At 61.1% G+C, this 57,671-nt stretch carries 50 protein-coding genes (1 of these 50 running past the window's edge); 24 read left to right on the top strand and 26 right to left on the bottom strand.

The window, feature by feature from the left end; all coding sequences use genetic code 11:
- Both DMY87_RS23335 and DMY87_RS23330 read right to left on the bottom strand, forming a co-directional pair.
- On the bottom strand, positions 1-282 hold the 5' portion of the coding sequence (locus DMY87_RS23335) for a coniferyl aldehyde dehydrogenase (protein ID WP_110794039.1). It extends 1,134 nt beyond the left edge of the window; the window shows 282 of its 1,416 coding nt (coding positions 1-282); its start codon is at positions 280-282; the stop codon falls past the left edge of the window.
- A 4-nt stretch (positions 283-286) separates the two neighbouring features.
- A complete protein-coding gene (locus tag DMY87_RS23330; RefSeq protein ID WP_110794038.1) occupies positions 287-1,432 on the bottom strand; it encodes an MFS transporter in 1,146 nt (381 codons plus the stop codon).
- Positions 1,433-1,675: 243 nt separating this feature from the next.
- On the opposite strand from DMY87_RS23330, the gene DMY87_RS23325 reads away from it, so the two are divergent.
- The 7 genes from DMY87_RS23325 to DMY87_RS23295 all read left to right on the top strand — a co-directional run bounded on the left by DMY87_RS23325 (position 1,676) and on the right by DMY87_RS23295 (position 9,759).
- Entirely contained in the window at positions 1,676-2,716 is a 1,041-nt protein-coding gene (locus tag DMY87_RS23325; RefSeq protein ID WP_110794047.1) for an AraC family transcriptional regulator, read from the top strand.
- A gap of 108 nt (positions 2,717-2,824) precedes the next feature.
- Positions 2,825-4,423 (top strand): xylulokinase, encoded by a 1,599-nt coding sequence (locus tag DMY87_RS23320; protein WP_110794037.1) that lies wholly within the window; start codon positions 2,825-2,827, stop codon positions 4,421-4,423.
- Complete coding sequence (locus tag DMY87_RS23315; RefSeq protein ID WP_110794036.1) at positions 4,416-5,069, top strand: class II aldolase/adducin family protein; 654 nt, start codon at positions 4,416-4,418, stop codon at positions 5,067-5,069. The genes DMY87_RS23320 and DMY87_RS23315 overlap by 8 nt, the downstream gene beginning before the upstream one ends.
- A gap of 1 nt (position 5,070) precedes the next feature.
- Positions 5,071-6,534 (top strand): aspartate aminotransferase family protein, encoded by a 1,464-nt coding sequence (locus DMY87_RS23310; protein WP_110794035.1) that lies wholly within the window; start codon positions 5,071-5,073, stop codon positions 6,532-6,534.
- 7 nt (positions 6,535-6,541) lie between these two features.
- Entirely contained in the window at positions 6,542-7,201 is a 660-nt protein-coding gene (locus DMY87_RS23305) for a hypothetical protein (protein ID WP_110794034.1), read from the top strand.
- 76 nt (positions 7,202-7,277) lie between these two features.
- The gene (locus DMY87_RS23300) at positions 7,278-8,330 is read left to right on the top strand and encodes an NAD-dependent epimerase/dehydratase family protein (RefSeq protein ID WP_110794033.1); all 1,053 of its coding nucleotides are present in this window, start codon (positions 7,278-7,280) and stop codon (positions 8,328-8,330) included.
- Between the two features lie 256 nt (positions 8,331-8,586).
- The gene (locus tag DMY87_RS23295) at positions 8,587-9,759 is read left to right on the top strand and encodes an OmpP1/FadL family transporter (protein WP_110794032.1); all 1,173 of its coding nucleotides are present in this window, start codon (positions 8,587-8,589) and stop codon (positions 9,757-9,759) included.
- 61 nt (positions 9,760-9,820) lie between these two features.
- Here DMY87_RS23295 and paoC read toward each other — a convergent pair whose 3' ends face one another.
- The 5 genes from paoC to DMY87_RS23270 form a co-directional block, all read right to left on the bottom strand.
- On the bottom strand, positions 9,821-12,019 hold the full coding sequence (gene paoC / locus DMY87_RS23290; protein WP_110794031.1) for an aldehyde oxidoreductase molybdenum-binding subunit PaoC: 2,199 nt from the start codon (positions 12,017-12,019) through the stop codon (positions 9,821-9,823).
- A gap of 4 nt (positions 12,020-12,023) precedes the next feature.
- Positions 12,024-12,974: an FAD binding domain-containing protein gene (locus tag DMY87_RS23285; protein ID WP_110794030.1), complete on the bottom strand. Its 951-nt coding sequence runs from the start codon at positions 12,972-12,974 to the stop codon at positions 12,024-12,026.
- Positions 12,971-13,639 (bottom strand): aldehyde dehydrogenase iron-sulfur subunit PaoA, encoded by a 669-nt coding sequence (gene paoA, locus DMY87_RS23280; RefSeq protein ID WP_425353524.1) that lies wholly within the window; start codon positions 13,637-13,639, stop codon positions 12,971-12,973. The genes DMY87_RS23285 and paoA overlap by 4 nt, the downstream gene beginning before the upstream one ends.
- A 115-nt stretch (positions 13,640-13,754) precedes the next feature.
- Positions 13,755-14,045, bottom strand: coding sequence for a DUF6894 family protein (locus tag DMY87_RS23275; RefSeq protein ID WP_133253058.1), 291 nt, complete (start codon positions 14,043-14,045; stop codon positions 13,755-13,757).
- A 198-nt stretch (positions 14,046-14,243) separates the two neighbouring features.
- Positions 14,244-15,428, bottom strand: a complete 1,185-nt coding sequence (locus DMY87_RS23270; protein ID WP_110794028.1) for a GNAT family N-acetyltransferase — start codon at positions 15,426-15,428, stop codon at positions 14,244-14,246.
- 203 nt (positions 15,429-15,631) lie between these two features.
- On the opposite strand from DMY87_RS23270, the gene DMY87_RS23265 reads away from it, so the two are divergent.
- Positions 15,632-16,477, top strand: a complete 846-nt coding sequence (locus DMY87_RS23265; protein ID WP_110794027.1) for a hypothetical protein — start codon at positions 15,632-15,634, stop codon at positions 16,475-16,477.
- A gap of 99 nt (positions 16,478-16,576) precedes the next feature.
- Positions 16,577-17,086: an acyl-CoA thioesterase gene (locus DMY87_RS23260; RefSeq protein WP_110794026.1), complete on the top strand. Its 510-nt coding sequence runs from the start codon at positions 16,577-16,579 to the stop codon at positions 17,084-17,086.
- A 47-nt stretch (positions 17,087-17,133) separates the two neighbouring features.
- Here the strand turns inward: DMY87_RS23260 and DMY87_RS23255 are convergent, their stop codons facing one another.
- The gene (locus tag DMY87_RS23255) at positions 17,134-17,790 is read right to left on the bottom strand and encodes a GntR family transcriptional regulator (RefSeq protein ID WP_110794025.1); all 657 of its coding nucleotides are present in this window, start codon (positions 17,788-17,790) and stop codon (positions 17,134-17,136) included.
- A 358-nt stretch (positions 17,791-18,148) separates the two neighbouring features.
- Between DMY87_RS23255 and DMY87_RS23250 the strand changes: the two genes are divergently transcribed.
- Genes DMY87_RS23250 through DMY87_RS23230 form a run of 5 tightly spaced genes read left to right on the top strand, consistent with a single transcriptional unit; the run spans position 18,149 to position 24,430 of the window.
- A complete protein-coding gene (locus DMY87_RS23250) occupies positions 18,149-19,408 on the top strand; it encodes an NRAMP family divalent metal transporter (protein WP_110794024.1) in 1,260 nt (419 codons plus the stop codon).
- A 33-nt stretch (positions 19,409-19,441) separates the two neighbouring features.
- Positions 19,442-20,206, top strand: coding sequence for a LamB/YcsF family protein (locus DMY87_RS23245; protein ID WP_110794023.1), 765 nt, complete (start codon positions 19,442-19,444; stop codon positions 20,204-20,206).
- Between the two features lie 33 nt (positions 20,207-20,239).
- Positions 20,240-21,046 (top strand): putative hydro-lyase, encoded by an 807-nt coding sequence (locus DMY87_RS23240; protein ID WP_110794022.1) that lies wholly within the window; start codon positions 20,240-20,242, stop codon positions 21,044-21,046.
- Between the two features lie 7 nt (positions 21,047-21,053).
- On the top strand, positions 21,054-22,652 hold the full coding sequence (locus tag DMY87_RS23235; protein WP_110794021.1) for a 5-oxoprolinase subunit B/C family protein: 1,599 nt from the start codon (positions 21,054-21,056) through the stop codon (positions 22,650-22,652).
- Positions 22,653-22,702: 50 nt separating this feature from the next.
- Positions 22,703-24,430, top strand: coding sequence for an acetyl/propionyl/methylcrotonyl-CoA carboxylase subunit alpha (locus tag DMY87_RS23230; RefSeq protein ID WP_110794020.1), 1,728 nt, complete (start codon positions 22,703-22,705; stop codon positions 24,428-24,430).
- 64 nt (positions 24,431-24,494) lie between these two features.
- On the opposite strand, the gene DMY87_RS23225 is transcribed toward DMY87_RS23230, so the two are convergent.
- Positions 24,495-26,300, bottom strand: coding sequence for a sigma-54-dependent Fis family transcriptional regulator (locus DMY87_RS23225; RefSeq protein ID WP_110794019.1), 1,806 nt, complete (start codon positions 26,298-26,300; stop codon positions 24,495-24,497).
- A gap of 327 nt (positions 26,301-26,627) precedes the next feature.
- On the opposite strand from DMY87_RS23225, the gene DMY87_RS23220 reads away from it, so the two are divergent.
- Positions 26,628-28,100: a benzaldehyde dehydrogenase gene (locus DMY87_RS23220; RefSeq protein ID WP_110794018.1), complete on the top strand. Its 1,473-nt coding sequence runs from the start codon at positions 26,628-26,630 to the stop codon at positions 28,098-28,100.
- A gap of 85 nt (positions 28,101-28,185) precedes the next feature.
- Complete coding sequence (locus DMY87_RS23215; protein ID WP_110794017.1) at positions 28,186-28,953, top strand: coniferyl-alcohol dehydrogenase; 768 nt, start codon at positions 28,186-28,188, stop codon at positions 28,951-28,953.
- Positions 28,954-29,106: 153 nt separating this feature from the next.
- Here DMY87_RS23215 and DMY87_RS23210 read toward each other — a convergent pair whose 3' ends face one another.
- The 3 genes from DMY87_RS23210 to DMY87_RS23200 all read right to left on the bottom strand — a co-directional run bounded on the left by DMY87_RS23210 (position 29,107) and on the right by DMY87_RS23200 (position 31,934).
- On the bottom strand, positions 29,107-29,298 hold the full coding sequence (locus DMY87_RS23210) for a CsbD family protein (protein ID WP_110794016.1): 192 nt from the start codon (positions 29,296-29,298) through the stop codon (positions 29,107-29,109).
- A gap of 200 nt (positions 29,299-29,498) precedes the next feature.
- Positions 29,499-30,329 (bottom strand): p-hydroxycinnamoyl CoA hydratase/lyase, encoded by an 831-nt coding sequence (locus DMY87_RS23205; protein ID WP_110794015.1) that lies wholly within the window; start codon positions 30,327-30,329, stop codon positions 29,499-29,501.
- Positions 30,330-30,380: 51 nt separating this feature from the next.
- Complete coding sequence (locus tag DMY87_RS23200) at positions 30,381-31,934, bottom strand: AMP-binding protein (protein ID WP_110794014.1); 1,554 nt, start codon at positions 31,932-31,934, stop codon at positions 30,381-30,383.
- 159 nt (positions 31,935-32,093) lie between these two features.
- On the opposite strand from DMY87_RS23200, the gene DMY87_RS23195 reads away from it, so the two are divergent.
- Positions 32,094-32,594, top strand: coding sequence for a MarR family winged helix-turn-helix transcriptional regulator (locus DMY87_RS23195; RefSeq protein ID WP_110794013.1), 501 nt, complete (start codon positions 32,094-32,096; stop codon positions 32,592-32,594).
- A gap of 92 nt (positions 32,595-32,686) precedes the next feature.
- Here DMY87_RS23195 and DMY87_RS23190 read toward each other — a convergent pair whose 3' ends face one another.
- Together DMY87_RS23190 and pobA are read right to left on the bottom strand one after the other, a co-directional pair.
- Positions 32,687-34,132 (bottom strand): aldehyde dehydrogenase, encoded by a 1,446-nt coding sequence (locus DMY87_RS23190; protein WP_110794045.1) that lies wholly within the window; start codon positions 34,130-34,132, stop codon positions 32,687-32,689.
- Positions 34,133-34,344: 212 nt separating this feature from the next.
- Positions 34,345-35,517, bottom strand: a complete 1,173-nt coding sequence (gene pobA, locus DMY87_RS23185) for a 4-hydroxybenzoate 3-monooxygenase (RefSeq protein WP_110794012.1) — start codon at positions 35,515-35,517, stop codon at positions 34,345-34,347.
- 102 nt (positions 35,518-35,619) lie between these two features.
- Here pobA and DMY87_RS23180 point away from each other — a divergent pair, with 102 nt between their 5' ends.
- On the top strand, positions 35,620-36,582 hold the full coding sequence (locus DMY87_RS23180) for a helix-turn-helix domain-containing protein (protein ID WP_110794044.1): 963 nt from the start codon (positions 35,620-35,622) through the stop codon (positions 36,580-36,582).
- Here DMY87_RS23180 and DMY87_RS23175 read toward each other — a convergent pair.
- On the bottom strand, positions 36,569-38,218 hold the full coding sequence (locus tag DMY87_RS23175) for a sulfatase-like hydrolase/transferase (RefSeq protein ID WP_245409026.1): 1,650 nt from the start codon (positions 38,216-38,218) through the stop codon (positions 36,569-36,571). The two genes, DMY87_RS23180 and DMY87_RS23175, sit on opposite strands and share 14 nt — an antisense overlap.
- Positions 38,219-38,271: 53 nt before the next feature.
- On the opposite strand from DMY87_RS23175, the gene DMY87_RS23170 reads away from it, so the two are divergent.
- Positions 38,272-39,219 carry a lysylphosphatidylglycerol synthase transmembrane domain-containing protein gene (locus DMY87_RS23170; RefSeq protein ID WP_110794011.1) on the top strand — a complete coding sequence of 316 codons (948 nt, stop codon included), beginning with the start codon at positions 38,272-38,274 and terminating at the stop codon, positions 39,217-39,219.
- Positions 39,220-39,227: 8 nt separating this feature from the next.
- On the opposite strand, the gene DMY87_RS23165 is transcribed toward DMY87_RS23170, so the two are convergent.
- A complete protein-coding gene (locus DMY87_RS23165) occupies positions 39,228-40,019 on the bottom strand; it encodes a CDP-alcohol phosphatidyltransferase family protein (RefSeq protein WP_110794010.1) in 792 nt (263 codons plus the stop codon).
- A 33-nt stretch (positions 40,020-40,052) separates the two neighbouring features.
- Positions 40,053-41,159, bottom strand: coding sequence for a GTP cyclohydrolase II RibA (ribA, locus tag DMY87_RS23160; RefSeq protein ID WP_110794009.1), 1,107 nt, complete (start codon positions 41,157-41,159; stop codon positions 40,053-40,055).
- A 141-nt stretch (positions 41,160-41,300) separates the two neighbouring features.
- On the opposite strand from ribA, the gene DMY87_RS23155 reads away from it, so the two are divergent.
- Genes DMY87_RS23155 through DMY87_RS23140 form a run of 4 tightly spaced genes read left to right on the top strand, consistent with a single transcriptional unit; the run spans position 41,301 to position 44,573 of the window.
- The gene (locus DMY87_RS23155) at positions 41,301-42,323 is read left to right on the top strand and encodes a zinc-dependent alcohol dehydrogenase (RefSeq protein ID WP_342588670.1); all 1,023 of its coding nucleotides are present in this window, start codon (positions 41,301-41,303) and stop codon (positions 42,321-42,323) included.
- A 14-nt stretch (positions 42,324-42,337) separates the two neighbouring features.
- Positions 42,338-42,736, top strand: coding sequence for a 6-pyruvoyl trahydropterin synthase family protein (locus tag DMY87_RS23150; RefSeq protein ID WP_110794008.1), 399 nt, complete (start codon positions 42,338-42,340; stop codon positions 42,734-42,736).
- On the top strand, positions 42,733-43,776 hold the full coding sequence (locus DMY87_RS23145) for a glycosyltransferase family 4 protein (protein ID WP_110794007.1): 1,044 nt from the start codon (positions 42,733-42,735) through the stop codon (positions 43,774-43,776). The genes DMY87_RS23150 and DMY87_RS23145 overlap by 4 nt, the downstream gene beginning before the upstream one ends.
- Positions 43,773-44,573, top strand: a complete 801-nt coding sequence (locus tag DMY87_RS23140) for a methyltransferase domain-containing protein (RefSeq protein WP_110794006.1) — start codon at positions 43,773-43,775, stop codon at positions 44,571-44,573. Before DMY87_RS23145 ends, DMY87_RS23140 begins: the two co-directional genes overlap by 4 nt.
- Here DMY87_RS23140 and DMY87_RS23135 read toward each other — a convergent pair.
- The 3 genes from DMY87_RS23135 to DMY87_RS23125 all read right to left on the bottom strand — a co-directional run bounded on the left by DMY87_RS23135 (position 44,526) and on the right by DMY87_RS23125 (position 47,202).
- Positions 44,526-45,338 (bottom strand): RibD family protein, encoded by an 813-nt coding sequence (locus DMY87_RS23135; RefSeq protein WP_110794005.1) that lies wholly within the window; start codon positions 45,336-45,338, stop codon positions 44,526-44,528. The two genes, DMY87_RS23140 and DMY87_RS23135, sit on opposite strands and share 48 nt — an antisense overlap.
- A gap of 17 nt (positions 45,339-45,355) precedes the next feature.
- Entirely contained in the window at positions 45,356-45,892 is a 537-nt protein-coding gene (locus DMY87_RS23130) for a cytochrome b (RefSeq protein ID WP_110794004.1), read from the bottom strand.
- A 131-nt stretch (positions 45,893-46,023) separates the two neighbouring features.
- Positions 46,024-47,202 carry a type 1 periplasmic-binding domain-containing protein gene (locus DMY87_RS23125; RefSeq protein ID WP_110794003.1) on the bottom strand — a complete coding sequence of 393 codons (1,179 nt, stop codon included), beginning with the start codon at positions 47,200-47,202 and terminating at the stop codon, positions 46,024-46,026.
- A 300-nt stretch (positions 47,203-47,502) separates the two neighbouring features.
- Between DMY87_RS23125 and DMY87_RS23120 the strand changes: the two genes are divergently transcribed.
- Entirely contained in the window at positions 47,503-48,462 is a 960-nt protein-coding gene (locus DMY87_RS23120) for a transglutaminase-like cysteine peptidase (protein ID WP_110794002.1), read from the top strand.
- Positions 48,463-48,510: 48 nt separating this feature from the next.
- Here the strand turns inward: DMY87_RS23120 and DMY87_RS23115 are convergent, their stop codons facing one another.
- From DMY87_RS23115 to DMY87_RS23090, 6 genes are all read right to left on the bottom strand, one after another.
- Positions 48,511-49,167 carry a ribbon-helix-helix domain-containing protein gene (locus tag DMY87_RS23115; RefSeq protein WP_110794001.1) on the bottom strand — a complete coding sequence of 219 codons (657 nt, stop codon included), beginning with the start codon at positions 49,165-49,167 and terminating at the stop codon, positions 48,511-48,513.
- A gap of 3 nt (positions 49,168-49,170) precedes the next feature.
- Entirely contained in the window at positions 49,171-50,463 is a 1,293-nt protein-coding gene (locus tag DMY87_RS23110; protein ID WP_110794000.1) for an HlyD family type I secretion periplasmic adaptor subunit, read from the bottom strand.
- Entirely contained in the window at positions 50,460-52,616 is a 2,157-nt protein-coding gene (locus DMY87_RS23105; RefSeq protein ID WP_110793999.1) for a type I secretion system permease/ATPase, read from the bottom strand. The genes DMY87_RS23110 and DMY87_RS23105 overlap by 4 nt, the downstream gene beginning before the upstream one ends.
- Before the next feature lie 21 nt (positions 52,617-52,637).
- Positions 52,638-53,990, bottom strand: coding sequence for a TolC family outer membrane protein (locus DMY87_RS23100; protein ID WP_110793998.1), 1,353 nt, complete (start codon positions 53,988-53,990; stop codon positions 52,638-52,640).
- Positions 53,991-54,536: 546 nt separating this feature from the next.
- Complete coding sequence (locus tag DMY87_RS24570) at positions 54,537-57,371, bottom strand: type I secretion C-terminal target domain-containing protein (protein ID WP_133253057.1); 2,835 nt, start codon at positions 57,369-57,371, stop codon at positions 54,537-54,539.
- Positions 57,364-57,630, bottom strand: coding sequence for an Ig-like domain-containing protein (locus DMY87_RS23090; RefSeq protein ID WP_425353525.1), 267 nt, complete (start codon positions 57,628-57,630; stop codon positions 57,364-57,366). Before DMY87_RS23090 ends, DMY87_RS24570 begins: the two co-directional genes overlap by 8 nt.
- Positions 57,631-57,671 lie beyond the last annotated feature (41 nt).

Raw genomic sequence — 57,671 nt, 5'->3', positions numbered from 1 at the left:
TCGCTCCGGCTTCATCCAACGTTTCAGATGGGAGCGCGTGTGGCGGAGAGCGCTCATCAGCGGCACGATCTCCAACATGGTCGTCTCATGCAGAGAGCGATGGCCGAAATCGCGTGAGACTGCTGCGCAGATCTCTTGTTCCCGCTCCTTCAGCAGGCGGGCAATCCGGTCCAGCCTGTCACGGCGCTGGCCAAGCGTCGGATAGGGATCAGATTCGAATGCGGCTCGCTGTCGGCCGAGAGCATGCGATAGAAGGCTCTCCGCAGAATTGTCTTCGCTCAAGGCCTTACTCCGTCATACCTGATTTTGCCGCAACCGGAAGGCCACGGTGGAGATGACCGAATACCATGACGGCGCATATGGCGGCCAGTCCCAGCGGCAGGAGGCAGGACCAGGCAAAGGCAGCCGGACCGGCTGAAACGAAGACCGGGCCGGCAACTGCGGTACCCAACGTCGCCCCGACAATTGCGATCACCAGAATGCGCGACATCAACGACCCATCCGGGTCATTTTCCGTCAGCACACCCGTGACGAAAGGCGTCACGATGAAGAAGCCGACATTGACCAGGATCTGCGTGCTGATGAACACCACCGGCGTGAAAATGTTGAAGAGATAATAGACGGAGACCGCCATGACGAGGAAGCCGAGCATCACGAACGGTAGCCGTTTGGACTTGTCTTGGGTCATGGAAGGCACGATGGCACCGACGAAACCCGCAAGCGACGAGACGGCCAGGTAGAAGCCGACCTCCGCATTGCTCAAGCCGACGCGCTCACCAACATAGCCGCAGATCGCCCACTGTCCCGCCTGAACGGCATAGACCATGAAGACGATGACCATGGTGAGAAGCATTTTCGAGCGGTCGAGCTTCGAATGAGCGGTCGCTCTCTCCATCGCCATCGGACGCTTGGCGATGAGCAGAAAGAGCGGTGCCATCAAGGCGGCAAAGAGCGTGAGCGTCAGGAACACGGGCGCTTCCGCCTCCTGATGGGGCATCAGCGAGACGACAAAGAGAAGGATGCCCATGGCGGTGCCGCCGATCAGCGCAAGTGCGCCCCAAAGTCTTTCGGCATTGGCGAGCGAGGCAAGATTCATCGCAACAATGCTGAAGATCGCTCCCTCGCCGAGACCGGTGACGAAACGTGCACCGGCAAGCAAAGCCGGGGTCTGCTGCCAGAAGCTTGCAGCTTCCCCCAGGATGACCGCCAGCAAACCCACGATGGCAACAGGGCGCCAGGAGCGAACCGCGAGCTTGGGCAGAAAGATGCCGTAGATGGCGACGCCCGCGAGTTCTGCACTGGCAACGACCGTCGCCAGCCCTTCGTCATAGCCGGCGAGTTTGCTCATCGCCAGGACGACGACCGGCATCACCATGGTGCCGTTCAGCGCCACGGCATAGGCCGCACTCAATCCGAGAATCCACAAGATCATTGCAGTCGCCCCCCAGGGTTTCCGCGCGGCGCTGCCCATTCCGGTCCTTCTGTCGCCGTCGCGATGACGAGAATATGACGCAGCCGTTTGGCGACAAGGGATTTCAGGGCCTCTTTGGGGTCTTTTCCGGCCAATCGAAACGATATGCGACCAAGTTGGCTTGACGAGTCGCAAACCGAAGATGTGTCATCGGTATCAACGGAAAGACGACCAAGCGCGCCGATGGGGAGGCAGAAGCAGCGCATGAAGCAAACCGATTCCCGCTACATGACGGCAAATATTCCGGCCTTCATGCTGAGAAGCCTGGCCATGACGGTGGCCGCTTCCGGTTTGGATGCCAACAGGATCCTGGTCGGCCTGGGCCTCACGCTCGACGACCTTCAGGATCCCGGATGCCGCGTCTCCTTTCGCCAGGGACGGGAAGCGATCCTGCGTGCGCTTCAGATGGCCGAAGGACGCGCGCTCGGTCTGGAAACGGGGTTCCGGCAGAAGATCAATTCGGTCGGGCTCGTGGGTTACGCCATGCTGACGGCGCCCACCGTCGGCGAGGCGGTCAAGCTGGGCCTGCAGTTTCAGAAGGACACAGGCAGCATGCTTGAGTTCGACACGCGCGCGAGCACAGACGGTGTTGCGGTGACGGCCGCCAGCCGGTTTCACGAGCCGGGCATCTACACCTTTCTCGTCGAGGAAGCCTTCGCCAATTTCATGAGTATCGGCATTGCGCTGATCGGAGAAAACTTCAAACCGTTGCGGATCGAACTCGCCTATCCCGCACCCGTACATGCTGCGGCCTATCATGAGATCTTCGGCTGCGACATCCGCTTTGGTTGCGTGGAAAACGTCTTCTTCTTCGATCCGGCTCTGTACAAGCTTCCCCTTGCGACTGCGGATCCTTTCAGCCACCGGCAGCTGTGCGAATTCATCGCCTATCACCGGACCCGCTCCCGGGAGGCAGCGGAAATCACGGAGTCGGTCGAACGCGTGCTGCGTCAGAAACTCCAGGAAAGGATCAGCATCTCCAAGATCGCCAAGGCACTGGGCATGAGCGAACGGACTCTCAGGCGGCGCCTGGCGGAAAGCTCGGTGTCGTTCCAGGGCCTGCTGGATGACCTGCGCAAGAACCGGGCGCTGGAGCTTCTGGCCAATCCGCACATGTCGGTCGAGCAGATCGCGTTCAATGTCGGCTTTACGGACCCTCACAATTTTCGCCGCGCATTTCGTCGCTGGACTGGCACGACACCGGGCGCGCTGCGCAACGACGTATCGTCGATTTGGCCGGAATAGACCCTCATTAGGACAGCTCGACCGCTTCATGCGGGTCGGGGCGCGGGTCTATCCTCTCTTACAAGCACAACAGGCCGGACAATACCGGTCGATGTCGGCTGAGGGGCCATGGCAAACGCAGAGCAATATGTACTGTCCATCGATCTTGGGACCAGCGGCTGCAAGGTCGGACTGGTTTCGCTGACTGGCGACGTCGTGGCCTGGGCCTTTCGGCCGGTGCAACTGCTTGTCGTCGACAGCATCGGTGCGGAACAGCGTCCGCAGGACTGGTGGACGGCCTTTGTCGAAGCGGCCCGTGAGGTTCTGAGCCTTGGCAACGTCTCCCGGTCGGACATCGTGGCAATCTGCTCCTCCACACAGGGCGAAGGCACGGTTCCGGTCGACCGCAATGGCCAGAGCCTGATGAATGCGATCCTCTGGCTCGATATGCGCGGCGCCCGCTATCTCAAGCGCGAGATGCGCGGCGCGCTGAAAGTGGCCGGCTACAATGCGATCAAGCTGCAGAAATGGCTCCGTCTTTGTGGCGGTGCCCCTGCCCTGTCCGGCAAGGACCCCGCCGGCCATATGCTGCTCGTGCGCGATGCCTTTCCCGAGATCTATCAGCGGACGTACAAATTCCTCAACGTACTCGACTACTTCAATCTGCGCCTGACCGGGCGCTTCTGTGCCACGCAGGATTCCATTCTCACCTCCTGGGTGACGGACAATCGCGATCCCAACAACATCCGATACGATGATGATCTGATCGCGATGAGCGGTATCGACCGTGACAAGTTTCCCGATCTGGTACGCTGCACGGATGTGATCGGGACGATCCTGCCAGACGTTGCCGAGGCTCTTGGTCTGTCGCCGAAGACACCGGTGGTGGCCGGCGCAATCGATAACACGGCAGCCGCAATCGGCGCCGGCACGATCGACGATTACGACTGCCATCTCTATGTCGGTTCGTCTTCTTGGATCGCAGCGCACGTGCCGTTCAAACGCACGAGCGTTCTCGATCAGATCGGCTCGATCCCCTGCGCCGTTCCTTCGCGATATCTGATGATCGCCCTGCAATCGAGCGGGGCCAACAACATTGCCTTCCTGAAGGACAGGATCGTCCTGCACGACGACGGGCTCGTCCAGGGAGAGCCTTCCGCCGACACCTACCGTGTCCTCGACGAGATCGCTGCGCGTCAGCCAATGGGCGCGGACGGGGCCATGTATCTGCCCTGGTTGTTCGGCGAGCGCTGCCCGGTGGACGACCAGTCGCTCCGGGCGGGCATCTTCAATTTGAGCATGGAGCACAACCGGGAAACCATCGTCCGCGCCGTGTTCGAGGGCGTGGCGCTGAACACGCGTTGGATGATGAAGCCGATCCAGCGCTTCATGCGCCGGAGGCCTGAGACGATCACGATGATCGGCGGGGGCGCCCTGTCGAATGCCTGGTGCCGGATTTATGCGGACGTGCTGAACGTCACGATCCACCAGCCGCACGAACCGATGAAGGCGAACGCGCGCGGAGCAGCCTTTATCGGGGCCCATGGCCTCGGCCTGATGCGGCTCGACGAAGCCGTGCGACACGTCAAGATCGAGCGGAGCTACGAGCCGTCACCGCCTGCCACGCGCTTCTATGACGAACGCTTCGGCATCTTTACCGAACTGCACAGCCGACTGGCGCCGCTCTACCAGAAACTCAACGGCTCGAAGGGCAGCAAGAATGAATAGGTTCACCACGGCCCGCCAGGAGATCGTCGATATGTGCCGCCACCTCTCGGATCACGGCTATTTTGCCGGGACGGGTGGCAATATCGGCGTGCGCCTGGACGACCGCCTGATGGCCGTCACCCCATCCGCGACGGACTACTATACGATGACCGCCGCCGACGTGCCGATCCTGGAGATCGCAACGCTTTCGGTTGTCGCCGGCGAAAAGACGCCGACGGTGGAAAAAGCACTGCATTCCACCATGCTTCAGGCACATCCCTCCCGCTATGCCAGTATCCATACCCATCAGCCGATCGCCAGCGCCGTTGCGCTGCTGCACGAGATGCTGCCCTGGGCGCCTGGTTGCGATCTGACGGCCCTCGGCCCGCATGTGGCGCTGGTGCCCTACCGTCCGTCGGGCACGAGCATGCTGGCCAAGGCGTTCGCCAGGACGATCCTGCCCGATGTATACGCCTATCTGATGGCGAGCCACGGTGTGATCTGCGCCGCAAATGATCTCAAGTCCGCCGCCGGCATGCTGCGCCAGATCGAAGCCTCGGCAGCACTGTACCTGCGCAAACTCATTCAAAACCGTAGCACGCTCGACAAACAAGTCCGGACTTTTCTCCTGAATGTCCTGGACAAAACTGAGAGCCAAGGAGCCTGACATGAACATGGCAACCCGAACCGCCGACCCCGCATCCTACGCCATCAGTTCCTGGCCTGATAATCGCGACCTCATGGACCGGCTCAACGTGCTTCTGAAGCAGCCACCCAAGGGCATCTCGGCCGCCAACATGCCCAAGGTGCTGAATTATTTCGAAGAGAAATGCACGACCTCGAAGGCATGGGCCAAACGCGCGGCAGAGGTCATTCCCGGTGGCGTCCAGCACAACCTCGCCTTCAATTACCCATTCGCGGTTGCCGCCACGAAAGTCGATGGACCCTATATGTGGGATGCCGACGGCAACCGCTATATCGACTTCCTGCAGGCAGGCGGTCCGACCGTGCTCGGCTCCAACTACCTGCCGGTGCGGCAGAAGGCGCACGAAATCATCGATGACTGCGGACCGGTTACCGGTTTGCTGCACGAATACGAATTCAAGCTCGCCGAAATCATCCGCCAGCACATGCCCGGCATCGAGATGTTCCGCATGCTGGGCTCCGGTACCGAAGCCTGCATGGGCGCGATCCGCCTGGCGCGCGTCTATACTGGAAAGAAATGGGTCATTAAGGTGGGTGGCGACTATCATGGCTGGAGCGACCAGATGGTCTACGGCATGCGCGTGCCCGGCACTGGTCGGCGCGAGGCGACCGGCATTCCAAAGGGCGTGACCGGCCACACCCAGGAGGTCTTCCCCAACGAACTCGGCACGCTTCGTCGCAAGCTCATGCTCAACCGCATCCGGGGCGGTACGGCCGCCGTGATCGTGGAGCCGCTCGGCCCGGAAAGCGGGACGCGTCCGGTGACGCCGGAATACAACAGGGAAGTTCGCAAGCTGTGCGACGAGTTCGGCGCTCTGCTGATCTTCGACGAAGTCGTCACCGGCTTCCGCGTCGGCATGGGCGGTGCCCAGGGCTATTTCAACGTCAATCCCGACATCACCGTCTTTGGAAAATGCCTGACCGGCGGCTATCTGATGGCCGGAGGTATTGGCGGACGCAAGGAGGTGATGATGTCGCTTGTGGGTGGCATTGGCACATCCAGCAAGCGCGCTTTTGTGGGCGGCACCCTGTCGGCCAACCCGCTCTCCTGCGTGGCCGGGTACTACGCCATCGAGGAGATGGCGCGGACCAACGCTCCTGTCATCGCCGGGCGTGCAGGCGACCGGCTGACACGCGGCCTCAAGGAAATCATGACCCGCCGCGGCCTGCCCTATGTGGTCTACAACATGGGATCGATCGTGCATCTCCAGACATCGGCGGTGTTGCTGATGAGCATGCGCAATCCCATCAAGCTGATGCGGGAGGCCAATGCCCGCAAACATCTGATGGAGGAAATGGGCGCGGCCTACATGGCACATGGCCTGCTGACACTGGCGGGGAGCCGCATCTACACGAGCATGGCCGATACTGACGAGGTGATCGACGATGCGCTCAACCGCTTCGACGCGGTTTTCGGTCTGATCTGAGACGACGATGTCGATATTCCAACCCCCAACATCTGCTGTCGAGCACCAACTCGGGCTTGCAGCAGCCCGCTTGTCGGGCAAAGGCCTCTTGAAGCCCGGCGACCAGCTGTCCCAGCGCATCCCGGAGCTCAATGCCTTCGTTAAGGTCATGGTCACCGCGCGCAACGACGTGCCCGCAGATTTCGAGTGGGTCAGGCTCTCCGATACCCCCGCAGACCTGCATCACCGGATCTACCGCGCACGACCGGATGTCGGCGCGATAGCCGCCGGTCGTCCGACCTGGACCTCGTGGCTTTCGCGCATCGACCTGTCGATGCCGGGGATTTTTGACGAACAGATCCGCCATCTGGGGATCGAGGCCAGACGGATCGGCATGTCGTCGAGCGAGACGGCACCGATGCCTGCCCTGTCGAGCGGCGCCAACGCCTATTGCCTCGATGATCTCGTGCTCTGCTTCGGCATGGGCCTTGAGCGGCTGCTGCTCAACATCGAGATCCTGGAAAAATGTGCCGAATGCTACGTGCTGGCGCAAAGCACCGGCGCGGAGGTGAAGCGCATTCCCTGGCTGATCCGTTTCATCGCCAACGGCCGTCTGCGAAAGGACCAGAAAGAGGCTGCAGCTCGGCACCTGCGGGGGGAACGATCCATTCTAAAGGCCGGATATTGACGTCGGGCGGGTCGAACCGCCCGCCCTATCCCACCAAGGAAGCAACGTCACGCCACGCAACGGAACAGGTGTTCACATGCAAGACAAGGTGCTCGTCACAGGCGGAAGCGGCTTCGTCGCCAGCCATCTGATCCTTCAGTTGCTCGAGGCTGGCACCATGGTCCATGCCACGATCAGAAGTCTTGAAAACAGGGCGAAGATCCAGCCTCTCACCGAGATGGCATCTCGGTTTCCCGGTCGCCTTCGCCTGTTCGAAGCCGACTTGCTGAAGGAAGGCTCGTTCGATGCCGCGATGAGCGGCTGCGAAGTCGTCTTCCATGTTGCCTCGCCGTTCAAGCTGCCCGAGAAGATCAAGGACGGTCAGCGCGAAATGGTCGAGCCTGCGCTGCGCGGCACACATAACGTGCTGGCGAGCGTTCAACGGACCAAGAGCGTTCGGCGCGTCGTCATGACCTCGACGATCGGGGCTATTTTTGGCGATTATGCCGATGTACGACGGATGAAAAACAACACCGTCGCGGAGGACTACTTCAACACGTCCAGCAATGTGCGCAACAATCCCTATCACTACTCGAAGGTGCTCGCCGAAAAGGCGGCTTGGGCCAAGGCCAGCGAACAAGAGCGTTGGAGCCTCGTCACCATCAATCCCGGCATGATCCTCGGCCCGTCGCTGACGCCTGCGTCGGAATCGGGCTCTCTGTTCCTGCTCGACGAGATGTTCAAGGGCTATTTCTTCTATGGCATGCCGGATCTGAGCCTCGCCTGCGTCGATGTACGGGACGTGGCAGCCGCCCATATTCGTGCGGCCGAAAATCCGGCGGCCAAAGGCCGCTACATCGTCTCGGAGGACCACACCCGAACCTTTCTTGAGATCGCAGCAGTTGCAAGGCGTTTCCATTCAAGGCCATATCTCCTGCCGACCTGGCAGATCCCGAACGCCGTCGTCCGGCTCGTCGGCCCGCTCTTCGGGCTGACGCAGTCTTACATGACCAACCATCTCGGCATCCGTTTTGCGCTGGACAACCGCCGCAGCCGTGACGAACTCGGCATTGTCTACCGCCCCTTTGCCACAACCATTGCCGACCATTACCGCTCCTGGGCGCATCTCAAATCGATGCCCAAAGCCTGAGACCTCTCTCGCAACGCAGGATTGGTTTCTGTCCGCATGTCCGCCCACTGTCGGCTGAGCACGGTTGCGTTGCATGAATGGCCGCAAATGATCCCAATTTGTCCCGTTCCCACATTGATGGCTCGCCGGCTGCCCATATTCTGGACATGTTGAGCGCGGAGGGGCGTCGCAGGTCGGTTCGGGGAAAAGCCGGCATGCCATGAATGGCGTCGCGACTGCGTGGTCACCACCACTATAAAAGATGGGAACACGACAGATGAAATTGATGATGGTGGGGCGCCGGCGCGCCTTGTTGCTGACGCTTGGCGTCAGCAGCCTGATTGCCATGCCGGCTATGGCCGGTGGCTTCTCGCGCGGCGAAGCCAATACGGACATGCTCTTCAATGAAGCCCGCTTCGGAGCGGAAGCGTCATATGTCTATGTGTCACCCGACCGCAGCTATTCCAGCCTGATGGGCCAGCCCGTTGACGAGGACTCCTATTCCGACGAGTTCCGGATTCCCAACATCGCGCTCGGCATGCGGATCGGCGAGGATTTCTCCTGCGCGCTGACCTATACCAAGCCCTTCGGCGCTTCTGCGACCTACAGTGCCGCTGCTCAGTTGGCCGAATACCAGACTGCGGTGGCCAATGGCATAGACGCCAATCCGACATCGAAAATGAAATTCTCGTCCGAAGAATTCGGCGCGACCTGTGATATGCGCTTCGACGCAGGGCCTGGCCGCCTCCACATGATCGGCGGCGCATTCGTCGAGACCTTCGAATATGCCGAAGACACATTTATCGGCAATGTTCGACTGAAGGATGACGGCAAACTGGGCTATCGCCTGGGCCTTGCTTACGACATCCCCGAATACGCCCTGCGTGTGCAGTTGATGTATCGTTCGCAGATCAAGCACGAAGGCGACGGAACCTTCACGGCGTCTGCGGACGGACTCGGGCTCGGTATTCCGGGCACGCTGCCGGCCAACGGCGCCGGCACCCTGCCGCAATCCGTCAAACTGTACGCCCAGACAGGCATCGCGCCCGGTTGGCTCGCCTACGGGTCCATCGCCTGGACCGATTGGAGCGTTCTTCCCAACTTCAACTACACGGTGACCGGTCTCGGGACATCGAACAAGGTGTTCAACTATACCGATGGCTACACCGTTCAGCTGGGCGTCGGGCATGAGTTCAACGACAAGCTTTCAGGCACGGTCAATATCACCTGGGATGAAGGTGTCGGCACGGGCGCCGACATCACCACAGATAGCTGGACGCTCGGTCTGGGCGCGCAATACAAGGCAACTGTCGGCACCATTGGAGTTGGTGCCGCAGTCACCTATCTGACGGCCGGCTCGCAAAGCGCATCAAAAGGCGCGACCTACGATGCCGAAGCCAGCGCCGACTGGGCTGTCGCGGCCGGTGTATCCTACAAGATCGAGTTCTGATCTAAAGAGCGATCAAGAAGGCGGCCCACCGGAGCCGCCTTCTTCCATACCATCCGGCGTCTCAGGCAATCTCGGGCAGCGCGCCGATCAGCTTGTCGAGCGTGATCGGATAGTTCCGGACCCGAATGCCTGTCGCGTTGTGGATCGCATTGGCGATTGCCGCCGAGACACCACACAAACCAAGCTCCCCAACCCCCTTGGCTTTCATCGGAGACGAGTAAGGGTCCGTCTCGTCCATGAAGATCACATCCTGATGCGGAATGTCCGCATGGACAGGAACTTCATAAAGGGCCAGATCGTGGTTGACGAAGACGCCATAGCGCGTGTCGACCGACAGTTCCTCGGACAATGCCGCGCCCACACCCATGGTCATCGCGCCGATCACCTGGCTGCGCGCCGTGATCGGGTTCAGGATGCGCCCCGCCGCACAGACGGCAAGCATGCGACGGATTCGGGTCTCGCCTGTGACAACATCGACGCCCACCTCCACGAAGTGCGCACCGAAGGTCGATTGCTGATGGGTTTCGGTCAGATCCCCCCATTCCATCTTATCCTCTCCGACAAGGCCGTCGGCCCCGGCAGCTTCGGACAATGGGACGGCGCGATTGCCGGAACGCACTTCGCCGTTTTCAAAAATGGCATCGGTGGAATTGAAACCAAGCTTGCTGGCCACTGCTTCGCGCAGTTTCACACAGGCCGCATAGACGCCTGAAGTCACGGAATTTGCGCCGAACTGGCCACCAGAGCCTGCCGAAACCGGGAAGCGGGAGTCGCCAAGCTTCACCTCGACCTTGTCGACATCGAGACCCATCATCTCGGCTGCCGTCTGCGCGATGATCGTATAACTGCCGGTCCCGATATCCGTCATGTCCGTCTCGACAGTCACGATCCCCCGGCTGTCCAATCGTATCCGCGCGCCAGACGACACAACGAGGTTGTTGCGAAATGCGGCAGCAACGCCCATCCCGATCATCCAGTTGCCTTCACGGCGCATGCCTGGAGCCTGGCGCTTGTCCCATCCGAACACACTTGCACCTTTCTCAAGACAGCCGACCAGGTCACGATAGGAGAATGGCCGCTCCGGATGCTCAGGGTCGACCTGGGTATCGTTGGCGATCCGGAACGCCACCGGGTCCATGCCCAGCTTCTCCGCCATCTCGTCGATCGCGATCTCAAGGGCCATCAAACCTGGGGCCTCGCCGGGTGCACGCATCGCATTGCCTTCCGGTAGGTCCAGCGTCGCAAGCTTCATCGATGTCATTCGATTGGCCCCGGCGTAGAGAAGGCGCGTCTGCATGACCGCCACCTCCGGTCCACCGCCAGGCAGATCGCCGGACCAGCTTTCGTGACCGATTGCGGAAATCTTTCCGTCAGCTTCAGCTCCGATACGGATGCGCTGGATCGTCGCTGGGCGATGGGTTGTATTGTTCGGCATCATCGGACGTGGGAGCGCCACTTTGACGGGTCGTCCGATCTCCCTTGATGCGAGCGCGGCGAGAAGCGCGTCGGCCCGCAGAAAGAGCTTGCCGCCAAATCCTCCACCGATGAAGGGAGACATCAGGCGTACCTTCTCCTTGTCGATCCCCAGAGTGATCGCCAGATCGCTGCGCCACCAGTCGATCATCTGGCTGGAGGTCCAGACGGTCACGGCGTCATCGTCCCAGACCGCGATGGAAGCATGCGGCTCGATCATCGAATGCGACTGGTCCGGCGTTGTGTATTCGGCGTCCAACGTGACGGGCGCCGTTTTGAAGGCAGCCTCGAAATTGCCGAAGGCACTGTCCGGTTCGGTCGAAGGCTCGGGCGTCCTCGCATTCGGCATTGCGGCCCGCAGATCAAAAGCCCCAGGCTCGGCCGCATACACGACCTCAACAAGGGCAGCTGCTGCGCGGGCCTGTTCGAATGTCTCGGCCACCACGATCGCGACCGCCTGGTGGTAGTGCTGGACCCGGCTCCCGCCAAAAAGGTTCGCGGTGTTCTTTTCGCCTTTGGGCAAGTCGCCGATGTCGAGCGTCGTGATGACGCCGAGGACACCGGTGGCGCTTCTTGCCGATTGCGTGTCGATGGAAATGACGTGCCCTTTGGCGATGGCCGCACCGACCGGATAGCCATAAACATAGGCAAGGTCGGGATCATGCCATTCGTAGGCATAGGTTGCGCTGCCCGTCACTTTAAGCGGGCCGTCGATGCGGTGGATTGGCTTGCCGACAACCTTGAGACGGTCGATCGGATTGGTGGTTGCTGGCTTGTCGAATTGCATGATCTTATCCGTTTGCCTCTGCAAGCATCGCGCCGAGCGTACGCTGGACGAGATCGAGCTTGAACCGGTTCTGCTCCGTCGGACGCGCACCATCCAGAATGGCGCTGGTTGCTGCACGGGCGCCATGGGTCAGTTCCGGCTCCGCGCGCTCTACCCGCCATGGTCGATGGGCGACACCGCCGATTGCAACACGTCCGGTGCCATCCGGCTGGATCACGGCACCGACGGAAATCAGGGCAAAGGCGTAGGACGCCCGGTCACGGACCTTGCGATAGATATGCCGACCCCCGATTGGCGGCGGCAGGGTCACGGAGACGACGAATTCGCCTCGCTCAAGGGCGGTCTCGATGTGGGGCGTATCACCGGGAAGAGAATGGAAATCGGCGATCGGGACTGAGCGTTTTGAACCATCTGCCCGAACCGTCTCGATGGTGGCATCAAGGGCGCGCATGGCAACAGCCATGTCACTTGGATGGGTTGCAAGGCACGCCTCACTGACACCGATCACAGCCAGCTGCCGCGTGATGCCGCCGATCGCGGAGCAGCCGCTACCCGGCTGGCGTTTGTTGCAGGGCAGGTTCGTGTCATAGAAATATGGGCAACGGGTTCGTTGCAGCAGGTTACCTGCCGTCGTCGCCTTGTTGCGCAACTGGCCGGAGGCACCTGCCAGGAGGGCCCGCGACAGAAGTCCGTAATCTCGTCGAACAATTTCGTGTGAGGCAAGATCGGTGTTGCGCACCAGCGCTCCGATGCGAAGCCCCCCTTCCGCCGTCTTTTCGATCTCGTCCAATCCGAGGCCGTTGACGTCGATCAGATGTGAAGGTCGTTCGATCTGCAGCTTCATCAGGTCGAGCAGGTTCGTGCCCCCGGCGATGAATTTGCTACCCGGATTGGCAATTGCCGCCTGCGCTGCCGCCTCGACAGAAGCGGCGCGTTCAAAGGTGAACTCTCTCATGCCGGTGCTCCTGCAACCTCAAGAACGGCATCGAGGATGTTTGAATAAGCACCGCATCGACAGAGATTTCCGCTCATTCTTTCCCGAATTTCGTCCGGCGTGACGGCCGCTTGACCTGCCAGGTCTGCCGTCACGTGGCTCGGGATATTGGCCTTGATCTCTGCGAGCACCGCAATGGATGAGCAGATTTGACCCGGCGTGCAATAACCGCATTGAAAGCCGTCATGTTTGACAAATGCGGCTTGCATTGGATGCAGGTTGTCCGGTTGGCCGAGGCCCTCGATTGTGGTGATGTCGTCGCCGTCGTGCATCACGGCCAGCGTCAGACACGCGTTGATCCGGCGCCCCTGCACGATGACCGTACAGGCACCGCACTGGCCATGATCGCAGCCTTTCTTGGTCCCGGTCAGGTGCAGGTGCTCGCGAAGTGCATCCAGCAAGGTCGTGCGATTGTCGAGGTCGAGAGACTGGGTCTCGCCATTGACGGTGAATGTTACGGCGGTCGAAATGCTCACTGGGTTCCCCATGGTCTCTGGCGGGCTGCGCTGCCACGGCTCGAAGGCCTGCAAACGGGGCAGCAGATGAGACAAATCGGGGCACGGCCGGAAAGTTCCATCCGCCAGTGGGACAGATGAACTTCGGTAGCGGCTTTCGGGCACAGTCATCCCTGCACCGCTTCCAAGCGCAGCGTCAACGGATCGATATCACAAACTGGGCTGTTTCAATTCGAAGAGGGGTTCCGGCACACGCAGTCACGCATGGCCGTCAGACATCGCATGTTCAGGTCTCGGAGGGACCTTGCGCGCTGGTTTGGACGATCGACAGCAACCGCTTGAGAGGCGTCTCGACGGCTTCGGCGACGGTCACAGGAAGCAGCAGGTTGCCGTCTTCGTCACAAATCTCGACGGCAGCTATGCTGCAGGGCTCACCCGTGGAGAAGGATTCGGCAACGACGCTGCGGATACCGCGAATAGCGACGGCTCGCGCCGTATCAATGTCGGAACTCTCGGTGCCTTCGACGTCGAGGAGACGTTCGCCGTCTTCGATCACATGCATGTAATAAAGTGGCAAGGCAGAACTCCGGCAGCAAACAGCAGTTGCACCTGCACGTCATATTTGGTGTGCAGATCACCTCCAGAGCTACTTTGCCAAGGTCGCTGCTGTCTATAACAATCTTCGATGCAAGCGAAAACATCGGCCAAAATTGGTGACTTTTTTTGTCTCGCCGCAAAGGGTCCGTTTACTCGTAAAAATCGAGGCGAGCAGGCCCTATCGCCGCATATTTCTGAGCTGGCGCAAGGCAGTCCGCGCATATGCAGACAATGCAGGGTTACTCTTCACCTGCTGCTTCAACCCGCTCACCAGTCCTTCGGAGAAGTGGATCGCACTTCCCTTCCCCGTCAGTGGCACAGAGAGACTGTAGAGATCGCGCGCCTGGCCGCCAAATCCACTCTTGTAGGCCATGTCCCCAACCGAGAAATCCATCACGGTCAGCCCCTTTTCCCGAGCCCAGCGCATATAGCGGGCCAGGATAGCCATGCCGGGTGAACAGGGCTGCCACTCGCCCCCGGCCATTGTGACGATCGTCAGGTGAATGGTGTTCCCGTGGATGAGCGTATAGGTCGTGGCGATCCAGATATCGTCGACGGCAAGGCCAAAGACCTGAGCCGGCCCGCGTCCGTCGAGGCTTGCAAGGGCGGCCGTTCGGTAACATTCCTCGACGCCCGGCTCCGTCAGGTGATCGAAGCGTCCGAGTTCACGAAAACGCGCAAAGCGCTGCTCGACCATGACGCGCAGCAAGGTGTTTACGTCGTCCTGTGTCGTCGCCGCCAGAAATCTTACCACACCGCGCTCGGCCATTCGCCGTGCCGACGTCTTGAGGATCCGCCGCGTCTGATTGTTCACCAGACGGTCGACAACTGTCTCCGGGTCCCCTTCCATGGCGACATCGAAACTCTTTTTCGGCGAGAGCGTCAGCCCCGGCAGGCTCGCGAGCGGATTGGGCCGCCCCTGGACAGTCTGGGTAATCTGACCGATCTGCACCAGATCTGCCGTCGGCAATGCAGTGGCAATCGCCTGCCAAAGGAGTGCCCCTGCCTCCCCCGGCATTTCATAGCCGGGAGACAGAATTGCCGCGCTGATGTCGCTGACTTCGGAACCGAGAAATTCGATGCGATTGTGGATCCGCCCCTTCTTGAGAACGAGGGGCAGCAGCATGAGTCCGTCACCGGAGACCTTGTCGTTGACCTCGATGACGAAGGCATGGTCACCGCGAGGACGCACAAGATGGGCATCGATTGCCTTCAGCCAGTCGAAGCGCTGGAATGCCGACAGCGTGCCGGTGGTTTCGAGCTGGCGCCAATGGTGTTCCAGTGCCGTCAAGTCATCATGGCGACGGGCTGCAAAACGCGTCGAGACATCGGCGGAAGCCGTTGTTGCAAGGGAGGTCATCATGGGCCTTCCGTTCTGGTGCGCCAAGTCTGATCGGCGGCACTATCTCAAGGGCCTGTTAAAGATCGGTATAGGCAACCCACAAGTTGCCTCACTGCAACAGGGACCTCAGAGCTTGTATTCGTGGCGGTATCCTGTCGACCGTCACAGCGGAAACCGTCTCATCATGCTACAAAGAGGCGGAGCGAGCGGGACAGAGAACGGCCATGGATGCATTGCGGGCGAGACTGACGGACCAAGCCTATGAGGAGGCAATCCGCCATTGCACCACCAGCATTCTGCCGATGCATCTCGGCGAGCGGCTGGTGAACAAGATCTTCGGACGCAATCTCCAATCTCATGCGGCCGGTCTCTTGGCTGTCATGCATTGCGAGGCAGAGCTGGGCCTTGCCGCCCGGCCTACGCTGACGCAGATCCAAGAGGAAATGGGCGCGTCCCGCACACTATCGGCGTTTTTCGCCCTGCTGAAAGTCGCAGGTTTCGTCGAGACGATCCCGAACGCAGACGACAGGCGCGCCAAGCTTCTGGCGGCAAAGACACCGCTGATTGACGGTCTGACGACGTGGCTCTCTCATCACATGACCTGCGCCGAGGTTGCGGGGCTTCTGCCAGATGGCAATGCCCGACGCCTGCGCGCGGACGAGGATTTCGCCGTCGCCTTCATTGCCTCGGCACGTCCGATCCTGGAGCGCACGCGGTCTGCCTTGAAGCAGCCCGGCGCATGGGCATGGTTCGATGAATTTGACTGCGGCGACCGCATGGCGCTTGCCCTGCTGCGCGCGCACTACAGCAGCAATGACCTCGACGGCGATCGCTGGTTCGCGCTTGAATCCCGATATCTGGCGAGCCAACTCGGCATTTCCCATTCCCACCTGCGCAACGTCATCAATGCGGCCGAAGCGGAAGGGCTCGTCCTGCAGAACCGCCATTCGCACCGCGTGGCCCTTACCCCTCGCATGCTTTCCGATGTGCGCAGCTTTCACCTCGCCTTCTGGGGATGGATCGCCGAAGCCGCAGATCAGGCGCTGAGACACCGCAGTCATCGCGCATGACACACCGCGGGAGAGAGCCGACCAGCCATTGGGCTAGGAAAAGTCCCTCGCCGCCGCTAGCCTGTTCCGGAACACACCAAAGCGCTTGAAAGGCCACCGATGGAACAGACGCATGACACGAGCCAGCTGGAAATGGTGGTGTTGATGACACCCGACATGGCAAACTTTTCCGGCAAGGTGCATGGCGGTGCCTTGTTGAACCTGCTCGACCGCGTCGCCTATTCCTGCGCTTCGCGTTACTCTCAACAATATGCCGTGACCCTTTCGGTGGACCAGGTGGTCTTCCGCCAGCCCATCCATGTCGGCGAACTCGTGACGTTCCGAGCCTCGATCAATCACGCAGGCCGCACCTCGATGGAAATCGGCATTCGGGTCGAAGCAGAGAACATTCGCACCGGCGAGCGCCGGCACACGAATTCCTGTTATTTTACCATGGTCGCCGTGGATGCCGAGGGACGCCCCACTGCGGTGCCACCCTATGAAGCCAAGACGGAAGTGCGTAAACGCCGCCAGCGCGCCGCCGACATCCGCCGCGCGCTTCGCCTGGAATTCGAGGCACGTTTCAAGGAAGCCGCAACCATGGCGGAATCCGGATCTCCAGCGACATAGCGGACGTAAACGCGATGCTCGAGACGCAGTTGCGCCCTTAAGTACCTTCAGGTCGCCATGCGGGAAAAAGCCGCCAGGACGGTCCGCTCAGACTGGGCAAGATAGGCTTCAAGCGCCGCCGCCGCCTCTTTCGGATGCCCGGTTTCCAATAGGTCGAGGATCGACGCGTTGAGTTCGACATAGGGTGCGTGGAGCAATTCCGGGTCATCGAGCAGTCCGAAGCTCAAGCGCAGTTCTGCGGCGATCTGGGCATAAAAGGCACTCAGTCGGCTGCTGTCTGCAAGCTCGACGATAGCCGAATGGAACTTCATGTTCTCGCTGCCGACAGTCCCCCAGTCTCCTGCCTGTCGTGCGATGCGGGCCCGGTCCACGGCGGCCCGCATGCGCATGGCGGCCGGATGATTGGGATAGGCATCCGCCAGCGCCCGGCACTCGATCATGCGGCGCACCCGATAGATGTCGATGATCGAAGCCATGCTCGGAGTGGCAACGAAGACGCCGCGATTGGGCTCGTGACGCAGCAGGCCTTCCTTGGTGAGCAAACGGAAGGCCTCGCGCAGTGAATTGCGCGACACGTCGAGGTCGGCGCTCAGCGCCGCCTCCGACAGCCGCTGACCCGGCTTCAACTCGCCGCGGATCAGCTTGTCGCGGATCTCCTCCGCAAGTCTCGGCGCAAGTGCCGCCGTCGTGTCCGCTTCTGCCATTCCTGTTCCCATTCCGGCCGTTGCCCAGGCCCCTGTCGATCGCCGCCCGCCAGGCGTTCCGACAAGCTGTGTTCTGCGCCGCCCTGCCAACGCATCAAATGTCAAAAGGCGCGTCTGCCTTATTGTCCAAAGCCCGACTGGCGGCAACTGCAGGGCGTGACAGGATCAAAAAATGTCCGAAACAAGGTCGAAGGCGTCCAGAATTCCGACATTTTGCTCAACATTTCATCATTTTAGTAGAACGATAAAGAATTATCGTTGAACAATATTGACAGAATTGTGAAACGCGGCGACGCTGAGGCCAGTCGATCATCAAGTCTGCCGGAGCAACCGGCGCAAGATCCACGGAGAGGGTAACATGGAACAGAATTCGACAGCGCCGGTGAGCGCCGGACCGGGCGGCATGTCCGTCAAATCGCGACGGGCAGCCCTCGTCGCCGCCATCTTCCTGATGGCGACGTCCGCCATTGGACCAGGCTTCATCACGCAGACCGCAACCTTCACGACAAAACTCGGCTCAGCCTTCGCCTTTGCCATCCTCGCCTCGATCCTGATCGACTTCGTCGTCCAGCTGAACATCTGGAGGATCGTGACGCTGACGAAGATGCGGGCATCCGACATAGCCAATGCCGCGATCCCCGGCACAGGTTATGTCCTCGCCGTGCTCGTGATCATCGGCGGGCTGTTCTTCAACATCGGCAATATCGGTGGTTCAGGTCTCGGCCTCAATGCCATGCTGGGCATGGACCCCAAATGGGGCGGCGCGATCAGCGCCCTGATCGCAATCGGCATCTTCACCTCCAAACGCGCTGGCTTGGCTGTTGACCGCCTGATCGTCGTTGCCGGTATCGCGATGATCCTGCTGACGTTTTATGTGGCGATCGTCTCGCAGCCGCCGGTCGGCGACGCCCTGTTCCAGACCTTCCTGCCCAGCACGATCGATTTCGCGACGATCACCACCATCGTCGGCGGCACGGTCGGAGGCTACATCACCTATTCCGGCGCCCATCGCCTGCTCGACAAGGGCACCGTCGGCATCGAAAACCTCGGTGCCGTCAACCGCGCGGCGCTGACCGGCATCGCGGTGACCGGCCTGATGCGCTACGTGCTCTTCCTCGCCATCCTCGGCGTGGTCGCCTCCGGTGTTGTCATCGATATCTCGGGCAAGGGTGCAAACCCGGCCGCCCAGGCCTTCCAGGCAGCCGCAGGCGACGTTGGCTATCGCATCTTCGGCGCCGTGCTCTGGTTCGCCGCCATCACGTCAGTGATCGGGGCCGCCTATACCTCTGTGTCCTTCATCACCGTGTTCAAGCAGGACATCAGCGAACGCGCCCGCAACATCGCGACCGTGATTTTCATCGCCGTCTCGCTGTTCTTCTACGTCGTCATCACCACCCCGCCGGCTCAGATGCTGGTCTTCGTTGGTGGCCTCAACGGTCTCATCCTTCCGATCGGCCTCTCGATCTTCATCTATGCCGCCTGGGCGCGCTCTGACCTGATGGGTGGCTATCGGTACCCGCGCTGGCTGCTGGTGCTCGGGGTGCTTACTTGTGCGCTGACCTGGTACATGGGCTACAAGTCGATCGGTCCGATCTTTGCCCTTCTGATCGGCGCCTGATCGGCAAGGCTAACCCAAACGAGGGAGGAAGACATGACTGCCATCGATCTCAACAGCGACCTTGGCGAGAGCTACGGCGCGTGGGCCATGGGCGACGACGAAGCCATGCTCTCGATCGTCTCCAGCGCGAATGTCGCCTGCGGTTTCCATGCGGGCGATCCGCTCGGCATCCTGAAGACCGTGCAAGCGGCGGCCAAAGAGGGTGTCTCGATTGGAGCGCATGTCTCCTATCCCGATCGCGTCGGCTTCGGCCGGCGCGACATGGATGTGACCTCGGCGGAACTCACCGCCGACGTCATCTACCAGATCGGCGCGATCAAGGGCGTGGCGGCTGCCGCCGGCGTCACCGTCGGCTATGTCAAGCCGCATGGCGCGCTCTACAACCGCATCGCCCATGATCCGAAGCAGGGCCAGGCCGTCATCGACGGCATAAAGGCCATCGATCCAAACCTGGTGCTGATGGGCCTTGCCGGCGCCCCGATCCTCGCGCTTGCACAAAAATCCGGTCTCAAGACCGTCGCGGAAGCCTTTGCCGACCGGGCCTATACCCCAGGCGGCGAACTGGTGTCGCGCCGCGAAGCCGGATCCGTTCTGCATGATTCTGACCTCATTGCCCGACGCATGCTGCAGCTTGCCCGCGAGGGCACGCTGGAGGCGATCGACGGTTCGACGATCAAGGTCGATGCGCAATCGATCTGCGTGCATGGCGATAGCCCAAGCGCCGTTGCGATTGCCCGCGAAATCCGCCGCGCTTTCGAGACCGATGGAATCGCAGTCCGCTCCTTCCTGAAAGCCTGACACCATCGCCCGAACATCGTCTGGAGCATAGTCATGATCGCACTCGACCACCTCCGTCATGTCGACGCCACACCGGCCCGCCTTGCCCGCGAAAGCTATCGTGCCGGCGAGGTTGCCCCAACGTCGGGCGTGGCGCCGGGTTTCACCCAGGCCAATATGATCGTGCTTCCCCGTGACTGGGCCTTCGATTTTCTGCTTTATGCGCAGCGCAACCCCAAGGCCTGCCCCGTGCTCGACGTCTCCGATCCCGGCTCGCATGCCACACTTCTGGCGCCGGGCGCCGATCTGCGAAAAGATCTTCCGCTCTACCGGATCTGGCGCGATAGCCAGCTTGCCGAGGAAACACCGGATGCGACCAAAGCGTGGGCCGAACACCCGGATCTCGTCAGTTTCCTGATCGGTTGCAGCTTCACCTTCGAGACGCCGATGGTGGAAGCCGGCATCGAAATCCGCCATATCACCGACAAGTCCAATGTGCCCATGTACCTGACCAACCGCCCCTGCCGACCGGCGGGCCGGCTGCACGGCAACATGGTCGTCTCGATGCGGCCGATCCCGGCATCCCGCGTGGCGGATGCCGCGACCATCTCCGGCCGATTTCCGGCTGTCCATGGCGCACCCGTGCATGTCGGCTCACCGCAAGAGCTCGGCATCCGCGATCTGGCGAAGCCGGAATTCGGCGATCCCGTCCGTATCGAGCCCGGCGAAGTCCCGGTCTTCTGGGCATGCGGCGTGACACCCCAGGCTGCCGTCATGGCATCGGGCGTGCCCTTTGCCATCACCCATGCACCTGGCCATATGTTCATCACGGATATTCCCGATTCCGCCTATCACGCCTGAGGTGCCCATGCGTTTCCTGCCCGTCAGCCTGACCGTCCTGCTTGTCGAACTCACCGATCTCGACGAGACGCTGGCGCTGTTTGCCTCGCTGGAGGCCGATCCTGTCGATGGCATCGAGGACATGGTGCCGGCGGCAAGAACGTTGATGATCCGGTTCCGGCCGGACCGGCTGTCGGCCGAGCGTCTCGCCGCGAACATCGCCGAGCGCGATCTTTCAGCCCGCATTGCACCCTCCGACATGTTGGTCGAGATACCGGTGCAGTACGACGGAGAAGATCTCGTCGACGTCGCCGAACTGACGGGTCTTTCGGTCGAGGAGGTCATCCGCCGTCACACCGAAAGCACCTTCACCGTTGCATTTTGCGGCTTTGCCCCCGGCTTCGGCTATCTCGTCGGCGGTGATCCTCTCCTCCAGGTTCCGCGCCGGCAAAGCCCGCGCACGAAAATCCCGGCAGGCTCTGTGGCGCTGGCTGGCGCATTTTCCGGCGTCTATCCGCAGAACAGCCCCGGTGGCTGGCAGATCATCGGAACGACGCCGCTTAAGATGTGGGACCTGACCCGTGATCCGCCGGCATTGTTCCAGCCCGGCTACCGCGTTCGCTTCGTTGATCTGGCGCGTCGCGCCGTGGTCGCGACCCCGGAGACGTCAGCGCCGGAGACGGTTCTCGCCGGTGATGCGGCCTCCGGCGCCGTCTCGGTCACCGTACTGGCTGCCCCGATGCCTGCTCTCTTCCAGGATCTTGGGCGCTTCGGCCAGACCGGCCAGGGCGTATCGGCATCCGGCGCGCTCGACCAGGGCGCCTTCAAGGCGGCGAACCGCGCCGTGGGCAATCCGATCGGCACCCCGGCTCTCGAAATCACGCTGGGCGGCTTCTCTTTCGAGGTGTCTGGCCGGGCCGTCATGGCGCTGACCGGTGCCCCCTGCCCGATCACCATCCGCGACGCCAAAGGCCGCGAGATCAAAGCCGAAACCTATCGCCCGATCTCGCTTGAAGCGGGCGATGTGGTGACCCTCGGCTTTGCGGCGAAGGGTGCCCGCAGCTATCTCGCCTTCCGAGGTGGGGTCAAGGTCACGCCGGTTCTCGGCAGCGCCTCCACAGACACGCTGGCCGTCGTCGGACCTGACCCGGTCGTTGCGGGCACGGAGCTGCGCATCGGAGAGGGCCAGGGTCTGGCCCCAGTGTCGCTCGATGAGGCCCCCGCCTTCGACTCTCCCGCAGCAGGTGAGACCGTCACGCTCGACGTGATCATGGGGCCGCGCAGCGACTGGTTCGCGGAACATGGCATCGCGACGCTGAGTGCGCAGCTCTACACCGTGACCCCCCAGTCCAACCGCGTCGGCATTCGCATCGAAGGGCCGGAGGCGCTGGAGCGCAAGGACAAAGCGGAGCTGCCGAGCGAGGGCACGGCGACCGGCGCGATCCAGGTGCCCCATAGCGGCCAGCCCGTGCTCTTTCTCGCCGACCATCCTTTGACCGGCGGTTACCCGGTCATCGGCACGGTCGCCGAATACCATCTCGATCTCGCCGGGCAGATCCCGGTCAATGCCAAAATCCAGTTCCGGCCCGTGACTGTCTTCGCCGAGATCAAGCCCGCCAGGGGCTGATCCGCGACGCCCGCCACGAAGATCCGCCCAATGACAGTGAGGAGACCCCGATGAAGAAAGTGCTGATCGCCAACCGCGGCGAAATCGCCGTGCGCATCATTCGCGCCTGCCGCGACTACTGCCTCAAATCGGTCGCCGTCTATGCCGATCCGGACATGGATGCGCTCTTCGTCCAGCTTGCCGACGAAGCCTATGGGCTGGATGGTAGCCGCCCGGCCGAGACCTATCTTGACATCGACAAACTGATCGCGATCGCGAAGCGATCCGGGGCGGATGCCGTCCACCCCGGCTACGGCTTTCTCTCCGAGCGCGCAGAATTCGCCCGCGCCGTCCAGGAGGCCGGGCTCATCTGGATCGGCCCGGACCCGCATGTAATCGAAGCGCTGGGCGACAAGGTGGAAGCGCGACGGATTGCAACCAGCGTCGGCGCGCCGCTCGTGGCCGGCAGCGACGGGCCGGTCGAGACGGCAGCCGAAGTCATTGCCTTTGCTGAGGCCCATGGTCTCCCGGTTGCCATCAAGGCCGCCCATGGCGGCGGCGGACGGGGCCTGAAGGTTGCCTGGAAGATGGAAGAGATCGCCGAGCTTTACGAATCCGCCGTGCGCGAGGCGAAAGTCGCGTTCGGCCGTGGCGAATGTTTCCTCGAACGTTTCCTCGACCGCCCGCGCCATATCGAGGCACAGGTGTTGGCCGACAAACACGGCAATGTGCTGGTGCTCGGCACCCGCGACTGCTCGCTGCAGCGGCGCAACCAGAAACTCGTCGAGGAGGCACCGGCCCCTTTCCTGACCGAAACCCAGCGCCATCAGATCCATGATGCCGCCAAGCGGATCTGTGCGGCGGCCGGCTATTCGGGTGCCGGCACCGTCGAATTCCTGCTCGGCGTCGACGGCACGATTTCCTTCCTCGAAGTCAATACCCGCCTGCAGGTCGAGCATCCCGTGACCGAAGAGACTGCAGGCATCGATCTCGTAATCGAGCAGTTCCGCATTGCCGAAGGCAAGGCGCTGGAGTTGACGGAGACGCCAGCCCCACGCGGCCATTCGATCGAATTTCGCATCAATGCCGAGGATCCCGGTCGCGGCTTCCTGCCGACGCCGGGTGAGATCACCCTGTTCGATGCGCCTTCCGGCCCCGGCATCCGGCTCGACACCGGCGTCGTTTCGGGCTCGACCGTGCCCGGCACCTTCGATTCTCTGATGGCCAAGCTGATTGTCACAGGTGCGACCCGTGAACAGGCAATTGCGCGCGCCCGCCGGGCGTTGAAGGAATTCCGGATCGAGGGTGTGGCCACGGTTCTGCCGTTCGATCGCGCCGTTCTGGAGCACACCGACTTTACCGGTGAAGACGGGTTCAAGGTGCATACCCGCTGGATCGAGACCGATTTTGCCGGCGCTCTGGACGCGCTGGCACGGCCCGAGCCGACGGCGGAGGATGGCCTGATCCGCACCCATGTCGAGATCGACGGCAAGCGCCATGCACTTGGCATACCTGCAGCACTTCTCGCCGGCCTTGGCGGACTGGGGGCCGGGAATGCGGCAACCGCCCCTGTGAAGGCAGAGGACAAGGACAGCATCACGGCCCCGATTGCCGGCACCCTGCAGGCCTTCAAGGTGGAAGACGGAGCGATGGTCGAGGTCGGTGATCTGATCGCCGTCATGGAAGCGATGAAGATGGAAACCCAGGTCACCGCGACCAGGGCGGGGCATGTGCGCTTCACGGCTGCGGCTGGCGCCTATGTATCAGCTGGAACGGAGATTGCCCGCTATGAAGCATAGGGGATGCGATGCCGTCGGCCTCTATGCAGGTGAGCGCGGGCTCTGACGTCGTCAGTGCCCTCACTCATTCGCGGCTGTTCTCCTCAAGCAGCCCGAACTTGCGCAGACGATATTCAAGCTTGGCGCGCGAAAGTCCCAGCGCTCTTGCGGCGGCCGAGACATTGCCGCCCACCTGGTCCAGGGCGCTTCGATAGAGATCCACCTCTGCTGCTGCGAGTTCCTGCGCAGACCGCAGCGCGCTTGTTCCGGCAGAGGCCCGAATTGCGGCTGAGACACTTGTCGGAACCGACAACCGCCCTTCAGCGGTCAGCGACGGAGAAAAGGGCGACGTGACCTCTCCGGCCGTGAAGAGGTGATGAACATCGATCCAGCCGCCGGCATCGGCGAAGATCACCCCGCGTTCGATCAGGTTCTGCAATTCGCGGATATTGCCCGGAAAATCATAAGCCAGCAGCGCATCCATCGCCCGCCGCGTGAGGCCAACCACCTCTCGGCGATGGCGCTCGCGAAACAGCCGCAGGAAATGGTCGACAAGAAGCGGAATGTCGTCTCGCCGTTCCCGAAGCGATGGAATGGAAATCGGAAAGACGCAGAGGCGGAAATACAGGTCCTGGCGGAAGCGCCCCGCCCGCACCTCGTCGGCGAGATCGACATTCGACGCGGCAATGACCCTGACATCGGCGGGCACGCTCTTTGAGCCACCGACCCGTTCGATGACCCGCTCCTGAATGGCGCGCAGAAGCTTGCCTTGGGCTGCATAGGCCAGCGAAGCGATCTCGTCGAGGAATAGCGTCCCGCCGGCCGCGCGTTCGAAATAGCCCGGTCGCGAGGCGACGGCTCCGGTATAAGCCCCTTTTTCGACCCCGAAGAGTTCCGATTCGACGAGGGTATCGGGGATCGCCGCACAGTTGAGGGCCACAAAGGGGCCGCCGGCGCGCGAACTCAAGCGATGCAACTGCTGCGAAAAGAGCTCCTTACCGACACCCGATTCGCCGACAAGAAGGACCGTCGCCTCGGTATCGGCGACCTTCTCGACCATCAGCCTTGCGCGCAGAAAGCTTGCGGATACGCCAACCACCGGATCGCGCGGCGTGTTGCTGTCGTCCGCGACTGGCTCGGGTGTTGCCACGCGCGCCTTTCCGGCCGAAGGCCTGCGGATGGTGCTCGATCTTGGCCATTCGAGCCCCAAATAGGCGCGCTCCGGCGCGTCCTCACCCCATTCCTCAGCGTTCTGACCGACGACATAACAGCGCGGCGCGCCCATTGCGCTGCATTCGATCTCGCGGAAGATCACCGGCCGGCCGAACAGCGTGCTGGTATAGCCGCTTGGATAGCCTGTCTGCATCCAGCAGACCGGCTCCTGCGCCAATCCATGATGGGCGACATGCTCGCCCGCCTCTGAGGAGTCATGCCAGTAAAATTCGCCGAAATAGGTGCCCTTGTCGCTGTCGAATTCGAACTGCTTGGTGACGACCTTCACAAACCCTTCGAGCATATGGACACGCGGGCCGGCAGCAAGCGCGTGGGTCAGGTCCTGGTTCGGAAACCGCTTCTGGATCAGTTCCGCGTCGCGCACCCCCTGCATGTAGCCGACCCGCATGAAAATGCCCTTGGCCACCTCCATGCCGAAGGCTTCGATGATCTCCTGCCTCAACCGACCGAGGACCTTGCTCTGCATCAGGACCATACGCTGGTCGTTGAGCCAGATCCGGCCGTCTCCCAATGAAAAATGCAGCGCCTCGGTCAGCTCCGAAAGCGTCGGCGAGGCACCGGTGTCCAGTTCGCTGAAGGCCCCCTTGGAGAGCATCTTGCCGGTCGACTTCGACACATCAGCCAATGACACGAGAGTTGGAGCGCGATCTTTCGGCATGGAAGACTTTCATCAATTCCGCAAACTTCAGCAGAGTTTCATTTTTTGATGAAAATCGCAACAGATGCTGCTGAAGGCCTCAATGCTTGACGATGCGCAAAAACGATAGTCGGTACAAAGGGAAAGCCGGATTTCCCACGTCAGCGTCATCTCACACCCCGACTTGGCACGCGCCTTGCGATCCCAATCTTCGAGCCGCTTGAGGAGGCGGCAAGGAGGATGACGCATCACGGACTGATCGGGTGAGCGGCTGGCAGCAGCCTGCCTCGCAACGGCGAAGCTGTGACTGCGACCTCCCAGACCAGACGGGATTGGAGGCCCGAGCCGATGAACATGCATGCACCTAAATTTCTCGACACCGGTCGCTGGGGCGGGATGGCCTATATTTCCGAATGGCAGGAGGCACTGGGCGGTACGATCAACGTCACCGATCCGGCCAATGGTAACGTGCTCGCCGCCGTCGGCTTTTGCGGCGTGGCCGATGTTCAGCGCGCCGCGGCCCAAGCGCGCGCTGCCCAATCAGCCTGGGCCAAGACGCAGCCATCGACGCGGGCCGCTATCCTCAACCGGGCCGCAGACCTGCTGGAGCAGAATGGCGCGGAACTCGCCAGCTGGGTCATGCAGGAATCAGGCTCGATCCATGCGAAGGCGATGATCGAGATCGAGCACGGCGCACTGTTTATCCGCCATGCCGCGTCTCTTGCGATGCAGCCGAGCGGGATGTTCCTGCCCGGCATGGATGACCGCACCAATTACGCCCGTCGCGTGCCGCATGGCGTGGTCGGCGTGATCTCGCCGTTCAACTTCCCGCTGGTCCTCTCGGTCCGCTCCATCGCGGCGGCCATCGCGCTTGGCAATACGGTGGTTCACAAGCCCGATCCGCGCACACCGATCTCCGGCGGCATCATCATCGCCCGCATCTTCGAAGAGGCTGGCCTGCCGAAGGGCGTGCTGCATGTCGTGCCCGGCGGGGCTGAAGCTGGTGAGGCTTTGTGCAGCGATCCCAACATCGCCATGGTTTCGTTCACCGGATCGGCCCGGGGTGGCGCCAAGGTTGGCGAGGTCTGTGGCCGCAATCTGAAACGGGTCCAGCTCGAGCTCGGCGGCAAGAATGCACTCGTCATTCTCGACGATGCCGATCTCGACATTGCCGCCTCCAACGCCGCCTGGGGCGCTTTCCTGCACCAGGGGCAGATCTGCATGGCGACCGGCCTGATCCTGGTCGACGAGAAGATCGAGCAGGGCCTGACGGACCGGCTCGTCGCCAAGGCGCAGCATCTGCCGGCGGGCGATCCATCCACACAGCAGGTGGCGCTCGGCCCGATCATTTCCGATGCGCAGGTCGAGATGATCCAGAAGATCGTCGATGACGCTGTGGCCAAGGGGGCAAAACTGCTCGCCGGCGGCACGCATGATGGCCGCTTCTATACGGCGACCGTCCTCTCCGGCGTCAAGCCGGGCATGCTCGCCTTCGAGGAAGAAATCTTCGGTCCTGTTGCCTGCATCACGTCCTTCAAGACCGACGACGAAGCAGTCTCTCTTGCCAACCGTTCGGACTACGGCCTGGCCGCCGGGGTGATCTCTGCCGATCTCGGCCGTGCCATGGCACTCGGCGACCAGCTGAATGTCGGTCAGTTGCATATCAACGACCAGACCATAAACGGTGGCCCCTATGCTCCCTTTGGCGGTCGGGGCAAGTCCGGCAACGGTACCCGGGTTGGCGGCCCCGCTGACATCGAGGAATTCACCCAGTGGCAATGGGTCTCCGTGAAGAACGCGGCAACCCCTTACCCCTTCTGACCCGGCACGAAGATCCATCGCATGAGCGCACCGTTCGTCGGCTGGCGAACGGTGCTGATCTCACACAATTCCAGGAACCACGACCATGACACTTTCAGGAAAGACAATTGTCATCACCGGCGTCTCCTCCGGCATCGGCGGCGAAGTCGCCCGTCTCGCCCGCTTTCGCGGTGCAACCGTCATCGGCGTCGACCGCAATGACGCGCTGCTGACGCTCGACGGCTTCATCAAGCTCGACCTCTCGGATCCGGCTGCGATCGATGCATCTCTGGCGCAGTTTCCCACCCGCATCGACGCTTTGATCAACGCCGCAGGCGTGCCCGGCACGGCGGACAAGGACCTGGTCGCAAGGGTCAATTATCTCGGCCTGCGCCATCTCACCGAAGCGCTTCTCGATCGCATGCCGAAGGGGTCGTCGATCGTCAACTTTGCCTCGATCCTGGGGGCCGAATGGCCCCACCGTGTCGAGCTTCACAAGCAGCTTGCCGCAACGGACAGCTTCGCTGCGGGGCATGATTGGCTCGCCGCTAATCCGGTGGCCCAGGAAACCTGCTACCAGTATTTCAAGGAAGCGCTGATCTTCTGGTCGATGAAACGAAGCCATTCGCTGTTCATGGAACGCGACATCCGCATGAACTCGGTCGCTCCGGGTCCCGTCTTCACTCCGATCCTCGGCGACTTCGTCACCATGCTCGGCCAGGATCGTGTTCAAGCCGATGCCCACAAGATGAAGCGTCCGGCACTCGCCGACGAGATTGCAGGCCCGGTCCTGTTCCTGTGCTCGGACGACGCGCGCTGGGTGGCAGGAATCAACCTGCCGATCGATGGTGGTCTTGCCGCAGTCTACATCTGAAACGAAAAACGGGAATGAGGCGCTTCGGCTTCGTTCCCGTCTCAGACAGATCATCAGAGGGACGGTATGTGTCGATCCGTCGTCCCAAGCACCGCTCAAAAACCGAAAGGCCCGCACAATGGCGGGCCTAGAGGTCTGGCGACACAAAGAGTGTCAGACCTTGTCGATGACGTTCTTCACGGCATCTTTGGCATGACCCTTGGCCTGCTGGGCATCGCCCTTGGCTTCCTGGGCTACGCCCTTGGCCTGAAGGCTGCGGTTGTCGGTCGCATCGCCAACGGCCTGCTTTGCCTTACCCGTCAGCTCATTCGCCTTACCGGCGATCTTGTCGGCTGTAGAACCCATGATCAATCTCCTTCTGTGGCGGTTACGCGCGGCCTTCAAGTTGCTATCCGGTCAAATGCCGGGGAAGTCCGTTTCGGGCTGCTCAACGATCCGCTTGTCTTAACAATGCTCCCAGACGGTTTTCGTTCCGGTTGTTAAGCAAAGAGATGGCCAGGTCCCTTCAAGAGACCTGGCCAAGATGGTCAGGGGTCGCCGGGCTCTCAGCGCTTGTAGGCGCCGAGACCTGGGCGGTAGGTCTTGTCGTCGAGGAACTGCTTCAGGCCCTCGGCGCGGCCGTTGCTCTTGTCGAGGAACAGCATCTGTTCGAGCTTGGCGTAGATATAGTCGTCCGCCTGCTCCCAGGGCATGTTGCGCACCCGCTTGAAGGTGTCCTTGGCGGCCTTCAGAACCACCGGGTTCTTCTCGAGCAGGCTGGCGCAGATGGCGCGAACCCGGGTTTCGAGATCGGCAAGCGGCACGGATTCGTTGACGAGACCCATGTCGCGCGCCTTCTGGCCGCCGAAATTCTCACCCGTCATGATGTAGTAGAGCGAATCGCGATGGTTCATCACCTCGGCGACAGCGCGCGTGACATTACCGCCCGGCAGAATGCCCCAGTTGATTTCCGAAAGGCCGAAGGTTGCTTCATCAGCCGCGATCGCCAGATCGCAGGCAACCAGCGGCGTGAATGCACCGCCGAAGCACCAGCCGTTGACCATGGCGATGGTCGGCTTTTCGAAATACATCAGACGGTTCCACCAGCCGCCGGACTGACGGCGGCTCTTCAGGACGGCCGCGCGGCCCTTGCCGTCGTTTTCACGGAAATATTCCTTCAGATCCATGCCGGCAGACCAGGACTGGCCGGCACCGCGCAGGACCAGAACACCGCAGCGATCGTCAGCCTCGAGTTCGTCCAGCACTTCCATCATGCGGATGTTCAGGGCCGGGTTCATCGCATTGCGCTTTTCCGGACGGTTCAGCGTAACGAAAGCGATTCCATTGTCGAATTCGACGACAACAGGGCTCGCGGGGGTTTGTTCAACTTCGCTCATGGATCATGCTCCTTGCAATAGATGTCACGGGCCTCGCTGGCCCTGCGGTTATCAGGACGGCAGATGGGTCTGGCGCAGAATGTGTTTCTGCGCCTTGCCAGAGGCTGTGCGGGGAATGGCTTCGACAAAGACGATTCGGGCGGGCCGCTTGTAGGATGCGAGCCGCTCCGCGCAGTGGGCGAGGATCTCTTCCGCGCTTGGATGCTCGTCATGCGGTACGATGAATGCGATACCGCATTCGCCCCACTTCGGATCGGCAATACCGATAACGGCGACCTCCCGAACCTTGCGATGCGCACCGATCACGGCCTCGACTTCGGCCGGAAAGACGTTCTCCCCGCCTGAAATATACATATCCTTCAGGCGGTCCGGCACGTGGATCACGCCGCCCTCAGCCCGCCGGCCGAGATCGCCGGACCGATACCAGCCATCGGTGAAGGCGGATGCCGTCTCCTCCGGCTTGTTCCAGTAGCCTGGCGTCACCGAGGGGCCACGCAACCAGATCTCTCCAATTTCGCCATCGGCCACCTCTTCGCCGTTCTCGTCGACGAGCTTCACCTCCAGCAAGGGGGCTGCGAAGCCGACGCTGCCGGGATAACGGGCGACCATCTCGCGATCGAGCGGCATGTGGATGGCAGTTCCGGCCTCGCTCATGCCATAGCCGTTGACCAGCGGGATGCCGTCTTCGAGGAAGGTCTCGATCAAGACTGGTGACAGCGGTGCGCCGCCGATGAAGATGGCCTGCAAGGCTTTCAATGCGGCCGGGTTCCAGCCGGGCGCCGCGCGCAAGGCCGCTGCCATCTGCGGTACGGCAAAGTAATGGGTAATGCTGAGCGCAGGATCGCCGAGCGTGGCAAGCGTCCGGTCCGGCATGAAGCGGTCGGAAATGACCAGCCGCCCACCCATCATCAGGGTCGTCCGGCCAATCGCAACGAGACCGATGGTGTGAAAGAAAGGCAGATCGCAAAGCGCGACGCTGTTTGCCGTCACCTCTCCGACCATAGAAAAGTTGATGGCCGAGGCAAAGGCGTTACGCCGGGTGATGACGACGCCCTTGGGGGCACCGGTCGTGCCGGATGTGTAGAGCATGATGCAAGGCCGATCCGCCTCGAAGGCAAGCGGCACAAGGGGCTGGACCTGAGCCGCCAGTTCCCACAGACCGTCAGCTCCCTCCGCAGGCAAGGTCGGCACGCTGAGATCGGTCATGCCGGCGAGCGCGTCTGCGAACTCCGCATCATGCACGATGAGCGACGGCTGGCAGTCATCGATGATCCGCTTCAGCTCGGAGGCTCCAAGCCGCCAGTTCAGCGGCACAAAGACGAACCCTGCCCTTTGGCATGCAAGACAGGTGCTGATCTGGGCGATCGAATTGCGGCCGAGAAATGCAATGCGGGTGGTCGCGGTATCTTCAGCCCGAGCAGCCAGAAACGCTGCAATGCGACCAACGACAAGGTTCAGTTCGCCATAGCTGTAGCTACGGCCGGATGCCACCTCAAAGACCGCCGGCCGGTTGGGGCCAGTTTTCGCGCGATAGATCAGCGGATCATCCGTTTCCAGACCCACTGCATCTGATCCCTGGCTGGTCGACAGCAAAGCATGCTGCATGCTCGTTCTCCTCCATGCCGCCTCATCGAGGCCTCCTCGGCATTTGTATGCTACACTTACTATCTACTGTGTCTTTTGGCAACAGGGATTTGACTGTTGCATGCGATAGTGATCATGAATGATGGCTACAGTGATCGGCGCACAAGCAGAAGAGAAACAATGACGACGCACAAGGACCTGAGGCCGGCGAACGACGATGAGGGTTTCGAATTGGGCAGCCCCCTGCGGACCGGTCGGCTTGATGACATCCTCGGCTTTCACCTGCGCATGGCCAACGTCGCGATCTACCAGGATTACACCGCTGCAATGGGCGATCTCGGCCTGACGCAGAAGCAGTTCGCCGTGCTCGAACTGGTGGCAGCCAATCCCAAAGTCAGCCAAATCGACATCGCCAACCAGCTGAGCATGGACAGGGCGACGATGATGGCGCTGGTCAACCGGCTTGAGGGGCGCAATCTGGTTGCGAGGCAACCATCCTCAGTGGATCGGCGCCGTCAGGAACTGACCCTCACAGGGGAAGGCGCGACGATGCTGACAAAGGCCCGCGACATCCAGAACCAGCACGAGGCCCGCTTCACCGGACGCTTTTCGCCGAAGGAGTTGCAGGATCTCATCGCAGCTTTGAAGCGCATCTACAGCGACGCGTCATCGGACACCTGATTTCGTCAGAAGGTGACGGCTCCGTATTGCGGTGGTCACCTCAAAACTGAAACGGCCGCCCCGTGAGGGACGGCCGCTTGATTGGCATAGATTTAGAAGGGGTAGTGCTGGTTCGGATCTTCGATGGTGATCCAGCGCAGTTCGGTGAATTCGGCAATCGCCGCCTTGCCACCGAAGCGGCCATAGCCGCTACCCTTCACACCGCCGAACGGCATCTGCGGCTCGTCGAAGACGGTCGGGCCGTTGATGTGGCAGATGCCGGATTCTATCCGGGCTGCAACCGCCAGCGCGCGGCGGATGTCGCGGCTGAAGACGGCGCCCGAAAGGCCGTATTCAGTGTCGTTGGCGATGCGGATCGCTTCTTCCTCGCCATTGACGCGGATAATCGGCTTCACCGGACCGAAGCTTTCTTCGGAATACATGCGCATCGAGGACGTGACGCCATCGAGCAGGGTCGCTTCAACGACGCTTCCTTCGCGCTTGCCGCCAGCCACAAGCTTCGCGCCCTTCGAAACCGCATCGGCAATCAGGTCGTCCATCTTCTTGGCCGATTCCAGGCTGATCAGCGAGCCGAGGACGACATGGCCCTTCGGATCGCCGGCCGGCAGTTTGGAAGCCTTGGCCGCCAGCTTCTCGACGAATTCGTCCGCGATCTTGGCGTCGACGATGATGCGCTCGGTCGACATGCAGATCTGGCCCATATTGGCGAAGGCGCCAAAGGCGGCGGCGTTTACGGCCGCGTCGATGTCAGCGTCATCAAGGATCACGAGCGGCGCCTTGCCGCCGAGTTCCAGGATCGCCGGCTTCAGGTGACGACCGCAGAGTTCGCCGATGATCTTGCCGACCTTGGTCGAGCCGGTGAAATTCACCCGCTTGACGGAGGGATGCGTGATCAGACCTTCGACGATCTTGGCCGCATCTTCCGGCGCATTGGTGATGACGCCGATGGCGCCAGTCGGCAGGCCAGCCTCGACGAGGCACTGGGCGATCAGGCGATGGGTGCCCGGGCACTGCTCGGAGGCCTTCAGGATCACCGTATTGCCGCAGGCGAGCGGCATGGCAACTGCACGGGTGCCGAGGATGACAGGTGCATTCCACGGCGCGATGCCAAGGCAGACACCGACGGCCTGGCGCATGCCCATGGACAGCGAACCCGGCTTGTTGGACGGAATGACCTCGCCGGAGATCTGGGTCGTCATCGAGGCGGCTTCGCGCAGCATGCTGGCGGCCACCATGACGTTGAAGGCACCCCAATGACCCGTCGCACCCGTTTCAGCGACGACCAGTTCGCTGAACTCTGCCGTCTTGGATTCCATGATGTCGGCAGCCTTTAACAGGATCTTGCGACGCTCGCCAGGACCCGTCTTCGACCAACCGGGGAAGGCTGCGGCGGCGGCCTCGACGGCGGCATTCGCATCCTCAAGGCTCGCGGCCGAGGCCGTCGTGGCCACTTCCTGCGTGAAGGGATTGATCCGGTTGAAGGTCCTGCCGCCATGGGCAGCCTTTTCGGCACCGTTGATCAGCAATGAAATATGCATGTTCATGTGAATGTCTCCTCCGTGAGCGGTTGGGCAGCCCATGAAGAGCTGCCGTTACAAGTCTCCGTTCGCCGCTGTCGCCCAGGCATCTCCCCTGCCCCGCTGCGTCCGGTTGCCGATCGGCCTGGAATTTATCTCTCCCAGACCGCCGGCCTATTCCGATCAATTAGTAAGTGTAGCGAACAATTATCATTTCGCAAGAGGGCAAGATTTCAATACGGCAAACCGACATAGTTCTCAGCCATGGCGGTTGAAGCCGCGCGGGACTGCGTCAGATAGTCGAGTTCGGCCTCCTGTATCTTCTGCCCGAAGTCGCCAGTGTCGGGGAAGCGATGCAGAAGCGTCGTCATTGACCAGGAGAAGCGAACCGCCTTCCAGACCCGCCTCAACGCGCGTTCGGAATAGGCATTGATGCCGGCTTCGCTCTTGTCCTGGTAGTGTTCGAGCAGGCCGGAGAGCAGATAAAATACGTCGGACGCCGCGAGATTGAGGCCCTTGGCGCCCGTCGGCGGGACGATATGGGCAGCGTCGCCGACCAGAAAAAGGCGCCCGAAGCGCATCGGTTCGGCGACGAAAGAACGCAGGGGCGCGATCGATTTTTCGAAGCTCGGACCCGTCACCAGCGCGTCTGCATGGTGGACCGGCAGGCGCCGACGCAACTCGTCCCAGAAGCGGTCGTCTGACCACATGTCCACCGTATCGTCGAGCGAACACTGGACGTAATAGCGGCTGCGCGTGTTTGAGCGCATCGAGCAGAGAGCAAAGCCACGCGGATGGTTGGCGTAGATCAGCTCGTGACTGACCGGGGGCACTTCCGCCAGGATCCCGAGCCAGCCGAAGGGGTAGATCTTTTCGAATGTCTTGATGGCGTCCGCCGGGACCGCCTTGCGGCTCGCCCCGTGAAACCCGTCGCATCCGGCGATGAAATCGCAATCGATGCGGTGGCTTACCCCATCCTTTTCATAGGTGACGTAAGGGTGGTCGCCGTCAAATCCCCCAGGCGTCACCTGGGCCGCATCATAGATCGTCAGGCCGCCGTCACGCTCACGCCGTTCGATCAGATCCAGCGTCACTTCCGTCTGGCCATAAACCATGACGCGCTTTCCGCCCGTCAGATCGAAGAGGTCGATACGGTGGTCGCGGCCGTCGAAAGCCAGCGAAAAGCCGTCATGCGGCAGGCCTTCGCGATGCATGCGCTCGCCAACACCCGCCTTGTCGAGAAGGCCGACTGCCCCCTCTTCCAGCACACCGGCGCGCACGCGCGACAGGATATGCTCACGGCTCACACGGTCGACTATGACATTGTCGATGCCGGCATTGGTGAGCAACTGGCCGAGCAGCAGACCCGACGGTCCTGATCCGATGATGGCGACTTTGGTGCGCATGGTTCCTCGATGGCGTGCCGTCACTTGGCAATGCGCAAGTCTTCGCCGTCGGAAGGCCCATAGACAATGGACGAAGCTATCCTTTTATTGCACAATTCGAACATGACAAAGCGCAACAGTGGCCCAACCAGCATCATCCCGACCTATGAGCTCTATGGGGAGGATGATGCCGCATCCGCTCAATTTCGGTTGCACTGCGAAACAATTCCGTCGCGAAGCAGTCTGCATCATTGGGAAATCGGGCTGCATCGCCACGAATATTTCTTCCAGATTCTGCTGATCACGCGCGGCTCCGGTGATGCTGTCTATGGTGACCAGATTGTGCGCTTCGAACCTGTCTCCGTGCTCACGGTGCCACCATCCGTCGGTCACGGTTTCCGCTTCTCTCCGGATATCGACGGCTTTGTCTTCACCATCCTCGCCAACCGCCTTCCGGTGAGGCCAGGGGATCCGGGCGCGATTGGCGCATTTCTGTCTCAACCCCGCGTCACCCGCCTCACCGAGCAGACCGCCGAAAGCGATCTCATCCGATCCAATCTGGAGAGGGTGGCCGCCGAGTGGAACACGCGCCTTAGCGGGCGGTCCGTCCTGATGGAAACAGGACTTGCAACCGCGCTCGTGCTGACCGCCCGGATCGCAGCCCAGGAGGCGGACGAAGTGGAGATCGGTGGTGACAACGACCGGCGCATCGAAGCTCTGCTGGCGCTTCTGCATCGCGAGGTGCGCCAGCATCGCCCGGCCTCCTTCTATGCCAACGCGCTCGGCATCTCGACCACCCATCTCAACCGTGTGGTGAAAGCAAAGACAGGGCTCAGCACCCAGGACTTGATTGCCAGACGCTTGCTGGAGGAGGCGCAGCGCGAATTGCTGTTCACACCCGATAGCGTACAGGAGGTCGCGTTTCGGCTCGGCTTCGCAGACCCCGCTTATTTCTCGCGCTTCTTCACCCGCCAGACCGGCGTCACGCCACGAAACTGGAAACGTCAGGAGCAACGTCGGCTGGGTTCGAGAGGCGAGGTCGCGCCGAGCGGTAACGCGGCATCGCACCCCATCACCGCTCGCTGAAGCGATCGATCAACACCTGGCGCATGGCGTCCATCGGCCATTCGCGTGCATTGGCCGCAGGCAGCATGCCTGCCGAAAACCCTTCGGCATTGAATCGGGCGATCAAATCGGCATCGCCACTCACCACGTGCAGCGGGACCGCACGCGACGCATTCGGTCCTGTGACGATCGCCGCCGGCTGGTGATCGCCGAGCACGATGAAGATGGTATCCTTGCCGAAACGGGCCATGTAGCTGCCCAGCGTTTCCAGCGAATAGTCGATCGTGGCAATATACTGGCGGCGTACCCGGTCCGGATCTGACCAGACGACGGAAGGAGGATCGCCACTTGTCGCCTGCTCGTTGAACGCAGAACCGTCACCGACAGCATCCCAATCAATCATGCGGGCGACCGGCGTCCAGGGGGCATGGCTCGAGATCAGGGCAATTTCCGCCATGACAGACTTGCCGCTCTCTCGCTCCGGCCCGCGAACAAGACGTTCGAAGGCCGCCAGCGTGTACTGGTCGGGCATGGTGATCCAGTTGAACGGCTTGCCGCGATAGCCGAGGCCGGCCGCTGGCAGGATCTGGCTGTAACCGTAGTAGGACGCGTCGGGCCAATCCATGGTGATTGCCGGCATGACGGCGGCTGTCTTCCAGCCCGCTTGCGCAAACAGCCGGTTGAGGCTCGGCTGGTCGCTCCTGATCAGCCGGTCGTAACGCGCCTGGCTGTCGACCCAAAGGCCGGAGAGCAGCGTGCCGTGGGCGAGCCAGCTCAGCCCACCGACCGTGGGTGACGTTACCCACGCACTTGCCGACTGCAAGCCGGCGGCATCCAGCATCGCCTGGACAGATTGCAGGCGCGGTCGGGTGACGCCGGCATAACGCGGATCGTCGACGGCGCTGCGACCATAGGACTCGACGAAGATCAGAACCACGTCCTTGCCGGCAACGGCCTGGAAAAGGCGCTCGCCGCTGCGCGGGCCAGTCCCTTGCTTAAGCTCGGCCTCGAAGAGCCGCATGTCATCGATGGAACGCACCACCAGCGAGAGCCGGCCGGACAGATAACCAGCCATATGAAGCTCTACACCCGGTCGACCCAGTGCAAGCAGCAGCGATCCGATGATGGCAAGCGCACCAAAGGCAATCAGCAGCAAGGCGCGGGAAAGCCCTCGCGCACGCGCCATCCACTGCATCGACCGGAGAAAGAGCCCCATGAGCAGCAGGAGGCCGGCGACCGCCATGGAAGCGACAAGCACCGCAACCAGCGAGCCGAACGTGCCCGACATCAGGTTCCAGCCGTCGCCGATCATCTTGATGTCGAGATAGGGATTGAACGGCCTCTGGAAGGCTGCCTGCGTGCCGATATCGGCGATCTTGAGGAAAAGAATGACAAAGACGACGACGACGGCCATCAATCCCAGCACACGACGCAGGCGCCCACTTGTCATCAACAGAACCAGGGCGCCCAACGGCCATTCAAGCGGCAACCGCAGAAAGGGTGAGAGGCCCAACGCATCCGGGTGATCGGGAATCGTGAAGGCTCCGAAAGCGATCAGGCTGAACAGAAGCGTGCCGACCACGACGCGCCAGCGGGGCGGAAGGGCCTCGGATGTGGAACGGATCTCGTAAATGTTTTCAGCTATCCTATGTTTCATGCACACCACCTGCCCGAACCTGCCAGAGACCGGCACCCGGCACGGCGGCTGCCATGTCCGGAGAAGATTGCCCTGTGTCGCCTCTTGCCAGATGTCTGCCCCCGCTTCTCGTGATCGGGCTTCTCGTCGTTTTGCTCTGGCGCACCGATCTTGGCGCCCTCGGCCAAGCCTTCGCGCGGATATCGCCAGCCCCCGTGATTGCGGCTCTGTGCCTCGTCCAACTCCAGATCATCCTGTCGGCCCTGCGCTGGCGCTTTACCGCAGCGAGGCTCGGGCAGGTCATCAGCACAGGGCGCGCCATTCGCGAATATTACGTGGCGAGCCTGCTCAATCAGAGCCTGCCCGGCGGCATGGGCGGGGATGCCATCCGGGCCTGGCGCATGCGCTTCGCCGGAGAGGGTGGGTGGAAGCTGCCGGCCAAGGCAATCCTCTATGAGCGCCTGTCGGGTCAGGCGATATTCTTCCTGATCCTCGCCCTCGGCCTGCCGCTCTGGCCCTTGCTGATCGCCAGCCAATCTCCCTTGCGAATGCAATGGTTGGTGATCGCGATAGGTTCGGCTGGTCTGCTGCTGATTTTCGGCGTCTGGTGGCTGTCTAGGGGATCGGCCCGGACCACGCTGCAGAACCTGTCCAACGACGCCGCCGAAGTTTTCCTGCGCCGTCATGCCTGGCTGGTGCAATCGGGCGTGAGCCTGGTGGTGGTCGCGGCCTATGTCGCCGTCTTCCTGCTGTCTTCCTTCGCGATCGGCGCAAGCCTGCCGTGGCAGGCGGCCCTGACGATCATCCCGCTGTGCCTGTTGTCGATGCTTATTCCCGTCGGGCTCGGCGGCTGGGGCACGCGTGAAGCAGCGGCCATGGCGCTTTGGCCGCTCTTCGGCTTCTCGGCGGCCGACGGGCTGGCGGCCAGCCTGCTCTATGGTGCCCTGTCGTTTCTGGGAGCAGCTCCAGGTCTGTTGATCCTGGTGGCGGAAGCATTGCGGCCGCAGCGTCGCGCGGAGTGACTGCTGCTTCACGGTGTGAGGACCTGCGGACGAAGCAGATAGTGGATGTCAACGGCGAAGGAATAGCTGAGAAGCAGGAGCGCCGAGAGCGCCACGATCGTCGAGACCGGCGGCACGACGAATGGCACGAGAAGCAGGCACAATGCCACGATCTGCAGAACACAGACCAGTTTCCGGCGAAAGGACGGCGGCAGCCGACCGTTCAGCCTGGGCTCATATCGTGCGGCGAGCACGAAGGCATACCGCATCAGACCGATCATCACCACCCAGAGCCCGGCCTTTTCGAGCAGCGCGGCAGCGGCGGAGAGAATGAGGATCAGCAAGGCATCGACCTCCATGTCGAAGCGCGCGCCGAAGTCCGATTCCTGGCCCTGGCGGCGGGCGAGATAGCCGTCGAATCCGTCAAGGGTCAGCGCAAAGAGGACGACCCCCACCAGAGCGAGCAAGGCAGTCCGGTCGGCAGCCAGGTCGTCGAAACAGAAGATGCAAGCGCCAAGCAGGCTGACGAGGCTGGCGCGGAATGCCGTCACCAGATTGGCATGGCCAAAGCGATCAAAGGGGTGACCGGAAAGGCCACCGAGAACCAGAGCGAAGATCACCGCCGCACACAGGACGGGCCAGGCAATGAAGTCCCAGCCCAGCTCCGGCCGCAATGCGCTCAGCGCCACTGCCACAACGGACGTTCCAGCCAGCAAGCCAGACAGAATGATCAACGCATCGCGCAGCAGCGCCGGTGCCACAGACAGCCTTTCGGCCCCATGCTGCCGCCCCTCGCCCAGCCTGCCCGGCTCGCTTGCCATTCTAATGCTCCAGCCCCTATTGTACGCCGCAGTCTACTCGGCTGCGACGAGGCTGGCGAGATCCATCATATGGCCTGCCCTCAGTGTCTTTGTGCGCAGGTAATTCTCGTTTTCGGCGGTAACGCGACCGTTCACCGCAGCGCGTGCCTCGACTTGGATGCCACCCAGACGCAGGCCTTCGATCTTCGTCGGATTGTTGGTGTAGACCGCCACCCGGTCGATCTTCAGATGCTGCAGCATGGCGACGGCCGCTTCATAACGTCGGTGATCCTCGCGCAGACCGAGCTCAGCATCCGCATCGATGGTGTCGAGGCCGAGATGCTGATAGCCATAGGCACGCATCTTCGCACCGATGCCTGTGCCGCGACCTTCCTGATCGAGATAAAGCAGGACGCCGCCACCAGCGCTCTTCAGGAGAGCCAGCCCGTTGCGCAACTGGTCGCCGCAATCGCATTTCAGCGAACCGCATAGGTCGCCAGTGATGCAGGACGAATGAATACGGATCGGGACTGTCTTCGACACATCGGGCTTTCCGACGACGATGGCAACCTGATCCTTCTGGGCAAGGCCACCACGGAATACAACGAAATCGGCATCGCCCAGATCCTTCAACGGGACGCGGGTGCGCACAACCTGGTCGAAACGCTGGCGGGCGACATCAGCCCCCTTCAGGCGGCTTGCCGAGAGTTCGCAGCAACCGGCAAAGCGATCGGCCATGTCGGAGACGTCGGCGACCACCATCGCCGGCAGCAGAAGTGCCAGGCGGGCGAGTTCTGCGGACTGGGAGGCCAGCTGATCGGCCTGCTGCCAGGAGCGGGGCGCATCTGCACCGAGCGAATAAGCAAGACGCGATGCCTGGTCGAAGGTGATGCCGGACAGAGGGGCGAGGATGTCACCATCGGTTACCAGACCCAATCGCGAAGCGCGTGGCGCTGTAAGCAGAAGAGCATGGCGGTCTTCGGTCGCTGCAGCGAACTGGTCGTAAACAGAGGGGGCAACGCAATCCAGCGCAAAAGTCGCCAGCCGTCGCGCTCCTGCATTCAGCAGCACGGGACGGCCGTAACGAAGTTCGGACACGGCCCTCTCGACCTCAATTTCCGGCGTGGAGAACTGGAAGACGGCCTGGCTGGACTTCGACATGGTGTTACTCTCCCTGAGACAGTGGTTCCAATACGCCGAACCTCCGTCGGCGGATTGCGGTCCCGCCATAAATTAAATTCTGTTGTCCTCAAGGAACCAAATGCGCATTTAGGCCATACGTTCCTGAGCCGCGGAGCATAAATGGGCATCATGGAGGATCATGTGAAGAGCCAAGGTGATGAACAGAGCGTATCGGCACACCGGACGGGACAGGCACTTTGGATCGAGGCCGCCGGCCGGTGTGATCTGCGCCATGAAACCGTGCCTGCCATTCGCCCCGGAGAGGTTCTGGTGCGCACGCTTTACAGCGGTATCAGCCGAGGCACGGAATCCCTCGTCTTCGAGGGCCGCGTTCCACAGAGCGAGTTCGAGCGCATGCGGGGGCCGGGCATGGAAGGGCATTTCCCCTTCCCCGTCAAATACGGATATTCTGCTGTTGGCGTGATCGAGGCCGGTCCGTCAGAGTTGATGGAGCGGGAGGTTTTCTGTCTCCATCCTCACCAGGACTTTTTTGTCGTGCCCGCCGAGCGCGTCACTATCCTGCCGGTCTCGCTGCCGGCCCGACGTGCCATTCTAGCCGCCAATATGGAGACGGCGTTGAACGTGGTCTGGGATGCCCAGATCCAACCCGGTGATCGGGTTGCCGTGTTCGGGGCAGGCGTCGTCGGAGCGTTGATCGCCTATCTGTCATCAAGGATCGCGGGTACCGAGACAGTTCTCATCGATCGCGAGCCCAGAAGGGCCGCCCTCGCCGCCGCGCTCGGACTGACCTTCTCCTCACCCGGTGACCTTGCCGGCGAGTTCGATGTGATCGTCAATGCGACGGCGTCGGAACAGGTGCTGGAGGCCGCCATCGGTCTTGCCGGACTGGAAGCACGGATCGTCGAGGCGAGCTGGTACGGAGATCGATCGGTCACACTTCCGCTCGGCGGCGCTTTCCACGCGCGTCGGCTGTCGCTCGTCAGCTCGCAGGTCGGCCACTTGCCTGCCTCTCATCGGGCACGCTGGACTTATTCCCGCCGCCTCGCCAAAGCCCTCGACCTGCTGCTTGATGTCCGGCTCGATGCCCTGATCTCTGGCGAGACACCTTTTTCTGAACTATCCGCCGCCTATGCGCGTATCCTGTCGAGACCCGACACACTCTGCCATCGCATCCGCTACTGAAGAAAAGAGAGCTTATGTTTGCTGTTGAAGTTCGAGACCATATCATGATCGCCCACAGCCTGCCGCGCCCGGTTTTCGGGCCAGCCCAGGGCATGCATGGCGCCACCTTTGTCGTGGATGCTGCCTTCTTCACCAAGGACGTCGATGAAGATGGGCTCGCAGTCGACATCGGAGCCGCGACCACGGTGCTGGCAGAGGTGCTGAAGCCGCTCAACTACCAGAACCTCGACGAACTTGCCGTTTTCAAGGGCAAGGTGAGCACGACCGAGGTGATTGCCAAACACATCTTCGACGAACTCTCGGAAGCAGTCGCCGCCAAGCGTCTCGGTCCGGGAAGCGGACGCATCTGCCGCCTGAAGGTGACCCTGCACGAGTCACATGCCGCGCGCGGCTGGTATGAGGCGGATCTTTGAGCCTTAGCCTTACCTTCGCCTATCCCGGCGATCTCGGGATCAACACCGGCGGCTATGGTTATGACCGCCGGGTTGTCGCCGGCCTGCAAACCCTCGGGTGGAGTGTGACGCTCCTGCCACTGGGCGACGGATTTCCGGCACCCTCTCAAACGGTGCTGGATACGGCGGAAGCCCGCCTCTCCGCCCTTCCGGATAACACATTGGTGCTTGTGGACGGCCTTGCCTACGGGGTGCTCGACGGCTGGGCCAGCTATCATGCAACGCGGCTTCGGATCGCCGCGTTGGTTCATCATCCGCTGGCATTGGAGACAGGGATATCACGCGATGAGCGTCTCCGGGTGGCTGCAAGCGAACGGAAGGCCCTGTCCTTCGCGCGACATGTTTTCGTGACGTCGCCGATGACGGGCCGGGAGCTTGTTGAGAATTATGCGGTTTCGCCGACCGCACGGACCGTTGCGCTACCCGGAACCGAGCCGTCCGGCCTCTCACCCCGCAAGAACGAACCGCCGGTTATCATTTCGGTGGGTACGCTGACACGCCGCAAGGGCCACGATGTCCTGATCAGGGCCTTGAAGCAGGTGGAAACGCTTCCCTGGACGGCCAGAATTGTTGGCAGTCGCACACTCGACACCGCAACAGCCTCGGCGCTCGACGCGCTCATTGCTTCGCTCGACCTTGCGGAACGGATAAAACTGGTCGGAGAAGTCGAAGACAGCCGCGCGGAGATGATGCGCGCCGATATCTTCGCACTCGCCAGCCGGTATGAGGGTTACGGCATGGTCTTTGCGGAAGCCCTGTCGCATGGCCTGCCAATCGTCGCCTGCGCAACGGGCGCCGTCCCGGAGGTCGTTCCCGAAAATGCGGGCGTCCTTGTTCCCGTCGACGACGTGGAAGCCTTTGCAGGAGCACTGCGCCAGATGCTGACCGAGGCCACGACCCGCGAGGCCAAAGCCCGGGGATCAGCTGCGGCTGGTGGACGCCTGCCAACGTGGAATGACACAGCTGCCATCCTATCACGCCGTTTGCAGGAACTGACATGAGCGGATTCGACAAAGACTGGCTGGCACTTCGTGAGCCCGCCGACCGTCAGGCAAGAGCAAAACCTCTGATGGATGCCCTCCGCCGTCATCTGGTGGCGGAGACGGGAACCCCGTCGCTGCTCGACATTGGCTGCGGCACGGGCTCGACCTATCGCGCCCTCTCTTCTCTTCTGCCGGCAAACACCCGGTGGCAACTGCTCGACTATGATCCGCAGCTTCTCCAGGAGGCGGCCAGACGGATCGGCACCTCGGACATGGTCACGATGCGCCAGCACGATCTCAACGATCTCGCCGCCCTGCCACTCGACGGGGTATCGGTGGTGACGGCCTCAGCGCTCTTCGATCTCTGTTCGGCCGATTTCTGCAGCCGCTTTGTCAACCGGCTTGCGGAGCAAGCGGCCGGGCTCTATGCGGCGCTGAATTACGATGGTGTCATGCAATGGAGCGTCCCCCATCCACTCGATGGAGCGGTCGTCGAAAGCTTCAACCGCCACCAACGGCTGGACAAGGGCTTCGGTCCGGCGCTGGGACCCGATGCGACCGGCCATCTGCGCCACTCCCTGGAACCCCTGGGTTACAGGGTGATGACCGGTGAAAGTCCCTGGCATCTCGGCCCTGAGCAGCAAGCGCTACAGGTCGAGTTGCTACGCGGCATAGAGAAGCCGGTGAGCGAGATCGGCGTGATCGATGCGTCCGATCTCAAAAGTTGGCTTGCCTTTCGCCTGGCGGCCGTTACCGCGCAGAACAGCTCATGCGTGATCGGCCACTCGGACCTTCTGGCCATACGCACTCGCTGACGAGATCTGCGGACGCAATTCACAATCGAAAAGGATGTCGCTGCCGAGGCTGTAGACCTTGGCAGTCGGTCGGTGAGCGCTGGAGAGTTCGGCAATCGGCGGCAGGCTTATTCCGGCCGGGCCGGAACCGATGATCAGCGGCGCAATCGCCACATGCAACCGGTCGACCAGGCCGGCATCAATGAAACGGGAGATGGTGCGCGCACCTCCTTCAACGAGAATGCGGCACAGTCCGCGCTCCCCAAGCGCATCCAGCATCGCCTGCGGATCGAGGCCCTGTTCGGTCCGCCGCACGCGTATGACATCGGCCGCATAGGTCGGCCTCGGCGCGTCATGCGCCTGGATCAGGATCACGGGTGCACCACCATCGTGGAAAAGCGTCTCTTCCCCGGTGAGTTCCGCGCGACAGTCGACCACCACACGCACGGGGTTCGGTCCTTTCACGGCCCGCACTGACAGGCGCGGATTGTCGGCCTTGACCGTTCCGACACCGACGATCACGGCCTCGACCAGAGCACGGCAACGATGCAGATGGGCAATGCCATCGGGTCCAGAGATGTCACGAGCGTCGCCGGCAGGTGTCGCCACGCGGCCGTCGATCGATTGCCCGACCTGGGCCAGCACGAAACCGCCCCGTGTCGAAGCGATCGGCCCGTAGAGGGCCAGGGCCGGATCATTCTCCTCACCGGCCGTCACGCTCGTCCGACCGCCCCGCATGGCCAGAAGCCTTGCCCAGAGATGGTCGGTCATGTCGATCTTGCGCATGAGGGTCGTCCCGGCGTTCACAGAATACGATACAGCGTGCCGTCGCGACGCAGGATATGGTGGAAGAGCGCGGCACCCAGATGCAACGCAAACAGGGTCAAAAGGATCCAGGCGCTTGTTTCGTGAATGGCTGAGAGTGTCCAGGCGATATCCGGTGACTTGCCAATCGGGCTCCAGACCGTGAACAGGCCGAACCACTGCAACGGAAAGCCGTGCGCATTGGTGGCCAGAAATCCCGTGACGGGCATGAGGACGAGGAAAAGATAGAGAAGCCCGTGAACGCTGCCGGCAGTCATACGTTCGATCGCAGACCCTTCGCTGGGAGGCGCCGAGCCAGTCAGCCTGACGCCGATGCGCAGGAGCATGATCCAGAGGACAAGGAAGCCGATACTCTCATGCACGAGATAGAAATCGAGCTTCACATCATCCTTGACGAAACCGATCATCAGGCCGAGGGGCCAGGTCACCAGAACCAGCGCGGCGACCAGCCAATGCAGGAGCCGGAGAGCCGGCCGATGGCGCACGACGGCATCGCTATTTTTTGAGTTTTCCATCGCGTTCCCTTGAGCGGCTAGCCTTTCGGCGGCTGCCATTTATTGGTCTTGTCCAATAAATAGGATGAGACAAACTTTTCCGCAATCTAACGCCTGAGCGCGAAGACTTGTCTCAGCTCAAACTCAGGTGATCAGAGAGTGGCCGGGGCACGCTGGAAGAACACATACGAGCCTTTCGACACCTTGAAGATATCGCAATTTCGGCGAACCTTGCCGCCCTCTTCAAGGCGAAAAACGCCGAGCGATCCCGAGAAACCTTCCAGCGCCATCATGCGCTCGGGCGCAAAAGCGGTATTGCCCCAGCGACTGACCAGCCCGATGGCCATGGCCGTGGCGTCGAAGCCATAACCGGCATTGGCTGAGGCCGGCATGCCATAGCTCTGCATGTAGCGCGTACCAATACGCGCCTGGATATTCTGATCGTAGCGACAGACGATGGTGGCTGTCAGCTTGGGTTCGGCGAGATCCGCCGGCATGAGCGTTGTGCTTGCCACCAGACGGCGTCCTGGCGCCGGCGGTTTGGTTGCATCGATTTTCTTCAAGACATCACCGGGAGACTTGATGCCCGGCATGAGCACGACGATGTCAGCCTTGCTCCAGGAGGCAAGCGATTTCGGCGGGATAGCGCTGCCGGCAAGTTCGATGACTGGCTCGACCTTGCCTCCGAAAGCCTTGATCTGCGCCGCCACGCGCTCGGCCTGGATCTTCTCGGCCGGAGATGCGGCGAGGATGACGGCATGACGCCCCCCCTCCGCCATCGCAAAGGATGACGCCTCGATCAGGCTGTCGACGGGGCTTGAGACGAAGGCATAAACGGACGGTGGCAGCGTTGCTTCATTGGTCTGAAGGGTAACGATCGGCACTGGGCGGCCCGCAAGGCCCTTTTGAATGATATCCAGTTCAGCGCCACGCGCGGTGGTGATGATCAGGGCGGCACCATTGAGACCGAGTGACTTTGCGGCAGCCTCGATGGCATCGGGCTTTTCCGTCGTCTCAACCATTGTGAGCTTGATCACGTCACTGCCGAGCGAATTCACCGCGAGCGCTGCACCGTCGCGCGTCTCGTTGTCAGCCTGTCGGCTCGCCTGGTCCATCCGTCTCACGCCGATATAACCGACAAGCGTCGCGCCGGCGCCGAGCGTCTGGTTGTACAGTCCGGTATCGGACGCGACTTGGCCCTGGGCACCCCCGTCCTTCGCAACGTCCTTCGGCACGAGGTCATCTGTCTGACACCCGCCAAGGAAGAGGCTGACGAGCGTCACTGCCCCAGCACGAGCCCACATGCGCCCCGGTGTTGCCAATACACTCATGCTCTTGATGACTTTTTGCTCCCAAACCCTGGGAAACCGTAAGCATAGGACGGCCGCAAAGCAAGAGCCGAGCTGTCCCATATCTGGGCACATATCTGGATCGGTAAACGGCCCCCTCACCCGGATCCTGGTGCAAAAGCCGGCATTCGCGGTGCGACGTGGCATAGTTAACGGAACGCTGACTGGAACCAGAAGATTTTATGATAATATAGCCTCGGGACTTTACAGTATATAATCTAAGTATCGGAACGAATAATTGAGCTGATCAACGTATTCTTCGAGCAATATCGGAGAAAAGCGATGATCAACAAGAACAAGAAAATTCTCGCAGTCTCGACGTTCGTTCTCGCAACGATGATGTCGGCAAGTGTGCAGGCAACACCGCTGTCGATCGAGGTGCCATCCTTCCCCACCAACAGCACCACCATGCTTCAGGGCATGAGCCCTATGCCGGTTCCCATGGGAGGGCTGCTTGTACAGGGCATCTCCGCAGGCTGGAAGGCGGTCTCAGCGGTGTGGACCAACAACAGCTGGACGGGCACGGCAGTCGCCTCGCTCGTCGACCGCAGCCTGACGACCAGTGCCGTCACCATGCCGCGCAGCAAGGAGCCGCTCGTCAAGCCACGGCAGATGGCCGAAGACGTCTTCGGATCCGTCGCCATTCCCTTCAAGAAGCTGGGCGCCCTAAAGAAGGCCGCTCCGACCTTCGCTGAAATTGCCAAAGGCACCGTCCTCACCTGCGGCGGAGAGAACTGTGTGCAGGTCAAGGCGATGGTTCAGAAGACGGCTGCCGGGAATGGCATGTCCTCGATCCGCGACAAGCTCAACTTCGTCAACAGCGATATCAACCGGCGCATCCAGTACCGCAAGGACATCGATGTGCACGGCAAGCTCGATCGCTGGGCCACACCATCAGAAACCCTGAAGCTGGGCGTCGGCGACTGCGAAGATTATGCGCTGCTGAAAATGGCCGTCCTTGCAAGCCAGGGCATTGCACTGACCGACATGACCGTGGTCATCCTCTATGACACCAAACGGCATTTCTACCACGCGATCCTCTCGGTCGAGGTGCAGGGTCGCCACTACATCCTGGACAATATGCGCGAACAGGTGCTGACCGACGCACAGCTTCCTGACTACATGCCGCTGTTTTCGATCTCCAACGGGCGTGGTTTCCTGCATGGTACAAAAACCAAGGGCAAGGCGCTGGCGATGACAAGTTTCGACGGCATTGCCCCCGGTGAAGGCGGCGAACTCTGACAGGCATCGGCAACCATGCGAACGATGGCCGACGTCCAGTCTCGGCCATCAATGGCGAACGATGTAACCCATCAGCATCTGCTTTGAATGCACGGGGGCCAGCGCCAGGTTGATCTGCCCCGTCAACTGTTTGCCGGCGCAGCTGGCGATGAAGCCTGTCGTCATCATCTTGCGCGTTGCAACCAGGTTGTCGATCGCGTCTTCGACATTGGTGTCGAGCACGAAGCGAAAGCCTGACGACATCTGCGCCACATTGCCAAGGGACAGCCTCTGTTTCAGCATCGTCACGAAGGGCTCGTTGAAGAGCTGGATCTTTTTTTCCCGGGTGAGCACGATCGCCGGTGACGGGCAGGCGTGAAGCAGGACGCCAAGGCTTTCGATCGAGTATGAGGCTTCTGCCGCAGCCAGCCGGCGCCACATCCACCGAAAAGCAATAACACGCAGCATGGAAGCGAGATTGCCGTTGTCGCCGACATGCTGGGCCGCCTGCTCGACCACATCCCCCATCGACTGGCGCGATCCGGTCAAAAGCCAGGAGAGGCCTTCCCAGTAGACCTGTTCCAGACGGATGCCGCGACGGACACCACCCCGGCCGATGATTGCACGGAACTTCGGCTCGCTATCCCCGTCACCGATCTGAAACAGCGTCTGGCCGGGAAGATCGACCCTCTCAGCCTGAGGCGGTGTCCGATCCGGCGCCAACATGCCTCACCGCTCGGTCAGGGCGACGGATTGCGCCTTGTTGATCGGCTTCATCAGATAGCTGAGAATGGTCTTGCGTCCGGTCATGATCTCGACCGACGCCACCATGCCAGGAATGATCGGATAGGACTTGCCATTGCGTTTCAGCTCTGACTGGTCGGTTTTGACCTGGACAAGATAGAAAGTCTCGCCCTTTTCCTTTTCCACGATACTGTCGGCGGAAATATTGGTCACCTCGCCTTCGAGCCCACCAAAAATCGAGAAGTCATAGGCGGTGACCTTGACGATCGCCTTCTGCCCGCGCCGGATGAAGGCGACATCACGGGGCGAAATTTTCGCCTCGATCAGCAGGACATCGGCCGTCGGCACGATGCCCGCAATCACGGTCCCGGGATCGACATAGGCGCCGATGGTGTTGACTTCGAGCGTATTGACGATGCCGTCTACCGGAGAGCGGATATCCGTGCGGTCGACACGGTCTGAGGCTCCGCGAATGGTCTCGTCGATAACCGACAGCTCGGCGAGCGTCTGCGCCTTCTCGGTGAGCGCCTGCTGACGCAGCTGAAGGGCGAGTTCATCGACCTGCAGCTTGGCTTCCTCAACCGCACCACGCAGTCGCTCCAGGCTTTCGGTATAGACATCGACCTGTCCGCGCTGGTCGGTCAGTTCGCGTTCGACCGTCAGCAACTGCGTCTGCGCGACCAGTCCTTTTTTCGCCAGCGGGCTCATCAGGTCATATTGCCGGGTTGCCGCCTCAATATTCTGCTGCAGGCGCACGATGTTGGCCTGCGCCTCGCTCAACTCGTTTTCGCGCTGGCGCACACGCTCCTGCAGCACGCCGAGCTTGTTGAGGTAGCTCGCCTTATTGGCGGCAAACAGGCTTTCCTCATTGTCGCAGACCTTGCTCGCCACCGCCTTCACATCTTCGGGGCAGACGAAATCGACGTCATACTTTCCGGCTTCTTCAAGCGCCAGTCGCGCTACCTTGGCCCCGAGCGCCCGCGCTTTCGCATTCGCTTCGCCAAGCGAGGATTCCGTTGTCGTGTTGTTCAGCTGGACGATCAATTCGCCCTTGCGCACCACCTGCCCCAACTGCACGGCAATGGTCTGGACGATGCCGGCTTCCGAAGACTGCACGATCTGTGTCTTCGACACCGGGATGACCTTGCCTTCGCCACGCGCCAATTCATCGATTTCGGCAAAGGCTGCCCAGGCGAGAAAAACCACGATCAAAAGCGCGACCAGGGAAACGATCGTGCGGGCAAAAAACGGGGGCGTATCAACGACCGCACGGCTCATGGCTTCACCACCGCTTTTTTCTGCATCGCCTCGATGACCGTCTTCTTCGGTCCGTCAGCCACCACTCGACCCTTGTCGAGCACGATCAGGCGATCGACGAGATCGAGCATGGTGAAGCGATGGGTGGCAATGAGAAGTGTCGTGTTGCGATCAAAGGCACTCGACAGCCGATTGATCAGATGGCGCTCGCTGGCCAGATCCATCGCACCCGAGGGCTCGTCCAGAAAGACGATCTTCGGCTTGGTGAGCAGGAGCCGGGCAATCGTCATCGCCTGCTTCTGTCCGCTGGACAGATTGGTTCCGCGCTCACCGACCGGCATGTCGAAGCCGCGCGGATGGCGGGAAACGAATTCCTCGACACCGGTCATTCGGGCCACGTGCAGAAGTTCCTCGTCCGTGGCGTCCGCCCGACCGATCAGCAGGTTCTCCTTGACCGTACCGGAAAAGAGATCCGACGACTGGCCGGCCACGGCGACAGCCGATCGAACCTCAGACATGTGATACTGGCGGATGTCGACGCCGTCGATCAGGATGCGACCATCGGTCGGCACGAACAAGCCGTCGAGCAGGCGACCAAGCGTCGTCTTGCCCGAACCAATGCGGCCGATGATGCCGACGCGCTCTCCCGGCTGAACCGTGAGATTGAACTGATTGATGACGGGATGGTCGGAGCCCGGATAATTGAACGAGACGTTCTGGAACGAGAAGCCGCCTTCCTTGATCTCGCGATTGACAAAACCGACGGAAGACGGCCGGTCCTCCGGCTGATCCATCACCTGATCGAGAATGCGCAAGGACAGGGTTGCCTGGCGGAAGCGCGCGAGCGTCATGGCAATCTGACCAAGCGGCGCACCTGCCCGGCTGGCCAGCATGACGGTTGCGACGATGGCACCCATCGCAAGCCGACCCTCGGAAAATTCGTAGGTGCCGGCAATGACGATCAGGACGCCGACGATCTGCTGAATGAGTGCTGTCAAATTGATCGCATTGGTCGAGACATGCTTGATGTCTTCGTTGGTGCGGCTCGAATGCTTCATCAGCTCCTGCCAGCGGCGCAGCATGGTCGCTTCGGCGCGCAAGCTCTTCAGTGTCTCGATGGTTGAAATCGTCTCGACAAGCAAAGACTGGCGCTTCGAGGCTTCATTGGATGCCGCAGCCATGCGATGGCCGATTTGGGCCTGGGCGCGCAGGCCGATGGCGACCGACAGCAGGAGGGCAACAGCCGGAATGATCGCGAGCCAACCCGAGATCAGATAGATCACGATCAGGAAGATGAAGACGAAAGCAGTATCGATCACCAGACCGATCGTATTCGAGGTGAAGAACTCACGCACGAACTCGTATTGCATCACACGATTGGCGTATTCGCCGGTCGAGAGCGGCCGCGACGCGAGAGTGGTATTCAACACCTTGTCGAATATCATCTGCGACAGCCGCAAATCGGCGCTGCGACCTGCGTGATCGATCAAGGCCGCACGTGCCGTTTTCAGAAGATAGTCGAAGAGATAAGCAAGCAGGATGCCGACCGCCAGCACCCAAAGGGTGGGGATTGCCTTGTTCGGCAGCACCCGGTCGTAGACGTTCATGGTGAAGAGCGGCGAGCCGAGCGCAATCAGGTTGATGAACAGGGCGGCGATCACCACGCGCACATAGGTTCGCCAATAGGGCGTGAGCGCCCGAACGAGCCAGTGGCGTTTCTCGATTTCATCGGCTGAGCCGATCAGCGCTTCTTCGCCGTCATTGCGATAGAAAAGCGTGAAGCCGAAGGCGAATTCGGGCTGCAACGCCAGAAGCTCCTCGCGGCTGAGCCGGGTCGCCAACGGACCGCCCGCAACATCAAGCGTGTACTCGCCCGCTTCACTGATTTCCAGAAGCGGAAGGGTGCCGCCATCCTTGAGCACAACGATCGCCGGACAGTCGAAATCGCCCTCACGCACGGCGCGCTCGGCGACTCGCATGACCTGAAGGCCTATACGTTCAGCAACATGCTCAACATCATCGAGCTCGAGAGACTCGACGATTTCGTCCGGCAGACCGGAAAACAAAACGGTATCGGAACTGGGCCGGCCATAATATCCAGCCACAGCCTTGAATGAAGCACGAAAACTGTGGCGGGCACGAGTGCCCGCCGGTTCGCTGAAGCTATTTAACATTTCATCCAATCGGATGGACGGTTACTGGAGCGGCGCCAGGAGGTCCATCGGCACACCCGCCTTTTGCCGCGGATCCCGCTCGACATAGGCACCATCAGCCGCCGTCTTCACGGAAAATTCGTTGCGCGCGTAAGCTTCCGTCTGAGCCACGGGCTTGCCACCCATGACCTTCAGCAGAGAGCCGGTCGCGGCCAGGATCTTGTATTCGGCGAAGAGCGCCGCGAAGCGGGCAGTTTCCGCGACGATGCTGGTGTTGAAGCGCGTATTCTGAGCATCCAGCACGTCAAGCAGCGAGCGCTGACCGATCTTGAACTGTTCGCCATAGGATGAAACGAGCTTGGCGTTCTGCGACGACTGCGATCCGAGGATCTGCGACAGCTCACCACGGCTACCGCGTTCGTTCCAGGCCGACCGAACCGACTCTTCGATTTCGCGATGAACCTGGTCGGACGCATAGCGCTGTTCGCTGGCGCGGCGGATCTGCTCCTGCTCGCGCGCCTGGTCGATGCCGCCGCGATAAAGGTTCCAGCGCGCGACCAGACGAACTTCCAGGTCGTTGGTGTTGCCCTGGCTGCCGCTGATGTCATTGCCGACCGTGGCACGACCTTCGAGATCGACGGTCGGCGCATAGTTGGAGCGCGCACCGCGAACAGCGGCATCAGCCGCATCGATATCAGCGCGAGCCGAGTAGATGCGCGGATTGTTGGTCTTGGCCAGCTCGATGGCGTCCTGCAGCGAGCGCGGCAGGGCCTTGCCGAGCGAGCCCGGCATCTTGGCGTTGACAATCGGCTCGCCGACCGTCTGAAGGAAGCGGATCTTGGTCGCTTCCAATTCTTCCTGAGCCTCTCGCAGACGGGCCCTGGCCGCTTCAAGGCGCTCGCGACCCTGGAGGCTGTCGACATCCGTCAAAGCGCCGCCGGCAATGCCCTGATTGATGTCACCCAGAATACCCTGGTGGAAATCGACATTCTGCTTGGCGATACCGACGATCTTGGTCTGCAGGATGTATTCAAGATAGTCCTGCGCCACCTGAAGCGCGACAGTCTCCGAACGTTCGAGCACCCGGAAGGAGGCGCCATCGACACGCGATGCCTGGGCATCGACCTGGGCACGCCGTGCGCCGCCGTCAAGCAGGCGTTGCGTGATCGTCAGCCCGACATCCGAGGAATTGAAGGTTTCATAATCCTTCGTCAGCGTGCCGGTGCTGGCGTTGGAGAGTCGGCGCTTTCCCACGCCGGCCTCGAGATCGATCGACGGCAGATACAAGCCGCGCGCCTGGCGCAGCTCGAATTCTACGGCTTCACGGTTCTTCACCGCTTGCGAAATCTGCGGATTTGTCGTCAGCGCCTTCTGGATCGCCTCCTGCAGCGACATTGCGCTTGCAGGTGTCCAGGACACAATTGCCAGTGCCGCAGACGTGTACAAGGCCGCGAACAATCTATTTTTGGTAAACAATTTAGTGCCCCTGCCCAAACTCAATTAGCACTTCTTATATACCGGTGCCTCTCTCGCTGTGAAGTCCAATCCGCCGGTTGAGAAGATGCACCCAATTTTGATCTCTTGACGTGATCTGACTGCTTTTTGGACGCAAGATTAAATTTTTGTCCTCTACAGGGGTCAACTTCAACGAATTGTAGCGCTGTGAGAAACAAGACTTCGAAAAATTTTCCGCGGTTTCATTTTGGACAGTTCACATCCATGGGCCAGATTACCCCTGCAAATGTAGAGAAATATCGGGCATGTCTCCCTTCAGCCACAGGGGTTTGACCGATCGCCCAAGAAGTGGCTGTGGATTGCTGTGCAAAAACGGAGTCTCATCGCAGAATCAGCAAAGTAGATCGAAGCGAATGATCATGGAACATACATAAAAGGGGCACCCGACGGGCGCCCCTTTTTCTGACTGAGCTGTCCGGACAGACCTCAGTCGTGATGTGTGACAGTGACCGAGTGCTGATCGTCGAAGAGAACCTTGATGGCCGTTGTGTGGTTCTCAAGAACCGCGACGTCCTTCCAGCTGTTCTCTGCAACCTGGACACTGACGGTGGTATTGCCGTCGGCGACAGTCGCCTTGATGTTCGCCGCTGCGGTCTCCGCCGTTGCCTGCTCACCGAGCAGGCTGTCCAGCAGGGCCGAGACATCCAGCTGGTCACCCTGTTCCGACGAGAAGTCGGTGATCACGTCCGCCACGTCGAGATCGCTGAGCGCAGTCTCGTCGAAGACGAAGGTATCGGCACCTTCACCGCCGGTCAGGAAGACCTGACCCATGCCGCCATGCAGGACATCGTCACCGTCGGTACCAACAACGGTCAAGGTGTCGGACGCATCCGAGCCGAAGATCGTGTCGAAGCCGACTTCGACGAAGTTGCCGGTCGAACCGTCATCGAAGGTGAACGAACCTTCGCCGAGGATCGCCTGGCCGTCTTCCGCACCGCCGGTCGTATCCGTGGTGAGCGAGATGCTGGCCACGTGATGGTCGCTCAGGCTCGAAAGCTCGCCATCGTCGCTGATGCCGTTGTTGTTGGCATCGATCCAGACCTTCAGCTTGGAGAAGGCATCGTCGCTACCATCGATCTTGCCGTCGTGATTGCCATCCAGCGAAGCGAGTGCCGCCACGCCGCTGGCAAAGGTACCCCCGTTGAAAGCAGGCGTGAAAATCTCCGAACCGTTGTCGATCTTGCCGTCGCCGTTGACGTCATAGGCAAGAATGCCATCGTCGCTGGTCCAGGCGATCTGGTCCTTGTGACCATCGGCATTGATGTCGAAGGTGACACCGTGGTCGATGGAGGAGAAGGCGAAGCCGTTATGGTCGAGGTCGAGGACGATGGGGTCGGCAGAGCTGGTGGTAGTGCGAACATTGTTATCGGCAATCTTGAAGACAAAGCTCTGTCCCGCAAGCGAAACTCGGACACTGTTATCTCCAGAAGTGTTTTCTCCAACCAATGTGTATACCGCAGCCCATTTGGAACCTCCAGATAGTCCATTTGCATCGACTTCGAGCAATATATCTGAGCCTACATTCGAAATTCGAACATAGTTATTCACGTTCGCGCCCGGGGGCAGGGACGGTATTAGAGAGGTAAGGTCGATCTTATCGCTCAAGCTAGCGGTCGAGCTAAATTCATAGTCCGTAATCCGGTCAGCATTGGCTGGCTGTGCGGCTTCAGAACCCCAGCGGAAGATGTTCCTGCCGCCTCCACCTTCCAGCGTATCGTTTCCAGCCCCGCCAATCAAAACGTCGTCGCCATCGTTGCCTGCAAGGCTATCGTCGCCGCTACCACCGGTCATCGTATCCGCCGCCGCAGAGCCGGACATGAAGAGGTCTTCTGACTGATTCGACAGGTTCAGAACTCCTCCGGAGGACATCAAGACATTCTCAACGTCAACGATCTGGTTATTCGAGCTGCTGGTGAAACCACCTGCGACGTAGAGGCTATCCTGCCCGGCGCCGCCGTCCAGCTTGGTGTCGGACGCGTCCCCATACAGGTTGTCGTTGTTGTTGCCTCCGTAGAGCTGGTCTGCGCCCCCATCTCCATGCAGCATGTCCACGCCGTCGTCGCCATAGATCTCATCGTTTCCGGCACCGCCGTGAAGCACATCGCCCCCGCCATTGCCGTCGATCACATCGTTGCCCGAACCGCCCGTGATGGCATCGCCATCAGATGAGCCTTCGATATCGAAGCCCTCGGTCTGGTTTGACAAATCCAAGATACCAGACGAGGTCATTTCGACGTTTTCAACATCGACAATCTGGCCGTTTGTGCGGCTGACGAAGCCACCTGCCACATGGAGCGTGTCGGTTCCGGTTCCACCGTCGAGAACGAGATCTGCCTGGTCGCCGTAAAGATCATCCTGTCCGTTGCCGCCATAGAGAGAGTCCGCGCCAGCATCGCCGTACAGATTATCGTCACTATTGTTTCCGGAAAGAACGTCATCGCCATTTCCACCACGCAGGGTGTCGTTGTCGTTTTCGCCCATCAGGTAGTCGGCAGCGCCGCCACCGGTCAAGTTATCTCCGCCGCCATGTCCATCAAGGTAAGAACCCTGGTAGTTCCCAACTATCTGGAAAGTTCTACCGTCGAAGTTATCGGTATCTATGACCTTCACGGAGACCGCAGCAGTCGAGATTCCACCCTTGCCATCGCTGGCGGTGTAGCTGAATGTGTTGCCACTTGTGTCATCACCGTAGACATAGCCACCCCAGGTATAATCACCAGACAAGTTCGGCACCGAGAATGAGACGGTTTTGTTTACCGAGTCGATGGTGACATTAATCTGCTGCCCGTCGATCCCGGTGAGCTTGGAGACCGACGTGATCGAAAGCGTGTCGCTGTCGAGATCACTGTCATTGCCGATCAACATGCTCCAGGGGATTACCACGTCAGTATTATCCGAGACGTAGATTGTATCTCCACTGGCAACGGGGTTGTTGTTCTCAACAACATTGCCGACCGTAATCGTCACAGACTGCGTCGCAATGTTATGGCTCGTTGCACCGTCATTGACTTCGACCTTCAGCGAAACCGAACTGCTATCTTCATAATCGAGGCTCTGACCGCTCTTCAGACGCAGCTCATACGTTCCAGGCTTGCCTTGCTCCGAGGCCGGAACCGCCACAATCTCAAACCTGTTGTCTACGGTCACGCCATCCGACTGCAGAACGCGGAATGTCAAATCGTTAGCCGTATCGACATCGCCAACCTGGAAGGTGTCAATCAGAGCACCGAGCTGGTTTTCCTGGATGGAAGCATCATCCAACCNCAACCTGGAAGGTGTCAATCAGAGCACCGAGCTGGTTTTCCTGGATGGAAGCATCATCCAACCCGGAGATGGTCGGCGCATCATTCACAGCCGTAACGTTGATCGTCACCGTAGCGGTATTGGAGAACTCGCCGTTCGCGTCGTATACCTTGTACGTGAAGCTGTCGGGCCCGTTGTAGTTGGCGTCCGGCGTATAAAGGAACGTGCCGGCCCCGGTGAACGACAAGGTGCCGTGGGCGGGGTTGGTTTCGAGCATCGCATTGATTGCGTCACCATCCACATCCATATCGTTGAGCA

Source organism: Peteryoungia wuzhouensis (assembly GCF_003205195.1).
Taxonomy (GTDB): Bacteria; Pseudomonadota; Alphaproteobacteria; order Rhizobiales; family Rhizobiaceae; genus Allorhizobium; species Allorhizobium wuzhouense.
This window is presented reverse-complemented; position numbering and strand designations above follow the sequence as displayed.

Excerpts from the sequence above, each read along its gene's own strand:
- DMY87_RS23195 (WP_110794013.1), top strand. The coding sequence starts at position 32,094 with ATGACGACGCACAAGGACCTGAGGCCGGCGAACGACGATGAGGGTTTC.
- DMY87_RS23210 (WP_110794016.1), bottom strand. The coding sequence starts at position 29,298 with ATGGGTTCTACAGCCGACAAGATCGCCGGTAAGGCGAATGAGCTGACG.
- DMY87_RS23215 (WP_110794017.1), top strand. The coding sequence starts at position 28,186 with ATGACACTTTCAGGAAAGACAATTGTCATCACCGGCGTCTCCTCCGGC.
- DMY87_RS23330 (WP_110794038.1), bottom strand. The coding sequence starts at position 1,432 with ATGATCTTGTGGATTCTCGGATTGAGTGCGGCCTATGCCGTGGCGCTG.
- DMY87_RS23255 (WP_110794025.1), bottom strand. The coding sequence starts at position 17,790 with ATGGCAGAAGCGGACACGACGGCGGCACTTGCGCCGAGACTTGCGGAG.
- DMY87_RS23300 (WP_110794033.1), top strand. The coding sequence starts at position 7,278 with ATGCAAGACAAGGTGCTCGTCACAGGCGGAAGCGGCTTCGTCGCCAGC.
- pobA (WP_110794012.1), bottom strand. The coding sequence starts at position 35,517 with ATGCGCACCAAAGTCGCCATCATCGGATCAGGACCGTCGGGTCTGCTG.
- DMY87_RS23245 (WP_110794023.1), top strand. The coding sequence starts at position 19,442 with ATGACTGCCATCGATCTCAACAGCGACCTTGGCGAGAGCTACGGCGCG.
- DMY87_RS23265 (WP_110794027.1), top strand. The coding sequence starts at position 15,632 with ATGGATGCATTGCGGGCGAGACTGACGGACCAAGCCTATGAGGAGGCA.
- DMY87_RS23105 (WP_110793999.1), bottom strand. The coding sequence starts at position 52,616 with ATGTTAAATAGCTTCAGCGAACCGGCGGGCACTCGTGCCCGCCACAGT.
- DMY87_RS23220 (WP_110794018.1), top strand. The coding sequence starts at position 26,628 with ATGAACATGCATGCACCTAAATTTCTCGACACCGGTCGCTGGGGCGGG.
- DMY87_RS23100 (WP_110793998.1), bottom strand. The coding sequence starts at position 53,990 with ATGTCGCTGCAGGAGGCGATCCAGAAGGCGCTGACGACAAATCCGCAG.
- DMY87_RS23125 (WP_110794003.1), bottom strand. The coding sequence starts at position 47,202 with ATGAGTGTATTGGCAACACCGGGGCGCATGTGGGCTCGTGCTGGGGCA.
- ribA (WP_110794009.1), bottom strand. The coding sequence starts at position 41,159 with ATGTCGAAGTCCAGCCAGGCCGTCTTCCAGTTCTCCACGCCGGAAATT.
- DMY87_RS23250 (WP_110794024.1), top strand. The coding sequence starts at position 18,149 with ATGGAACAGAATTCGACAGCGCCGGTGAGCGCCGGACCGGGCGGCATG.
- DMY87_RS23270 (WP_110794028.1), bottom strand. The coding sequence starts at position 15,428 with ATGATGACCTCCCTTGCAACAACGGCTTCCGCCGATGTCTCGACGCGT.
- DMY87_RS23315 (WP_110794036.1), top strand. The coding sequence starts at position 4,416 with ATGAATAGGTTCACCACGGCCCGCCAGGAGATCGTCGATATGTGCCGC.
- DMY87_RS23325 (WP_110794047.1), top strand. The coding sequence starts at position 1,676 with ATGAAGCAAACCGATTCCCGCTACATGACGGCAAATATTCCGGCCTTC.
- DMY87_RS23260 (WP_110794026.1), top strand. The coding sequence starts at position 16,577 with ATGGAACAGACGCATGACACGAGCCAGCTGGAAATGGTGGTGTTGATG.
- DMY87_RS23225 (WP_110794019.1), bottom strand. The coding sequence starts at position 26,300 with ATGCCGAAAGATCGCGCTCCAACTCTCGTGTCATTGGCTGATGTGTCG.
- DMY87_RS23140 (WP_110794006.1), top strand. The coding sequence starts at position 43,773 with ATGAGCGGATTCGACAAAGACTGGCTGGCACTTCGTGAGCCCGCCGAC.
- DMY87_RS23130 (WP_110794004.1), bottom strand. The coding sequence starts at position 45,892 with ATGGAAAACTCAAAAAATAGCGATGCCGTCGTGCGCCATCGGCCGGCT.
- DMY87_RS23180 (WP_110794044.1), top strand. The coding sequence starts at position 35,620 with ATGACAAAGCGCAACAGTGGCCCAACCAGCATCATCCCGACCTATGAG.
- DMY87_RS23295 (WP_110794032.1), top strand. The coding sequence starts at position 8,587 with ATGAAATTGATGATGGTGGGGCGCCGGCGCGCCTTGTTGCTGACGCTT.
- DMY87_RS23135 (WP_110794005.1), bottom strand. The coding sequence starts at position 45,338 with ATGCGCAAGATCGACATGACCGACCATCTCTGGGCAAGGCTTCTGGCC.
- DMY87_RS23115 (WP_110794001.1), bottom strand. The coding sequence starts at position 49,167 with ATGTTGGCGCCGGATCGGACACCGCCTCAGGCTGAGAGGGTCGATCTT.
- paoA (WP_425353524.1), bottom strand. The coding sequence starts at position 13,639 with ATGACTGTGCCCGAAAGCCGCTACCGAAGTTCATCTGTCCCACTGGCG.
- paoC (WP_110794031.1), bottom strand. The coding sequence starts at position 12,019 with ATGCAATTCGACAAGCCAGCAACCACCAATCCGATCGACCGTCTCAAG.
- DMY87_RS23310 (WP_110794035.1), top strand. The coding sequence starts at position 5,071 with ATGAACATGGCAACCCGAACCGCCGACCCCGCATCCTACGCCATCAGT.
- DMY87_RS23235 (WP_110794021.1), top strand. The coding sequence starts at position 21,054 with ATGCGTTTCCTGCCCGTCAGCCTGACCGTCCTGCTTGTCGAACTCACC.
- DMY87_RS23240 (WP_110794022.1), top strand. The coding sequence starts at position 20,240 with ATGATCGCACTCGACCACCTCCGTCATGTCGACGCCACACCGGCCCGC.
- DMY87_RS23110 (WP_110794000.1), bottom strand. The coding sequence starts at position 50,463 with ATGAGCCGTGCGGTCGTTGATACGCCCCCGTTTTTTGCCCGCACGATC.
- DMY87_RS23205 (WP_110794015.1), bottom strand. The coding sequence starts at position 30,329 with ATGAGCGAAGTTGAACAAACCCCCGCGAGCCCTGTTGTCGTCGAATTC.
- DMY87_RS23175 (WP_245409026.1), bottom strand. The coding sequence starts at position 38,218 with ATGAAACATAGGATAGCTGAAAACATTTACGAGATCCGTTCCACATCC.
- DMY87_RS23230 (WP_110794020.1), top strand. The coding sequence starts at position 22,703 with ATGAAGAAAGTGCTGATCGCCAACCGCGGCGAAATCGCCGTGCGCATC.
- DMY87_RS23190 (WP_110794045.1), bottom strand. The coding sequence starts at position 34,132 with ATGCATATTTCATTGCTGATCAACGGTGCCGAAAAGGCTGCCCATGGC.
- DMY87_RS23170 (WP_110794011.1), top strand. The coding sequence starts at position 38,272 with ATGTCCGGAGAAGATTGCCCTGTGTCGCCTCTTGCCAGATGTCTGCCC.
- DMY87_RS23150 (WP_110794008.1), top strand. The coding sequence starts at position 42,338 with ATGTTTGCTGTTGAAGTTCGAGACCATATCATGATCGCCCACAGCCTG.
- DMY87_RS23120 (WP_110794002.1), top strand. The coding sequence starts at position 47,503 with ATGATCAACAAGAACAAGAAAATTCTCGCAGTCTCGACGTTCGTTCTC.
- DMY87_RS23200 (WP_110794014.1), bottom strand. The coding sequence starts at position 31,934 with ATGCAGCATGCTTTGCTGTCGACCAGCCAGGGATCAGATGCAGTGGGT.
- DMY87_RS23165 (WP_110794010.1), bottom strand. The coding sequence starts at position 40,019 with ATGGCAAGCGAGCCGGGCAGGCTGGGCGAGGGGCGGCAGCATGGGGCC.
- DMY87_RS23320 (WP_110794037.1), top strand. The coding sequence starts at position 2,825 with ATGGCAAACGCAGAGCAATATGTACTGTCCATCGATCTTGGGACCAGC.
- DMY87_RS23285 (WP_110794030.1), bottom strand. The coding sequence starts at position 12,974 with ATGAGAGAGTTCACCTTTGAACGCGCCGCTTCTGTCGAGGCGGCAGCG.
- DMY87_RS23305 (WP_110794034.1), top strand. The coding sequence starts at position 6,542 with ATGTCGATATTCCAACCCCCAACATCTGCTGTCGAGCACCAACTCGGG.
- DMY87_RS23155 (WP_342588670.1), top strand. The coding sequence starts at position 41,301 with ATGGGCATCATGGAGGATCATGTGAAGAGCCAAGGTGATGAACAGAGC.